General features: G+C 66.5%; 55 protein-coding genes (2 of these 55 only partly in view). 33 read left to right on the forward strand and 22 right to left on the reverse strand.

Translation table 11 applies throughout. The features are described 5' to 3' along the window. The 4 genes from panC to KTR40_RS01355 all read left to right on the forward strand — a co-directional run. On the forward strand, positions 1–218 hold the final stretch of the coding sequence (panC, locus tag KTR40_RS01340) for a pantoate--beta-alanine ligase (protein WP_228405044.1). 700 nt of this gene lie to the left of the window's left edge; 218 of the gene's 918 nt are visible here — the last part of the coding sequence; its start codon lies beyond the left edge, outside the window; its stop codon occupies positions 216–218. Between the two features lie 161 nt (positions 219–379). Next, a complete protein-coding gene (locus tag KTR40_RS01345; protein WP_139027488.1) occupies positions 380–652 on the forward strand; it encodes a hypothetical protein in 273 nt (90 codons plus the stop codon). Then, positions 649–1,380, forward strand: coding sequence for a GAF and ANTAR domain-containing protein (locus KTR40_RS01350; protein WP_228405045.1), 732 nt, complete (start codon positions 649–651; stop codon positions 1,378–1,380). Before KTR40_RS01345 ends, KTR40_RS01350 begins: the two co-directional genes overlap by 4 nt. Before the next feature lie 9 nt (positions 1,381–1,389). Beyond that, positions 1,390–2,100, forward strand: coding sequence for a GAF and ANTAR domain-containing protein (locus tag KTR40_RS01355; RefSeq protein WP_228405046.1), 711 nt, complete (start codon positions 1,390–1,392; stop codon positions 2,098–2,100). Between the two features lie 112 nt (positions 2,101–2,212). Here KTR40_RS01355 and KTR40_RS01360 read toward each other — a convergent pair whose 3' ends face one another. Continuing rightward, entirely contained in the window at positions 2,213–2,476 is a 264-nt protein-coding gene (locus KTR40_RS01360; protein ID WP_139027490.1) for a hypothetical protein, read from the reverse strand. A 126-nt stretch (positions 2,477–2,602) separates the two neighbouring features. On the opposite strand from KTR40_RS01360, the gene KTR40_RS01365 reads away from it, so the two are divergent. Then, on the forward strand, positions 2,603–3,223 hold the full coding sequence (locus KTR40_RS01365; RefSeq protein ID WP_228405047.1) for a TetR/AcrR family transcriptional regulator: 621 nt from the start codon (positions 2,603–2,605) through the stop codon (positions 3,221–3,223). Here the strand turns inward: KTR40_RS01365 and KTR40_RS01370 are convergent. Further along, positions 3,220–4,248 carry a LacI family DNA-binding transcriptional regulator gene (locus KTR40_RS01370; RefSeq protein WP_228405048.1) on the reverse strand — a complete coding sequence of 343 codons (1,029 nt, stop codon included), beginning with the start codon at positions 4,246–4,248 and terminating at the stop codon, positions 3,220–3,222. The two genes, KTR40_RS01365 and KTR40_RS01370, sit on opposite strands and share 4 nt — an antisense overlap. A gap of 23 nt (positions 4,249–4,271) precedes the next feature. Then, positions 4,272–5,987: an alpha-amylase family glycosyl hydrolase gene (locus KTR40_RS01375; RefSeq protein WP_228405049.1), complete on the reverse strand. Its 1,716-nt coding sequence runs from the start codon at positions 5,985–5,987 to the stop codon at positions 4,272–4,274. Positions 5,988–6,204: 217 nt separating this feature from the next. On the opposite strand from KTR40_RS01375, the gene KTR40_RS01380 reads away from it, so the two are divergent. The 5 genes from KTR40_RS01380 to KTR40_RS01400 all read left to right on the forward strand — a co-directional run bounded on the left by KTR40_RS01380 (position 6,205) and on the right by KTR40_RS01400 (position 12,404). Then, positions 6,205–7,539, forward strand: a complete 1,335-nt coding sequence (locus tag KTR40_RS01380) for a maltose ABC transporter substrate-binding protein (RefSeq protein ID WP_228405050.1) — start codon at positions 6,205–6,207, stop codon at positions 7,537–7,539. 7 nt (positions 7,540–7,546) lie between these two features. Then, positions 7,547–9,151 carry an ABC transporter permease subunit gene (locus KTR40_RS01385; RefSeq protein ID WP_228405051.1) on the forward strand — a complete coding sequence of 535 codons (1,605 nt, stop codon included), beginning with the start codon at positions 7,547–7,549 and terminating at the stop codon, positions 9,149–9,151. Continuing rightward, positions 9,148–10,089, forward strand: a complete 942-nt coding sequence (locus tag KTR40_RS01390) for a sugar ABC transporter permease (protein ID WP_228405052.1) — start codon at positions 9,148–9,150, stop codon at positions 10,087–10,089. The genes KTR40_RS01385 and KTR40_RS01390 overlap by 4 nt, the downstream gene beginning before the upstream one ends. A 135-nt stretch (positions 10,090–10,224) precedes the next feature. Beyond that, entirely contained in the window at positions 10,225–10,791 is a 567-nt protein-coding gene (locus KTR40_RS01395) for a type 1 glutamine amidotransferase domain-containing protein (protein ID WP_228405053.1), read from the forward strand. 137 nt (positions 10,792–10,928) lie between these two features. Continuing rightward, positions 10,929–12,404, forward strand: coding sequence for a DHA2 family efflux MFS transporter permease subunit (locus tag KTR40_RS01400; protein ID WP_228405054.1), 1,476 nt, complete (start codon positions 10,929–10,931; stop codon positions 12,402–12,404). Positions 12,405–12,470: 66 nt separating this feature from the next. Here KTR40_RS01400 and KTR40_RS01405 read toward each other — a convergent pair whose 3' ends face one another. Continuing rightward, entirely contained in the window at positions 12,471–13,307 is an 837-nt protein-coding gene (locus KTR40_RS01405) for an alpha/beta fold hydrolase (RefSeq protein WP_139027499.1), read from the reverse strand. Between the two features lie 69 nt (positions 13,308–13,376). Beyond that, positions 13,377–14,042 carry a TetR/AcrR family transcriptional regulator gene (locus KTR40_RS01410; protein ID WP_304940890.1) on the reverse strand — a complete coding sequence of 222 codons (666 nt, stop codon included), beginning with the start codon at positions 14,040–14,042 and terminating at the stop codon, positions 13,377–13,379. A gap of 219 nt (positions 14,043–14,261) precedes the next feature. On the opposite strand from KTR40_RS01410, the gene KTR40_RS01415 reads away from it, so the two are divergent. The 5 genes from KTR40_RS01415 to atzF all read left to right on the forward strand — a co-directional run bounded on the left by KTR40_RS01415 (position 14,262) and on the right by atzF (position 22,949). Further along, entirely contained in the window at positions 14,262–15,764 is a 1,503-nt protein-coding gene (locus KTR40_RS01415) for an amino acid permease (protein ID WP_228405055.1), read from the forward strand. An 87-nt stretch (positions 15,765–15,851) separates the two neighbouring features. Beyond that, on the forward strand, positions 15,852–16,730 hold the full coding sequence (locus tag KTR40_RS01420) for an urea amidolyase associated protein UAAP1 (protein WP_228405056.1): 879 nt from the start codon (positions 15,852–15,854) through the stop codon (positions 16,728–16,730). Then, positions 16,727–17,404, forward strand: coding sequence for an urea amidolyase associated protein UAAP2 (locus tag KTR40_RS01425; protein ID WP_228405057.1), 678 nt, complete (start codon positions 16,727–16,729; stop codon positions 17,402–17,404). Before KTR40_RS01420 ends, KTR40_RS01425 begins: the two co-directional genes overlap by 4 nt. After that, positions 17,401–21,144, forward strand: coding sequence for an urea carboxylase (gene uca / locus KTR40_RS01430; protein WP_228405058.1), 3,744 nt, complete (start codon positions 17,401–17,403; stop codon positions 21,142–21,144). The genes KTR40_RS01425 and uca overlap by 4 nt, the downstream gene beginning before the upstream one ends. Continuing rightward, complete coding sequence (atzF, locus tag KTR40_RS01435; protein ID WP_228405059.1) at positions 21,141–22,949, forward strand: allophanate hydrolase; 1,809 nt, start codon at positions 21,141–21,143, stop codon at positions 22,947–22,949. The genes uca and atzF overlap by 4 nt, the downstream gene beginning before the upstream one ends. On the opposite strand, the gene KTR40_RS01440 is transcribed toward atzF, so the two are convergent. Next, positions 22,934–23,788: an alpha/beta fold hydrolase gene (locus tag KTR40_RS01440; RefSeq protein ID WP_228405060.1), complete on the reverse strand. Its 855-nt coding sequence runs from the start codon at positions 23,786–23,788 to the stop codon at positions 22,934–22,936. The two genes, atzF and KTR40_RS01440, sit on opposite strands and share 16 nt — an antisense overlap. A gap of 73 nt (positions 23,789–23,861) precedes the next feature. Between KTR40_RS01440 and lysS the strand changes: the two genes are divergently transcribed. The 3 genes from lysS (at position 23,862) to KTR40_RS01455 (ending at position 26,039) form a co-directional block, all read left to right on the forward strand. Beyond that, complete coding sequence (gene lysS, locus KTR40_RS01445) at positions 23,862–25,394, forward strand: lysine--tRNA ligase (RefSeq protein WP_228405061.1); 1,533 nt, start codon at positions 23,862–23,864, stop codon at positions 25,392–25,394. Positions 25,395–25,396: 2 nt separating this feature from the next. Beyond that, the gene (locus KTR40_RS01450; protein WP_139027508.1) at positions 25,397–25,576 is read left to right on the forward strand and encodes a hypothetical protein; all 180 of its coding nucleotides are present in this window, start codon (positions 25,397–25,399) and stop codon (positions 25,574–25,576) included. Between the two features lie 133 nt (positions 25,577–25,709). Beyond that, positions 25,710–26,039: an Lsr2 family protein gene (locus tag KTR40_RS01455; RefSeq protein WP_139027509.1), complete on the forward strand. Its 330-nt coding sequence runs from the start codon at positions 25,710–25,712 to the stop codon at positions 26,037–26,039. A gap of 19 nt (positions 26,040–26,058) precedes the next feature. Here the strand turns inward: KTR40_RS01455 and KTR40_RS01460 are convergent, their stop codons facing one another. Continuing rightward, positions 26,059–26,673, reverse strand: a complete 615-nt coding sequence (locus KTR40_RS01460) for a hypothetical protein (protein ID WP_139027510.1) — start codon at positions 26,671–26,673, stop codon at positions 26,059–26,061. Between the two features lie 130 nt (positions 26,674–26,803). Here KTR40_RS01460 and KTR40_RS01465 point away from each other — a divergent pair, with 130 nt between their 5' ends. From KTR40_RS01465 to KTR40_RS01495, 7 genes are all read left to right on the forward strand, one after another. Beyond that, a complete protein-coding gene (locus KTR40_RS01465; RefSeq protein WP_139027511.1) occupies positions 26,804–29,296 on the forward strand; it encodes an ATP-dependent Clp protease ATP-binding subunit in 2,493 nt (830 codons plus the stop codon). 430 nt (positions 29,297–29,726) lie between these two features. Continuing rightward, positions 29,727–31,850 (forward strand): prolyl oligopeptidase family serine peptidase, encoded by a 2,124-nt coding sequence (locus KTR40_RS01470; RefSeq protein WP_228405062.1) that lies wholly within the window; start codon positions 29,727–29,729, stop codon positions 31,848–31,850. A gap of 537 nt (positions 31,851–32,387) precedes the next feature. After that, complete coding sequence (locus KTR40_RS01475) at positions 32,388–32,897, forward strand: amino-acid N-acetyltransferase (protein ID WP_139027513.1); 510 nt, start codon at positions 32,388–32,390, stop codon at positions 32,895–32,897. A 285-nt stretch (positions 32,898–33,182) separates the two neighbouring features. Then, the gene (dhaK, locus tag KTR40_RS01480; RefSeq protein WP_139027514.1) at positions 33,183–34,184 is read left to right on the forward strand and encodes a dihydroxyacetone kinase subunit DhaK; all 1,002 of its coding nucleotides are present in this window, start codon (positions 33,183–33,185) and stop codon (positions 34,182–34,184) included. A gap of 2 nt (positions 34,185–34,186) precedes the next feature. Continuing rightward, positions 34,187–34,819 (forward strand): dihydroxyacetone kinase subunit DhaL, encoded by a 633-nt coding sequence (gene dhaL / locus KTR40_RS01485; RefSeq protein WP_139027596.1) that lies wholly within the window; start codon positions 34,187–34,189, stop codon positions 34,817–34,819. Beyond that, a complete protein-coding gene (dhaM, locus tag KTR40_RS01490) occupies positions 34,816–35,505 on the forward strand; it encodes a dihydroxyacetone kinase phosphoryl donor subunit DhaM (protein WP_228405063.1) in 690 nt (229 codons plus the stop codon). The genes dhaL and dhaM overlap by 4 nt, the downstream gene beginning before the upstream one ends. A gap of 146 nt (positions 35,506–35,651) precedes the next feature. Then, a complete protein-coding gene (locus KTR40_RS01495) occupies positions 35,652–35,828 on the forward strand; it encodes a hypothetical protein (protein WP_228405064.1) in 177 nt (58 codons plus the stop codon). A gap of 47 nt (positions 35,829–35,875) precedes the next feature. Here KTR40_RS01495 and KTR40_RS01500 read toward each other — a convergent pair whose 3' ends face one another. The 3 genes from KTR40_RS01500 to KTR40_RS01510 all read right to left on the reverse strand — a co-directional run bounded on the left by KTR40_RS01500 (position 35,876) and on the right by KTR40_RS01510 (position 37,795). After that, entirely contained in the window at positions 35,876–36,358 is a 483-nt protein-coding gene (locus tag KTR40_RS01500) for a hypothetical protein (RefSeq protein WP_228405065.1), read from the reverse strand. Between the two features lie 115 nt (positions 36,359–36,473). Continuing rightward, positions 36,474–36,905, reverse strand: a complete 432-nt coding sequence (locus tag KTR40_RS01505) for a DUF3592 domain-containing protein (RefSeq protein ID WP_228405066.1) — start codon at positions 36,903–36,905, stop codon at positions 36,474–36,476. A 53-nt stretch (positions 36,906–36,958) separates the two neighbouring features. Continuing rightward, positions 36,959–37,795: an A/G-specific adenine glycosylase gene (locus KTR40_RS01510; RefSeq protein ID WP_304940899.1), complete on the reverse strand. Its 837-nt coding sequence runs from the start codon at positions 37,793–37,795 to the stop codon at positions 36,959–36,961. 273 nt (positions 37,796–38,068) lie between these two features. Between KTR40_RS01510 and KTR40_RS01515 the strand changes: the two genes are divergently transcribed. Further along, positions 38,069–38,758, forward strand: coding sequence for a hypothetical protein (locus tag KTR40_RS01515; protein ID WP_139027518.1), 690 nt, complete (start codon positions 38,069–38,071; stop codon positions 38,756–38,758). Positions 38,759–38,824: 66 nt separating this feature from the next. Here the strand turns inward: KTR40_RS01515 and disA are convergent, their stop codons facing one another. The 4 genes from disA to KTR40_RS01535 all read right to left on the reverse strand — a co-directional run bounded on the left by disA (position 38,825) and on the right by KTR40_RS01535 (position 40,996). Beyond that, positions 38,825–39,901, reverse strand: coding sequence for a DNA integrity scanning diadenylate cyclase DisA (disA, locus tag KTR40_RS01520; RefSeq protein WP_139027519.1), 1,077 nt, complete (start codon positions 39,899–39,901; stop codon positions 38,825–38,827). A 422-nt stretch (positions 39,902–40,323) separates the two neighbouring features. Continuing rightward, entirely contained in the window at positions 40,324–40,515 is a 192-nt protein-coding gene (locus KTR40_RS01525; protein WP_139027520.1) for a MarR family transcriptional regulator, read from the reverse strand. 40 nt (positions 40,516–40,555) lie between these two features. Continuing rightward, the gene (locus KTR40_RS01530; RefSeq protein ID WP_171058879.1) at positions 40,556–40,696 is read right to left on the reverse strand and encodes a hypothetical protein; all 141 of its coding nucleotides are present in this window, start codon (positions 40,694–40,696) and stop codon (positions 40,556–40,558) included. Between the two features lie 87 nt (positions 40,697–40,783). Continuing rightward, positions 40,784–40,996, reverse strand: coding sequence for a hypothetical protein (locus tag KTR40_RS01535; RefSeq protein ID WP_139027521.1), 213 nt, complete (start codon positions 40,994–40,996; stop codon positions 40,784–40,786). Positions 40,997–41,258: 262 nt separating this feature from the next. Here KTR40_RS01535 and KTR40_RS01540 point away from each other — a divergent pair, with 262 nt between their 5' ends. Together KTR40_RS01540 and KTR40_RS01545 are read left to right on the forward strand one after the other, a co-directional pair. After that, a complete protein-coding gene (locus KTR40_RS01540; protein WP_228405067.1) occupies positions 41,259–42,872 on the forward strand; it encodes a peptide chain release factor 3 in 1,614 nt (537 codons plus the stop codon). A gap of 6 nt (positions 42,873–42,878) precedes the next feature. Next, positions 42,879–44,123, forward strand: a complete 1,245-nt coding sequence (locus KTR40_RS01545) for a beta-ketoacyl synthase (protein ID WP_228405068.1) — start codon at positions 42,879–42,881, stop codon at positions 44,121–44,123. Positions 44,124–44,163: 40 nt separating this feature from the next. Here the strand turns inward: KTR40_RS01545 and KTR40_RS01550 are convergent, their stop codons facing one another. The 5 genes from KTR40_RS01550 to KTR40_RS01570 all read right to left on the reverse strand — a co-directional run bounded on the left by KTR40_RS01550 (position 44,164) and on the right by KTR40_RS01570 (position 50,554). Continuing rightward, a complete protein-coding gene (locus KTR40_RS01550; protein ID WP_228405069.1) occupies positions 44,164–45,516 on the reverse strand; it encodes an MFS transporter in 1,353 nt (450 codons plus the stop codon). Positions 45,517–45,645: 129 nt separating this feature from the next. After that, the gene (locus KTR40_RS01555; RefSeq protein WP_228405070.1) at positions 45,646–46,974 is read right to left on the reverse strand and encodes an enolase C-terminal domain-like protein; all 1,329 of its coding nucleotides are present in this window, start codon (positions 46,972–46,974) and stop codon (positions 45,646–45,648) included. Continuing rightward, positions 46,971–48,584 (reverse strand): aldehyde dehydrogenase (NADP(+)), encoded by a 1,614-nt coding sequence (locus tag KTR40_RS01560; protein ID WP_228405071.1) that lies wholly within the window; start codon positions 48,582–48,584, stop codon positions 46,971–46,973. The genes KTR40_RS01555 and KTR40_RS01560 overlap by 4 nt, the downstream gene beginning before the upstream one ends. A gap of 34 nt (positions 48,585–48,618) precedes the next feature. After that, positions 48,619–49,533: a 5-dehydro-4-deoxyglucarate dehydratase gene (gene kdgD, locus KTR40_RS01565; protein WP_228405072.1), complete on the reverse strand. Its 915-nt coding sequence runs from the start codon at positions 49,531–49,533 to the stop codon at positions 48,619–48,621. A 136-nt stretch (positions 49,534–49,669) separates the two neighbouring features. Beyond that, entirely contained in the window at positions 49,670–50,554 is an 885-nt protein-coding gene (locus KTR40_RS01570) for a LysR family transcriptional regulator (protein WP_228405073.1), read from the reverse strand. A 140-nt stretch (positions 50,555–50,694) separates the two neighbouring features. On the opposite strand from KTR40_RS01570, the gene KTR40_RS01575 reads away from it, so the two are divergent. From KTR40_RS01575 to KTR40_RS01590, 4 genes are read left to right on the forward strand one after another with little or no spacing between them, the layout of a single operon-like run. Next, on the forward strand, positions 50,695–51,702 hold the full coding sequence (locus KTR40_RS01575; protein ID WP_228405074.1) for a tripartite tricarboxylate transporter substrate binding protein: 1,008 nt from the start codon (positions 50,695–50,697) through the stop codon (positions 51,700–51,702). A 5-nt stretch (positions 51,703–51,707) separates the two neighbouring features. Further along, the gene (locus KTR40_RS01580; RefSeq protein ID WP_228405075.1) at positions 51,708–52,292 is read left to right on the forward strand and encodes a tripartite tricarboxylate transporter TctB family protein; all 585 of its coding nucleotides are present in this window, start codon (positions 51,708–51,710) and stop codon (positions 52,290–52,292) included. Positions 52,293–52,301: 9 nt separating this feature from the next. After that, the gene (locus KTR40_RS01585) at positions 52,302–53,849 is read left to right on the forward strand and encodes a tripartite tricarboxylate transporter permease (protein WP_228405076.1); all 1,548 of its coding nucleotides are present in this window, start codon (positions 52,302–52,304) and stop codon (positions 53,847–53,849) included. Beyond that, a complete protein-coding gene (locus KTR40_RS01590; RefSeq protein ID WP_228405077.1) occupies positions 53,846–54,250 on the forward strand; it encodes a universal stress protein in 405 nt (134 codons plus the stop codon). The genes KTR40_RS01585 and KTR40_RS01590 overlap by 4 nt, the downstream gene beginning before the upstream one ends. A gap of 111 nt (positions 54,251–54,361) precedes the next feature. Here KTR40_RS01590 and KTR40_RS01595 read toward each other — a convergent pair whose 3' ends face one another. Beyond that, a complete protein-coding gene (locus tag KTR40_RS01595) occupies positions 54,362–54,835 on the reverse strand; it encodes an NUDIX domain-containing protein (RefSeq protein ID WP_228405078.1) in 474 nt (157 codons plus the stop codon). 119 nt (positions 54,836–54,954) lie between these two features. Between KTR40_RS01595 and KTR40_RS01600 the strand changes: the two genes are divergently transcribed. Further along, positions 54,955–55,224: a hypothetical protein gene (locus tag KTR40_RS01600; protein ID WP_139027525.1), complete on the forward strand. Its 270-nt coding sequence runs from the start codon at positions 54,955–54,957 to the stop codon at positions 55,222–55,224. Here KTR40_RS01600 and radA read toward each other — a convergent pair whose 3' ends face one another. Then, the gene (gene radA, locus KTR40_RS01605) at positions 55,225–56,598 is read right to left on the reverse strand and encodes a DNA repair protein RadA (protein WP_228405079.1); all 1,374 of its coding nucleotides are present in this window, start codon (positions 56,596–56,598) and stop codon (positions 55,225–55,227) included. 77 nt (positions 56,599–56,675) lie between these two features. Then, positions 56,676–56,681, reverse strand: partial view of an aromatic acid exporter family protein gene (locus KTR40_RS01610; RefSeq protein WP_139027527.1) — the 3' portion only. It continues 1,122 nt past the right edge of the window; 6 of the gene's 1,128 nt are visible here — the last part of the coding sequence; its start codon lies off the right edge, out of view; it ends in the stop codon at positions 56,676–56,678.

A 56,681-nucleotide genomic window follows, 5' to 3' on the forward strand; every position in this document is an offset into this window, starting at 1 on the left:
CGCAGGCCCGGCAGCCCCTTGACCTGGAGTCCGCGCAGGCGATGGTGGAGTCCCAGCCGCTGGTGGCTTTGGACTACTTCGACGTGGTGGATCCAGGCACCCTGGAACCCCTGGCCGAAAACTGCCGGGAGACGCCGTTCCGGGGCGAAGCCCTGGCGCTCATTGCGGCCAAGGTGGGCCCGGTCCGGCTGATCGACAACGCGCCGCTGTCTTCCTGATCTGGACCCGGGGCCCCGCCCTGCCGGGGTCAGGTACCCCCTGCCGCCGATAGGGGGCAGGGACACCTGTTGGGCCGGCAGCTGATCGGCTATGCTCGAATTGTTGCCCCAGACCCCTGGCATCGTCCCATTACGGCGATCCAGGAGGATCAAGAAATAACGTGGGCAAAAATCTATACACCCCCATCCACGGGCTTGTGGATCCTGCCGCGTATGGCGCGGCACCTGACACCGATCCCATCGCTGCGCAGGCGCTGGAAATCATCTTCTCCATCCTCGAGGACCGTTCGCCTGGGCTGGCGGAGGTCCAGCTGCGGCTGCGCCAATGCATGGCATCCCATCCGGGCCGTCCTGAGCGGGCCCTCCTTGCCCATCTGTTGGAGACTTCACGGCGTGTGAACGCCAACGACGGAAATGGCTGCCCCGGGCTGTGACGGAAAAAATCAGGGACAGCGGGCTCACCATGGATGACGTGCCCGGCGTGGCCGCGGATGAAGAGGACCTTTGTGGTCCGTACCTGGAGAAATTGCCGGTTACCGGCGCCGCAGTTTCCCTTTTCGGCGGTGCGACGGCTGAAACCCTGGTTTCTGCCAGTGACGCGCTGGCTGCCCGGCTGGATGAACTGCAGTTCAGCCTGGGCGAGGGACCCCGGTGGCGCGCCGTCCGTACCCGGTTGCCGGTGCTGGTTCCCGATGCACAGGGTGTGGCCCATCCGGACTGGCCCATGTTCCATAAAGCGATGGCCGGCACGGACGCTGCAGCGCTGTTTGTCTTTCCACTGACCCTTGGTGCCGCGGACTTGGGCGTGGTGGAGCTGTACCATTCACTGCCGGGTACGCTGAGCCGGTCCCACCAGGCGACAGCGGCCATGCTCGCCGGCCAGACCATGTGGTACCTCCTGCGAAAAATCCTGACAATCAGTTCGCCGGACACCGATCCTGCCCTGGAGCCCGCGCTCATGTCGCGGCGTGAGATCCACCAGGCAACGGGCATGGTCCTCGCCCAGTCCGGCGCCACCGCCGCGGATTCATTGCTGTTGCTGCGTGCGCACGCTTTTGCCCATGAGCTCACGCTGCGCGAGACTGCCGACGCAGTCCTCGAAGGCCGGCTGAGCCTGAAAGCTGCCCACAACGGCGGCCCCCTTGGCTGGCCGCTGCAGTAAAATATCGCCATGGAGGCGACTACCCGCGCTGAGCGCGTCAGTGGGGCGTTCGTGAAACTCACGGACACACTGGTGGCGGACTATGACGTCCTTGACCTGCTCCACACCCTGGTTGAAGAAGCCGTGGGGCTCCTCGACATCGCCGCCGCGGGACTTGTCCTGGCCGATCCCAGCGGGGAACTCCAGGTCCTGGCCTCAACCAGCGAGGAAAGCCGGCTGGTGGAAGTCCTCCAGCTGCGGGCAGGGGAAGGGCCGTGCGTCGAATCCTTCGCAGCCGGCAAGGCTGTGACTGCGGACGATATTCGGGTCCTTGACCGGTGGCCGGCTTTCAAGGCCGCGGCACTGTCCCAAGGCTTCCACTCCGTGCACGCGGTCCCCATGCGTCTCCATGGCCGGACCATCGGCGCCATGGGCCTCTTCCGCTCCGCTCCCGGCTCACTGAGCCCTGAGGACGCCGCCATTGGGCAGGCGCTGGCGGACGTGGCCACCATCAGCCTCTTGCAGGAGCGCGCCATCAGGGAAGCGGCCGTGGTCAACGAACAGCTGCAACGGGCGCTGAACAGCCGTGTCCTGATTGAGCAGGCCAAAGGGGTCATCGCGCACACATCCGGGGTGGACATGGAAGGTGCCTTCAGGCTGCTCCGCAAGCACGCCCGTGCACACAACGAAGCCCTCCATGAGACCGCCGGAAGGATTGTGGACAGGAGCCTCACGCTTTAGCCGGGCGTCCTGGTCCGCGGAACGGGGCTGGTTTCTCCGCGGCTGGTTTCCAATGCGGCGCACATTGCCCGGGTCACGCCCGGCGGCCACCGGCAATCAGGAGCGGCAACAGTCAGAGGGGCAGGTGCCCGCGGTACATCAGCTGCTCCAGCAACGCCTGCTCCGGCTCGCCCGGATGCCGTGCGACGCAGCGGCGGAGCCGGGCCCGGGCCAGTTCTTCGCCGGGTGCCTTGCTGCAGAGCACCTCGTCGATTATTTCCTGGGCCTGCCATCGGAGCGACTCGATGGCAAACTGCCGGATCTCGGCCGGCGTATCACTGGCCATCCAGGGATCCGGGTCCGAGGGCACACTTTGGAACATCTGCTCTGCTGACATAGGGGCCTCCTTGCACCAACCCGAAGGGGCCGGTGGGGGCCTCCGCGGCGTCAAAAGCACGTAGGAAAAACATTACAGCGGGAAAGACCGGTCTGTCTGCCCCTCCGGCAGTAGACTTGAAGCCTCATGAATCCAGAGGCGAAGGTCCCTCCGTCCCCCGTGCCGGCACCGGTGGTGGCGACGGGCGGCCATGCCAATTCCGTGGACCGGATCATGGCGGTGGCCTACGAGCTCTTCTCCCGGCGGGGTGTCAGGGATGTCGGCGTCAATGAGCTGATTGAACGGTCCGGGGTAGCCAAGGCGACCTTCTACCGGCAGTTCCCCTCCAAGGACTCCTTGGTGCTGGCCTTCCTGGAACGGCGGGACAGGCAATGGACCGTGGATGCCATCGTCTCGGAGGCCCGGCGGCGGGGAAGCACGCCTGCCGATCAGCTGCTGGCCATCTTCGACGTCTTTGGCGACTGGTTCCTGCGGGAAGACTTTGAAGCCTGCTCCTTTATCAACGTCCTGCTCGAGATGGGCCCTGCTCATCCGCTGGGCCAGGCAAGCATCGACTACCTGGCCAAGATCCGCGGGCACGTGCAGGCCTTGGCGGAGGAAGCCGGGCTGCAGCGGCCGGAGGAGTTCGCCCGGTCCTGGCACATCCTGATGAAGGGTTCGATCATCTCGGCCACCGAAGGGGACATGCAGGCCGCCAAACGCGCGCAGCAAATGGCCGGCTGGCTGATCGAGCACCACCGCGGCTAGCGGCCGCGCTCCGGCGTGCGGGGAGCGGAAGTGCTGGACCGCACCACCAGCCGGGTCTTCATCAGCTCATCGGCCGGCCCGGCAACCTCCGCGTCATCCTGCACCAGCGCCAACAGCCGCTCCACCGCCCGCATTCCCTGGTCACGCGGGAACTGGTCGATGGTAGTGAGTCCCAGGATTTCGCCCATCTCGTGGCCGTCAACGCCAACGACGGACAGCTCGTCAGGGATCCGCAACCCCAGGTCGCGGGCCGCCAGCATTGCGCCGAAGGCCATTTCGTCGGAGGCGCAGAAGATTGCGGTAGGCCGTTCGGCGGCGTCCGCCAGCAGGTGCTTTGTCGCCTTGTAGGCGTCATTCGCAGAGTAGTCGGAGATCAGGGACCACGCCTCGCGAAGTGGCAGGCCGGCCGAGGCCATGGCTTCCTCGTAGCCGGCTCGCCGTCCGCTGGAGATCTCGAAGTTCCGCCCGTACTCATGCTCGCCGCCGACGTGCGCCACACGTGTGTGGCCGAGGCCGATCAGGTGGTTTGTTGCCTGGCGGCCCACCTCCACGTCGTCGATCCGGAGGGTGGGAATTTCCGGAAGCGGGCCGCCGACGCCCACCACCGGGATTCCGGCGGCGAGGATTTGTTCAGTCTCGTGGGCGTTGAGCTGCAGCGAGACCGCCAGGACGCCGTCGAGCCGCTTGCGCAAGAGGAAATCCCCCAGCACCGACTCCCGGTAGCGGTCGCCCTGGAAGTCGTAGAGGGTGAGATCGTAGCCGGCGTCCATCAGGGCGGAATTGGCGCCTTCCAGCAGCGTGGCGAAATACCACCTGTTGACGAAGGGCAGGACCACTCCGATGTTGTGGCTGCGCCCGCTCGCCAAGCTTGAGGCGTGGTAGGACATCACGAAGCCAAGCTCACTGGCTGCGGCGGTCACAGCTTCCCGTGCCTTGGTGGAAACACTGCCCTTGCCGCTCAAGGCACGCGACGCCGTCGCCTGTGAAACCCCCGCCAGCCGCGCTACGTCCCTGATTCCTGCCACTGGCCCTCTGCTGTTCCCCTTGATTACATTCGCAGCCAGATGCACTGCGCCGGACCCAGCTTACGCTGGTCGGCAGCGTCGCCGTCCGTGCTAAGGAGGATCTCCAAGCGGGGCAGATCCACCGGTTCCGCGCCCATGTTCATCATCACCAGGACCCCGTTGTTGACAAACGTGACGCAGTCGGGCGAGGTGAAACCGTCAAGCCATGCCAGGGAACCGGCACCGAGCTTCAGGGCACGGCGAAGCCCCAATGCGCGGGTGTACAGGGACAGGGCGGAGGATTCGTCCTGCCGCTGGACATCCCGGGACAATGCCGCCCAGCTTTCGGGCTGCGGCAGCCAGGACTCCCCGGTGCCGTTGAAACCGAAAGCCGGCGCGGCCGCCTCCCATGGCAGGGGCACCCGGCAGCCGTCGCGGCCAATGCGTTCTCCCGCCGTCCGCCGGAAGGACGGGTCCTGGCGGAAGGTGTGGTCCATGGTGGTGTGGTCCGGCAGGCCCAGTTCCTCACCCTGGTACAGGTAGACGCCGCCGGGCAGCGCGAGCATCAGCATCGATGCCGCAAGCGCACGCCGCAGGCCAAGCTCAGCGTCCGGCTGGACGTCTTCCGCGCCCAGGCCGTCACCGGGACGGGCCGCAGGCTCGATGATGCCGAAGCGCGTGGCGTGCCGGACGACGTCGTGGTTTGAAAGCACCCAGGTGGTGGGCGCGCCCACGGAATCGAACATCCGGAGTGAACTCTCAATGACTGCCCGCAGCTTGGCCGGATCCCAGGGCGTCCCGAGGTAGGCGAAGTTGAAGGCCTGGTGCATTTGGTCCGGCAGGACCCAGTTGGTCAGGCGGGAGAGGGGATCGATGCTTGCTTCGGCACAGAGGATGCGGTCGCCGTCGAACTCTGCCAGGACCCTGCGCCACTCGCGGTAGATGTCATGGATCTCCGGCTGGCCGAACATGGGCGCGAGGTGGCCCGGGAACTCATCGGTGCTGACGCCGTCGGGCCGTCCGTGCCAGTCAGGCAGGCCGTCCGCCTTGACCAGGGCGTGGGCCACGTCCACCCGGAAGCCGGCCACGCCGCGGCTGAGCCAGAACCGCAGGATCCGCTCAAACTCAGCATGCACGGCCGGGTTGTCCCAGTTGAAGTCAGGCTGGGAGGAGTCGAAGAGATGCACGTACCACTGGCCGGGTTCGCCCGAAGGTTCCGTAATGCGCGTCCACGCCGGGCCGCCGAAGTGCGACTGCCAGTTGTTCGGCGGCAGTTCACCGGCATCCCCGCGGCCGTCGCGGAAAACGAACATGTCCCGTTCGGGGCTCCCGGGTCCCGCCTGGAGTGCTGCCTGGAACAGGGCGTGGTCCGAGGAGCAGTGGTTCGGCACGAGGTCGATGATGACCCGGATGCCCAGGGAATCCGCCCGGGCAACCAGGGCGTCAAAGTCGCTGAGGGTGCCGAACACGGGATCGACGTCGCAGTAGTCGGCAACGTCGTAGCCGCCGTCCCGTTGCGGCGAGACGTAGAACGGGGACAGCCAGACGGCGTCGACGTCGAGGGCGGCCAGTTCATGGAGCTCCGCCGTGATGCCGGGAAGGTCGCCTTCGCCGTCGCCGTTAAGGTCCCGGAACGAGCGCGGGTAGATCTGGTAGATCACCGAAGACCGCCACCACTCCGAGCCTTCGTCCGCCGGGTGGACCGGCACCAGGCGGGCGGCGGAAACGTCGGGCTCTGCAGGGGAAAGTGTGTTCGTCATTGGCATATCGTAGCCCGCATCGTCCTGAAATTGGAACAGCTTCCATCCAGTAACTGCAAGGGATGAGCAACTTTCAACTGCGTGTAGACGGAACGTTTGGAATCGCTTACAGTTGTGACTTGTCTCACCGCGCCCGGATCGGCATATCACCGCCCCCATCCCCTGGCCGCGGTTTCCACACCGGGCATTTTGCCCAATTCATGAAGGAGGCGCACTGGTGCGCACAACTCTCATCACGCCCTTGGCCCGCAAGGCGCGGCTTTCCCTTACGACGGCGGCAGCCGTCTCCGTGATGCTCCTCGCGGCAGGCTGCGCCGGCGGCCAAGCGCCGTCGGGAAATGCCTCAGGCGCAGCATCCGAAAGTGCAGCGGCCGCCACCGGCGAAGCCCCCGCGACTGGTTCTCCCGTCCGGGGCGATGCGGACCTCGTCATCTGGGCCAACGGCCCGGTGGTCCAGGCGCTGCAGCCCATCGCGGACAAGTTCGGCGAAGAGAACGGCATCACGGTGGAGGTACAGACCGTCGCCACCGAACTGCAGACCAACTTCGTGACGGCCAACGCTTCCGGCAACGGCCCGGACATCGTTATGGGCGCCCACGACTGGATCGGCAACCTGGTCCAGAACGGTGCCATCGACCCCGTCCAGATCACGGCCGAGCAGAAGGCCGCCTTCCTCCCGGTCGCCACCGACGCCGTCACCTACAACGGCCAGACCTACGGCATGCCCGCCTCAGTGGAATCGCTGGTCCTTATCCGCAACAAGGCCCTTGCCCCCGACGCCCCGGCCTCCTTTGAGGAGCTCCTCGCTGCGGGTGACGCCGCCGTTGCCGCCGGGAAGGCAGAGCGCGCACTGAACCTCCAGGTCGGGGCAAAGGGCGACGCCTACTTCATGCAGCCGCTGTACTCCTCCGCCGGCGGATACCTGTTCGGCAAGAAGGCGGACGGCAGCTTCGACACCGCCGACCTCGGCGTTGGCAAGGAAGGTTCCATTGCCGCTGCCCGGAAGATCTCGGAGCTGGGCGACAAGGGCTCCAAGGTCCTCAGCACCTCTGTCAGCGCGGACAACGCCATTGCCCTGTTCAACCAGGGCAAGACCGCCTTCATGGTCAATGGACCGTGGGCGCTGGGCGACGTCAAGAAGGCCGGCATTGACTTCGGCCTGAGCCCCGTTCCCGGCTTCGCCGGCATGAAGCCCGCCCAGCCGTTCACCGGCGTGCAGTCGTTCTACGTCGCCTCCAAGGGCAAGAACAAGTCCTTCGCGGAAACCTTCGTCCAGACAGCAGCTTCGCAGAAGGAAACGCAGCGCGCGCTGTACGAGGCAGTGCGCATCCCGCCGGCCATCGCTTCCCTGGTGGACGAAGTAGCGCAGACCAGCCCGGAAACCAAGATCGCTGCCGACGCCGCGGCTGCAGGAATCCCCATGCCGTCCCTGCCGCAGATGGCCGCCGTCTGGGCCCCGCTGGGCCAGGCCGAAGCCGCCATCGCCGGCGGTGCCGACCCCGCGGCCACCATGACGCAGGCCGGCCAGACCATCGCCGGTGCGCTGAAATAACATCCCGATGACCACCCGATTCAAGAAACCTTCGGGGCAGGCGGTGGGGCCCGGTCTGTCGCTGGGCTCCACCGCGTCGGTCCCCGCCCTGCTGGCCAAGATCCTCGGGCTGGGCGCCGTGCTCGGCGCCGCCGTCTCGCTCACGCCGCTGCTCCTCGCCGGAGGCGAGTGGGGCATGCTGATCGGCCTCTGGGCCGGCGCGGCCGGGCTGCTGGCCGTCTACTCCACCAAGCGCATGGTTCCCCTGAAGTACCTGGTTCCCGGCACCCTGCTGCTGACCGTCTTCGTCCTGCTTCCCATCCTGTCCACCATCCAGCTCTCCTTCACCAACTCAGGAGACGGAACCCGGGGCTCCAAGGAAGACGCCATTTCCACCATCGTCCGCAACTCGGTCACGCAGCTGCCCGAATCCCGGACATACAACCTCACCGTGGGCACAAAAGGCTCCATCACTGACGGTCCCTTCACGTTCTTCCTCGTCGAAACACCGTCAAACGACGTCTTCGCCGGCGATGAAAAGGGACTCCGGCCGCTGGCCGGCAGCGATGTGACGGTAGCAAACGGCTACGTCCGCGGCGCTGAGGGATACCAGATCCTCACCGGCAAGGAAGTCAACGCCGCCGGTGCCAGGATCAGCGGCCTGACCGTTCCCACGGACAAGGGAGCCATCCGGGCACAGGGCATCAACCGCGCCTTTGAAGGCGTGCAGACACTGAAATACGACGCCGGAACGGACAGCATCACCGATTCGGTCACCGGAAAGGTCTTCACCGTCCAGGAGTTCGGCGACCGTGAATACTTTGCCGACGCCAACGGGTCCAAAGGCTTCGACCAGAGCTGGGAGCGGAACGTCGGTTTCGCCAACTACGAGCGGCTGTTTACGGACCCGCAGGTGCGTGATGCCCTGCTCGGCTCCTTCGTGTGGACGCTGGTCTTCGCGGTGGGCTCGGTGGGGACCACGTTCGTCGTCGGACTCCTCCTGGCCGCCGCCCTCAACGACCCCCGCGTCCGCGGACTCAAGCTCTACCGGGCCGTGATCATCATCCCGTATGCCATCCCGGTGTTCATTTCGTTCATCGTGTGGCAGTCCTTCTACAACAAGGACTTCGGCCTCATCAACTCCATGCTGGGCGGGGCGAAGATCGACTGGCTGGGGGACCCCGTCCTGGCCAAGGTGGCCGTCCTGCTGACCAATCTTTGGGTGGGCTTCCCATATATGTTCCTGATCGCCACCGGAGCCCTGCAGGCGCTTCCGCAGGACATTGCCGAGGCCGCGAAGATCGACGGCGCCAGCTCCTGGACAACCTTCACCAGGGTCCAGTTCCCGCTGCTGCTGGTTGCCGTGGCGCCGCTGCTGGTGTCCTCCTTCGCCTTCAACTTCAACAACTTCAACGTGATCCAGCTGGTCACCGGCGGCGGCCCCTTCCCGGCCAGCGGCGGCCAGATCGGAGCCACTGACATCCTGATCAGCGGCGCCTACCGCATCGCGTTCGGCGGTGCCGGTGCCGAATTCGGCTTTGCCTCGGCCATCTCCGTTGTCCTGTTCATCGTCACCGCGGTGCTTGCAGGCATCCAGTTCCGCTACACCAAAGCCCTGGAGGATGTCCGATGACAAACCTGCTCACTGATGCACCGGCAGAGACCCCGGCACCGGCCCGCCGGGCGGCGATGCGCGTCCGGAAGGACGGGCTCGAGATGCCCCGCGGCAGGCGCTGGTGGCGGGAAGTGGGCTGGCGCCACGTGGCAGGGCTGGCCGGCGTCGCCTTCGCCGGGTTCCCCGTGCTGTACATCATCTCGGCGGCGTTCAACCCCTTGGGAAGCGTGGCCACCACCGAGATCATCCCCAGCACCTTCAGCCTGGTGAACTTCGAAACCCTCCTGGGAGGTTCCAAGGGGCCGTTCGGAACCTGGTACCTCAACACCCTGGTCCTGTGCACGGTGGTGTCCGTCGCGCAGGTGCTGCTGAGCACCCTCGCTGCCTACGCCTTCTCCCGCTTCCGCTTCTATGGACGGCGCGGCGGCCTGCTGGCGCTGCTCCTGGTCCAGATGTTCCCGCAGTTCCTTGCCATCGTGGCGTTGTTCCTGATGATCGCCAACTTCGGAAAGGTTGTGCCGGCCATCGGCCTGAACACGCTCGCCGGCTACGGGCTGGTGCTGATGGGCGGGGCGCTTGGCCAGGTGTGGCTGATCAAGGGCTTCTTCGACTCCATTCCACATGAGCTCGATGAGGCCGCCAGGATCGACGGTGCGGGGCACTTCCGCACCTTCACCAGCGTGATCCTGCCCCTGATCCGTCCGGTACTGGCCGTGACGGGACTGCTGGTCTTTGTCTCCGTGATCGGCGAATACATCCTGGCGAGCATCTTCCTGACGGACAACGGCGTCAAGACCCTTGCCGTGGGAATGTTCGGCATCATTGCCGGGGACCGAAGCAACAACCTGGGCGTCTTCGCCGCCGGGTCCGTGATGATTGCGCTGCCGGTGCTCATCCTGTTCCTCTACCTGCAGAAGTTCATTGTTGGCGGACTGACGGCAGGCTCCGTGAAGTGAACGCACGGCTGCACGGAAATGCTCAGCTTGCTTATCACTTTCGGTGTTCCTAGGCTGGAAACTGTCAGGCAATAACTTCCGGTGCGCGGTCCGGTGCCCACAAGGCGCCGGGCCCGCCCCAGCCGAGGAGGAACAATGGCAGAGCAGAGCATCGCAGGCAAGAAGGTCGCCTTCCTGCTGACGGACGGCGTCGAGCAGGTTGAACTCACCAGCCCGTGGCAGGCAGTGAAGGACGCCGGCGGCCAGCCCACGCTGGTGGCGCCGAAGAGCGGCAAGCTGCAGGGTTTCAAGGGCACGGAGAAGGGCGACACGTTCGACGTCGACCTCACCGTTGCCGAGGCCAATGCCGGGGACTTCGACGCCCTGGTGCTTCCCGGCGGCGTCGTGAACGCCGACCACCTCCGCGTGGACAAGGACGCCCAAAGCTTCACCCGCAGCTTCTTTGAGCAGCACAAGCCGGTGGCCTCCATCTGCCACGGCCCGTGGCTCCTCATTGAAGCCGGCGTCCTGCGCGGACGGAACGTCACCTCGTACCACACGCTCCAGACGGACCTGAAGAACGCAGGCGCCAACTGGACCGACGAGGAAGTGGTGGTGGACCAGGGCCTGGTGACCAGCCGCACGCCGGACGATCTCCCCGCCTTCAACGCCAAGTTGGTGGAGGAAATCGCGGAAGGCCAGCACGCCGGCCAGACCGCCTAGCTCCAAAACAAACCCCGGCTGTTCCCTCAGGCTTTGGAAAAAGTTCCGGCGCGGAGGAATTACTCCACCCGGTAGAGTGTTGGCATCTGCAGCGGCCATGTTCGCGCATCATCCATACACTCCCTGAGGGAACACCCATGTCTACCGAAGTCTCTCCAAACGCCAACGGGCAATCCGTCCAAACCGAAGGAACCAAGCCCGCCGCGCAGGAGAAGATGTCCCGTGAATCGGTGACCATCATCAGCACGCTGCTGGTGGCCACCTTCGTGGTGATCCTCAATGAGACCATCATGAACGTGGCCCTGCAGCGGCTCATGGTGGACCTCCGGGTGGATGCGCCCACCGTCCAGTGGCTCTCCACCGGCTTTATGCTCACCATGGCCGTTGTCATCCCCACCACGGGATTCATCCTGCAGAGCCTCTCCACGCGCGCCGTCTTCATGCTGGCCATGGGGCTCTTTGCCGGCGGCACCGGGCTCGCGGCTGCAGCCCCCGGGTTTGAGGTCCTGCTGCTGGCGCGCATCGTCCAGGCCGGCGGCACGGCCATTATGCTGCCGCTGCTGATGACCACCATCCTCACCCTGGTTCCGCTCGCCAAGCGCGGGGCCGTGATGGGTAACGTCAGCATCGCCATTTCGGTGGCTCCGGCCATGGGTCCCACGGTTTCCGGGCTGATCCTTGAACACTTCACCTGGCGCTTCATGTTTGTGTTCGTCCTGCCTGTGGCGTTGGCTGCACTGGCCATCGGCGCCAAGTACCTGACCAACGTGGGGGAGACGGAGAAGACCAAGCTCGACTTCCTGTCCGTCCTCCTCACCGTTCCGGCCTTCGGCGGCCTGGTCTACGGGCTCAGCCAGATCGGCGGCGGGCACGGCGGCCAGGCCGGTCCGGGCGCGGGTGCCATCGCGGCACTGGTGATCGGCGTGGCCAGCCTTGCCGTCTTTGTCCTCCGCCAGCTGCGGCTGCAGAAGGCCGAAGCGCCGCTGCTGGACCTGCGCGCGTTCAACTTCCGCATGTTCACCGTCTCGGTCCTGCTGATGGTGGTGGCCATGATGGCATTGTTCGGCGGCGTGATCCTGCTGCCGCTCTACCTGCAGGAAATCCGCGGCCTCGGCTCCCTCGAAACCGGGCTCGCGCTGCTGCCCGGCGGCCTCGCGATGGGCCTGCTCGGCCCTGTCATCGGCCGCCTGTTCGACAAGGTGGGCCCGCTGCCGCTCACCGTCACCGGTTCGGTTCTGATGGTCCTGGCCTTGTGGCAGTTTTCAATGCTCGACGCCGGCACGTCCGTGGCGTGGATCGTCACCCTCCATGTGGGGCTGAGTTTCGGCCTGGCACTGCTGTTCACGCCGGCGTTCACCACTGGCCTGAACCCGCTGCCCCCGCACCTTTACTCGCACGGGTCCGCGATCATGAGCACCACCCAGCAGGTCGCCGGAGCCGCGGGCACAGCCTTGCTGGTGTCCATCTTCGCGGTGGTGTCGGCAGCGTCCGGCCTCGTGGCGGGGATGAGCGCGGCGTTCCTGACGGCAACCGTCATAGCCTTCGCCGCCGTCGTACTTTCCGCGATGATGCGCAAGACCGAAGGTGCCGGGCCGGGTCACGCCGCCCACTAGCCCAACTAGGTAGCGCCAAGTGTCGTTTTGACTGCCCAAAACGACACTTGGCGCTACTTACTTGGGTCAGCCGGCGAAGAAGTCCGCGAGCTCCTTGATGAGCCGGTCCGGGGCCTTGATGACGCCGTCGTGCCCATAGCCCGGGAGGATGGTGTAGCTGGAGCCTGAAAGGACGTCGTGGATCTGGCCGCAGGCCACCCCGAAGTACGCCGGGCTCTTTTCGCCCACCACAATCAGCGTCTCCAGCGGCAGTTCCAGGAACGGCTCGGCCGGCATGTCCGCGGCGATGATGGCCTTGATTTCGCGGACGCCGGTCCGCATCATTTCGCGCTGCTGCTTGCCCTCTGAGGTTCCCGCGGTCAGTTTGTTGGCGAGCGTCAGCATGGACAGCGGCATACGGGACGAAAAGGAGCCCCCGGCTTCAAGCCCGCGCTGCAGGACGGCGAGGGCGCGGTCATCGTCGCCGGCTGTAGCCGCGTGCTCGTACTCGGCAATCCAGTCCGCCTTCACGCTGTGGTTCACGGAGACTGCGGGGTCGTATACCGCGAGGCGTTCCACCGGCAGGGTCCGCGCCGCGTGCAGGGCAACCGCCCCGCCGAAGCTGTGGCCGAACACGTCCGTGCTCGAGGTGTGTTTCATGACCGTGTCCAGGTCGCGGATGTCCACATCAAGGGTGTAGTCCTCGGGCTGGGGTGAGGATGAACCGCGGCCGCGGCGGTTGAACGTGTGTACCGGACGGCCCAGCGCCGCACTGAGCTTCTGCGCAAACTTGGTGTAGTCCGCGGCGGTCACCATGGAGGGCGGGACAATAACAACGCCCGAACCGGCGGAAGCGAGCTCCGAGCCCGTGGAGAAGAGCTCCAGCGTGCCGCCGTCGGGGGTCCTGATGTTCTCACGCGTCATGTTCCGAGCCTAGCTGAGCAACCCCGCCGCAGGACACTACGCCGCAGCCGCCCGGCCCGCCGCTGGCCGTCACCCCAGGCGTGCGATGAGCGCCGTGCTCTGTTCCCGGATGGCGGGCAGTTCAGTGCCAAGCCCGCACAGGATGAGCCCGGCGTCGGCCGCCTGGAGCGGTGACTCCGGTGTTGCCATGCCGTCCGCCCGCAAATTGACCAGGGATTCGACGAGGCGGAACGCAAGGTCCCCCGGGTTCCCCGTAGCGGCAGGACCCGCGGCGGAGAGGGCGCCGCCCAGGTCCCCGTACAGGCTGCGCAGTTCCTGCCGCTCCGCCAGGAACCGGGCGAAGCGGCCGCCGCGGGCCTCGGGCAGGTGGTACAGGATTCCAAGGTTCCAGCGGGAGCTGCAGAGTTGCGTGCCGTCATAAAGCGCGACGGCGTGAAGCCGGCTTCCAGGAGTCCCCTCACCGCCGGGCAGGGCGGCTACCGCGCGGGCAAACACGAGCCCGCCCAGAACGGTGCCCTCGAGCAGGTCCTCGAGGATGTCGTCCTTGGTTTTGAAGTGGTGGTACAGCGAGGACTGCCTGATCCCCACGGCGTCGGCTATAGACCGGGTGGAGGTGTTGGCGAAGCCGTGCGTCGTGAAAAGCTCGGCCGCCGCGTCCAGGATCTCGTCCCGGGCAGTCGCCCCCGGCCTGGAGGGCTGTTGGCTGCGGGGGCGTCCCGGTCCGGCTGAAGTCACGGCATCATTCTTGCACCAGGACCGGGAAGCCATCGCGCCCGGGTCCGGGGTGAGGAGCCGGAAATACGGCGGAAACAAGATGTCTATGCGCCTTTTACAGAGGCGAAACTAGCCGGGGACATGGCGCTGGAAAACTATCAAGTGACCGGTATTCCGCAGCTTTCGGCCGAGTGCTGCAGTACCGGCGGCCCTCCGCCATTCCAGCCCCTGGAGAATCCGATGACCTCAACCATTGCTCCCGCCGTCCACGCGGACGACGCGGATCTGACGTCCCTTGGCTACGAACCCACGCTCCACCGGAAACTCGGCCGTTACGCCTCCTTTGCCGCCGGCTTTTCCTTCGTCTCCATTCTCACCACCATCTTCCAGCTGTTCGCTTTCGGCTACTCCTTCGCGGGCCCGGCCTTCTTCTGGACCTGGCCGGTGGTGCTGGTGGGCCAGCTCCTCGTTGCCCTGAACTTCGCGGAACTCGCCGCCCGCTACCCGCTGTCCGGCGCCGTGTACCAGTGGGCCCGGCGGGTCGGGGGAGAGGGCGTGGGCTGGTTCGCAGGCTGGTTCATGGCCATCGCCCAGGTGGTGACCGCCGCAGCTGCAGCGATCGCCCTGCAGGTGGTGCTGCCCCAGCTCTGGGACGGCTTCCAGGTGGTTGGCGGTGACCCGGCGCTCAACACCGTCAGCGGCGCGGCCAACGCCGTCATCCTCGGAGCCGTGCTCCTGGTGGCCACCACCATCATCAACTCGCTCGGCGTCAAGCTCATGGCCCATGTGAATTCGGTGGGCGTCACCTGCGAGATCGTCGGCGTGGTGGCCGTCATCCTCGCGCTCATCAGCGCGGCGCAGCGCGGACCGGAAGTTGTCGCTGACACCACTGTGCTCCAGGGCTCGGACCTCGGCGCCGTGGGGGCCTTCCTGGTCTCCGGCCTGATGGCCGCCTACGTCATGGTGGGCTTCAACTCGGCCGGCGAGCTTTCCGAAGAGACCAAGGATCCGCGCCGGACAGCCCCGCGCACCATTCTCTCCGCCCTGCTCATCTCCGGCATCGGCGGTGCGCTGATGATCATCACGGCCCTGATGGCAGCACCCAGCCTCGACGACGGCCGGCTCGCCACCGAGGGCTTGCCCTATGTCCTCACCGCCGTCCTGGGCACGTTCTGGGGCAAGGTCCTGCTGGTGGATGTTGCCATCGCCATCTTCGTCTGCACCCTGGCCATCCAGACTGCAGGGTCACGGCTGGTGTTCTCCATGGCCCGCGACGGCAAGCTGCCCGCCTCGGACCTGCTCTCCTCGGTCCACCCCACCCGCGGCACGCCGATGTGGCCGTCGATCGCCATCGGTGCCCTCGCTGTCGGCGTCCTTGCCATCAACGTTGGCAACGCAGCCCTGTTCACCACCCTCTGCAGCGTCTGCATCGTCATGGTCTACATCGCCTACCTCCTGGTCACCGTGCCGCAGCTCCTCAACAGGCTCCGCGGCGACTGGAACCGGGTGGGGGAGGCGCTGCCGGAGGGACTGTTTTCCCTGGGACGCTGGGGGCTCCCGGTGAATATCCTCGCCGTCCTCTACGGCGCCCTGATGGTGGTGAACCTCGCCTGGCCGCGGCCCGAGGTCTACGACCCCTCCGGCGAAAACGGACTCCTCCTCTACTCGGCGCCGCTGATGGTTGCCGTGGTCCTGCTCCTGGGGATGTGGGTCCGGCGGCGGAACCTGGCTTCGAAGGCCTGACGGCCGGCGTTTCACAGGGCTTCCGAACAGCAGCTTCCAGAACAACCACGCGCAGCAAACCACGCTCCAGAACAACACGGGATTGACATGACACAAGTAACCGAAAGCCCGGCAGCAGCCGGCACCGCCACCACGGCAGGCGCCCGCGCCCACGCCAGGGAGCAGCACGGCAGGACCGTGGACACCATGCGGCATGTGCCCGCCTCCACCGCCCCGGCCCGCCTTCTGGCCGGAATGCCCGACGGCGCGTCCCCCACATGGGCGGAGTCCCTCGCCTTCGGCCGCTACACCACCATGGCCCTGGCCCGCGGCACCCGGATCCGGCTCACCGACACCGCCGGCGACGCCTGCGTGCATGCCCTGCTGTACCGCACCGGCGCCCTGCACGAACGGCTCAACATTGCGGATACCGTCAAGGTGCCCTGGCAGGCCTACCCTGCCACCGGGCACCCGCTGCTGTCCGACGCCGGCCGCCTGATGGCCACGATCGTAGCGGATACGTCCTCGCGCCACGACGCCCTGACCGGCGCCACCACGCTGGCAGGAAACACAGCCAAGTACGGCGGGGGAACTGCGCACAGCGCCTCACCTGCCGCACGGGAACTGCTCACCCTGGGCGCACTGAAGAGCGGGCTGGGACCCCGCGATGTGGCGCCGTCGCTGACCCTCTTCAAGGGCATCACCGTGGACCCCGCCGGCAGCATCACTTTCACCGGAAGCGCCGGGCCGGGTGCCGCCGTCGAACTCCTCCTCCAGCTGGACGCCGTCCTGGTCCTTGCCAATACCGCCCACCCGCTGGACCCGCGCCCGCACTTCACCGGCACCGCCGTGGACATCGTGGCCTGGCACGCGCCGCAGGACCTGGCGGCACTGGAATCTGGTGCCCTGGCCGGGCCCCTGGCTCCGGAACACCTGCAGGCCCTTCACAACACCGAGCACGATCTGACCGCAAGGAACGCCCGATGAACACCGCCACCCAAGCCACTTCCGCAGCGGACGCCCGGACCATTGCCCTCGCCCCCGGTGAGGTGGTCCTGGACGAATTTGTCGAGGCACGCGGCCCCTGGTCCGCCGTCGTCTCCGCCGGTGACGTGCTGACCATCGTGGACCTCGAAGGCAACCAGGCCGTGGACTGCCTGCTGTACGCCGCAGGCGACACCACAGTGCGCTACTCCGCCGCCGTCACGATCGCAAGCCAGCAGTCGATAGTCCTCACCACGGGTTCCGTCCTGAGTGCGGAAACGGGAACGCCGCTGATGACCGTTGTTGCTGATGAGGTGGGCGTTCACGACACTATCGGCGGCGCCTGCTCGCAGGAATCGAACACGCTCCGCTATGGCCAGCACACGCGTGAACAGCACGCCTGCGTGGAGAACTTCCTGATCGAGGGCTCGCGCTGGGGCCTCGGCAAGCGGGACCTGGTGTCCAACATCAACTGGTTCATGAACGTGCCCGTGGACCCGGACGGAGCCCTGGGCATCGTGGACGGCCTGTCCGCACCGGGCAAGCGGGTGGCGCTCCGGGCGGAGGTGGACACCCTGGTGCTGGTCTCCAACTGCCCGCAGGTCAACAACCCCTGCAACGGCTTCAACCCCACCCCTGTCCGCATGATCGTCACCCGGCCGGAGGCTGCGCTGTGAACACCTTTGATACCCTCCTGATCGCAAACCGGGGGGAGATTGCCTGCCGCATCATCGAGTCCGCACGGAAACTGGGCCTTCGCACGGTGGCCGTGTTCTCCGAGGCCGACCGGGGCGCCAAGCACGTCCGGCTGGCAGACGAAGCAGTGCTCCTGGGGCCGGCGCCGGCCAAGGAGTCCTACCTCCGCGTGGACGCGCTGCTCGAGGCCGCCAGGTCCACGGGTGCCGGCGCCATCCATCCCGGCTACGGCTTCCTGTCCGAGGATGCAGACTTCGCCGAAGCCGTTGAAGCAGCCGGGCTGGTCTTTGTAGGACCCACCCCCGAACAACTCCGCACCTTCGGCACCAAGCACACAGCGCGCGACGCCGCCCGGGCGGCCGGAGTGCCGATGATCGCCGGATCCGGGCTGCTGGAGGACGTGGACGCTGCCGTCGCGGCCGGAACCGCCATTGGCTTCCCGCTGATGCTCAAGGCTACCGGCGGTGGCGGGGGCATCGGCATGACGGTCTGCCGTGACGAGGCCGAACTCGCCGAAAGCTTCCCCCGCGTGGCCCGGCTGGCCGGCGCCAGCTTCGGCACCGCCGGCGTCTTTGCCGAACGGTATGTGGAGAACGCGCGCCACATCGAGGTCCAGGTGTTCGGCGACGGTGAAGGCCGGGTTGTCAGCCTGGGCGACCGGGACTGCTCCCTCCAGCGCCGCCACCAGAAGGTCCTTGAAGAGGCACCCGCACCGGACCTGCCGGACGAACTGCGGGAAGAACTGCACCGCAGCTCCCGCGCCCTCTGCGCCTCCCTCAACTACCGCTCCGCCGGAACCGTGGAATTCGTCTACGACTCCGCCCGCCGCGAGGCGTCCTTCCTCGAAGTCAACGCCCGGCTGCAGGTGGAGCACCCCGTCACCGAGGCCGTCACTGGCGTGGACCTGGTGGAGTGGATGCTCCGCCTGGCCCAGGGCGGCGGCGCGGCGCGCAGCATCCTTGAAGGGGCGCCGGACAGCCTGCCCGTTGCAGGCCACGCCGTGGAAGCCCGCGTCTACGCCGAGGACCCGGCCCGGGGCTTCCAGCCCAGCGCCGGCACCATAACCAACGCCGCCTACCCGGGGGCGGCAGAAGCGAGGGTGGACGCCTGGGCCGAAACCGGCACCGAGGTGTCCACCAACTACGACCCGCTTCTGGGCAAGATCATCACCTCCGGCGCACACCGCGCCGAGGCTTTTGACCGGCTGGCCGCCGCGCTCGCCGGCACCCGGATCGACGGCATCGAGACCAACCTCGGCATGCTGCGGGCCGCCACTGCGCTGGATGTGGTCCGCCAGGTCCAGCACTCCACCGGCACCCTGGACACCGTGGGTGACCCTGAACCGCGCATCACCGTTGGCCGCCCCGGCCTGCAGACGAGCGTCCAGGACTGGCCCGGCCGGACCGGACTCTGGCAGATCGGTGTCCCGCCGAGCGGGCCCATGGACGATCTCTCGTTCCGGCTGGGCAACACCGCCCTCGGCAACGCGGAAGGCGTTCCCGGCCTGGAATTCACCATGACCGGGCCCAGCTTGACCTTCACCCACGCCACCACCGTCTGCGTGACCGGCGCGGAAGCCACTGTGACGGTTGACGGGGCGGAGGTGCCCGCGTGGACGCCGGTGACGGTGCCCGCAGGAGGAACGCTCGACGTCGGAACGGCCGCCGGCAGCGGCCTGCGTGGCTACATCCTGTTCCAGGGCGGCCTGGACATTCCCCAGTACCTGGGCAGCGCCTCCACCTTCACGCTGGGCCAGTTCGGCGGGCACGCCGGCAGGGTCCTCCGGGCGGGCGACGTGCTGCGTGCAGTCACCCGGGCCGACGGTGCCGAAGACAAGTCCGCGACGGCGCCGGCAGTTCCGCTGGACAGCCGCCCTGCCCTGACCTCGAGCTGGGAACTCGCCGTCACCGAAGGCCCTCACGGCGCCCCGGAGTTCTTCCAGCGCGAAGACATCGAGGAGCTGCATGCCTCCGAGTACGAGGTCCACTTCAACTCCGCCCGCACCGGCGTCCGCCTCATCGGCCCCAAGCCGCGCTGGGCACGGAACGACGGCGGCGAAGCCGGCCTGCACCCCTCCAACATCCATGACACCGCCTACTCGGTGGGGGCCTTGGACTTCACCGGCGACACCCCCATCCTGCTGGGCCCTGACGGGCCGAGCCTGGGCGGGTTCGTGTGCCCCGTCACCGTGGTGACGGCCGACCGCTGGAAGCTTGGCCAGCTCCGGCCGGGGGACAAGGTACGGTTCGTTCCGGTCAAGACCAGCCAGGTGCCGTCGGCCAAGGACCTGGGGCCCGGCCGGCAGTTGGTCCTCCCGGGCGACGCCGGCTGGTCTGCGGATGTGGCGAACGCAAGCGCCTCAGTCACCCCGCCCGCCATCAGTACGGCGCGGGGAGATGGCGACGACGGCGTGCTGGGCCGGGTGCCGGAAGGTTCCGGCCGGCCTGCGGTCACCTACCGCCGCTCCGGCGATGACAACCTGCTGGTGGAGTACGGCGAGATGGTGCTGGACCTGGGCCTCCGCGCACGGGTGCACGCCCTCCACCAGCACCTGGAACAGCTCCGCGTGCCCGGCATCGTGGACCTTACCCCGGGCATCCGCTCACTCCAGATCAAGGTGGACCCGTCCGTTCTGTCCATAAAGCGGCTGCTGGGCCTGGTCCGGGAGATCGAGGCGGCACTGCCAGCCAGTTCAGAACTGGTGGTGCCCAGCCGCACCGTCCGGCTGCCCCTGTCCTGGGATGATCCCGCCACCCGCGAGGCCATCGAACGGTACATGACAGGCGTCCGCGACGATGCCCCCTGGTGCCCGTGGAACATCGAATTCATCCGCCGGATCAACGGCCTGGACTCCGTCAACGACGTCTTTGACACCGTCTTCAACGCCGAATACCTGGTCCTGGGACTGGGCGACGTCTACCTCGGCGCCCCGGTGGCCACCCCGCTGGATCCGCGGCACCGCCTGGTCACCACCAAGTACAACCCGGCCCGCACCTGGACCCCGGAGAACGCGGTAGGCATCGGCGGGGCGTACATGTGCATCTACGGCATGGAAGGCCCAGGCGGCTACCAGTTCGTGGGCCGCACCACCCAGGTATGGTCCCGCTACGCGGACTCCGCCCCGTTCGAGCCGGGTTCTCCCTGGCTGCTGCGCTTCTTCGACCGCATCTCCTGGTACCCGGTCAGCCCCGAGGAACTCCTGGACCTGCGCGCGGACATGGCTGCAGGCAGGGGCCGCGGCGTGGAGATCGAGGACGGCACCTTCTCGCTCGCCGAGCACGAGGTGTTCCTTGGGGAGAACCGTGAATCCATTGCGGCGTTCCGCGAAAAGCAGGGCGCAGCCTTCGCCATTGAACGGCAGGCATGGGCCGACGCCGGTGAGTTCGACCGTGCCGACGCCCTGGCCGCTGTCATCTCTCCGGTGGCAGACGAGGTGACCGTTCCGGACGGCGGTTCCCTTGTTGCCGCGCCGTTCGCCGCCAGCGTCTGGAAGGTGGACGTGAAGCCCGGTGACCGGGTGGTGCAGGGCCAGGCGCTGGTCTCGCTGGAGGCGATGAAGATGGAGACCGTCCTGGAAGCGCCCTGCGACGGCGTGGTGCTGCAGGTCCTGCCGGCCGCCGGTTCGCAGGTGGTTGCGGGAGAGGCTGTGGTGGTCCTCGGAATGGAAGTGGAGCCCGGGGCCGTCACCGAAGCACACGAACTGGAAGAGGCAGCCGTATGAACACCGCAACCCCAGGCCCCGCCACCCAACGGGTCAAGGCCGCCCTCGCCGCCCTGGCCGCCGTGGACCGGCCGGAAATCTGGATCACCCTCCGCGGAACTGACGAGCTGCTGGCCGAGGCCGCCGGCATTGACACAGCCGTGGCGGACGGCGCCCACCTGCCGCTGGCCGGACTCCTGCTCGCCGTCAAGAACAATGTTGACGTGGCAGGCATCCCCACCACGGCGGGGTGCCCCGGCTTCGCCTACCTTCCGGAGAAGGACGCGGAGGCCGTGTCACGGCTCCGGGCCGCCGGCGCCGTTGTCCTGGGAGCCACCAACCTTGACCAGTTCGCCACCGGCCTGGTGGGGACGCGCAGCCCGTACGGAGCTGTCCGCGATTCCCGCCGTCCCAACTTCATTTCCGGCGGCTCCAGCTCCGGCTCCGCAGTGGCCGTGGCCCTGGGCCTGGTGGACATCGCCATCGGGACGGACACGGCAGGCTCGGGCCGCGTGCCGGCCGGGCTGCAGGGCATCGTGGGCATCAAACCCACCCTGAATGTTGTGTCCACCGCCGGCGTCGTCCCGGCCTGCAAGTCCTGGGACGCCGTCACCATCTTTGCCCGCCACCTCTCCACTGCCGAGCTCGCCATGGGCGTGATGGCCGGCGGAGCCCGGTCCTGGCCGCCGGACATCCGGCTGGCGGCGCCGGAGAAGCCGCGGGTGGCCTACCCGGCAACCCTGCCTGCGCTGCCGGAGACCTGGGCCGCGGAATTCCACCGCAACGTTGGCAGGCTTCAGTCCTTGGGCGTGGAGGCGGAGGCGATCGAATTCGATGCCTTCCTCGAAGCCGCCCGGCTGCTGTACGACGGCGGGCTGGTGGCGGAGCGCTATGCCGCCGTGGGCGGGTTCCTGGACAAGTACGACGGCGGCACGGACAGCCAGGCGGGCATCGATCCCACTGTGGAACGCATCATCCGGGCGGCCGGGACTGTGCCCGCCCACCGGTACGTCTCTGACACCGCCAGGCTCGAGGAACTGAAGCGCAAGGCGATGGCGCGGCTGGAAGGCTTTGACGCCCTGCTGGTCCCCACCGCCCCGTTCCACCCCACCCTTGCCGAGGTGGCTGCGAATCCGGTGGGGGTGAATTCGCTGATGGGGACCTATACGAACTTCTGCAACCTGTTTGACCTCAGCGCCGTTGCCGTCCCGGCCGGCGAGGTGGACGGCGCGCAGTTCGGGCTGACCGTGGTGGCGCGGACGTTCCAGGACGCCGTTGCCGCGGACATCGCCCGGCTCCTCGAGGCAACCCCCGAAGCGCCCGCCCTCTTCGCTCCTGCCCTGCCCGCTCCGGTCGCGGCAAAGGAGGCTGCGCGCACAGGCGCCCGCCCGGCGTCGTCCGTTCCCTGGCCCGTGGCTGCAGGCGCAACCGCCGTCCCGCTGGTGGTGGTCGGCGCGCACCGGAAGGGGCAGCCGCTGGCCCCGCAACTGGAGGAGCTCGGCGCCGCCTGGGACGGCCGCGTGCGCACCGCGGCGCGCTACCGGATGGTGTCCCTGGACACCGTACCGCCGAAGCCCGGCGTGTACCGTTCGGACCGCGGCGGCGCCGAGCTTGTGGGTGAACGGTGGCTCGTCTCCGAAGCGGGCCTGGGCAGGTTCCTGGCCGGACTTCCGGAACCCATGCTGCTCGGATCGATTGAACTGGCCGACGGTTCCAGGGCCGTGGGTTTCGCCTGCGATGCGGTGGCCGCCGCGCAGGGGGAGGACATCACCCGCTACGGCGACTGGCTGGCAGACCGGAATGCGCTGCTTCAGCTCTTGAAGTAGCGGGAGATGTCGGTGACCAGTTCGCCCACGGCGGCCGGGATGGAGCCGTGGAAGCACTTGGGGGAGAGCTCGTAGGTGCTGCCGGGGACCGCGGCATGCAGCCGCTCGGCTGTTGCCTTGTAATAGCTGGGGCTCTTGCCGCCCGCCATGAAGTGCGTGTTGGCCGGCAGCACGCTGAAGTCCCTGGCATGGTCCGCCTCCTTGTAGGCAGCCCGCAGCTCGCCCACCCCGCTGGGCATGACTTCCTGGAACATCCTGTTCACCTTGGTGCGGGACAGCACGGCCATCAGCCCGGCAAGGACAGGCTCGGGGATCCGCGCCATGGCCGAGCCCGGTTTGGTGGCCCTCTTCATGTGCGCCAGGGCGTGCCCCACCTTGCCGTTGTCCACGGCATCCTCGAATCCGTCCAGCCAGCCAGTATCGATGCTGCCGTCGATGTTCACTGCGGCGTCGTACACCGCAAGCTTGTCCGGCACGTACGCGGTCCCCGTGAACTCCTGGACCGCGTTGAGGGCCACGGATCCGCCCAGGCTGTGGCCCAGGATGTTCCGCGCACCGGTGGCGTCCAGGACCGTCCGGACATCCTCAATCTCGGTGGCCATGGAGTAGCCGGCCGGCTGTTCCGAGGAGCTGCCTCGCCCGCGGCGGTCATAGACGTCAACGGCCCACCCCTCGCCGAGGCCCTCGGCCAGGGCCACGGAGAACGGCCGGTAGATCAGGGCGGTGAGGAAGGCCCCGCCGATCAGCAGCACCCGGCGCTCTCCCGGCGCATCTTCGGTGCCGTAGCTGTACAAAGCCAGCCGGCCGCCGTCGTGCGTTGGAAGTACCTGTTCTTTCACCACCCCATCCTAGGCAGGCGCCCCCAAGGCGCCGCGAAGCCCGGCTGCCCAACTCCCGGTAAACTTGGAAATTGTGACTTCCCAAAACACCACCGCGCCCAAGAACGCCCCAGAGCCCCTCGACGCCAGCGAGCAGATGCGGATCCGCATGGAGAAGCGCGCCAAACTGATCGAGCGCGGCACCGAGGCGTACCCGGTGGGCGTGGAACGGACGCACTCCCTCGCCGAAATCCGCGAGAAGTACGCCCACCTTGAGGCGGACGACACCACGGGGGACACCGTGGGCGTCACCGGCCGCGTGGTGTTCGTCCGCAACACCGGCAAGCTGTGCTTCGCCACCCTCCAGGAAGGCGGCACCGACGGCAAGGGAACCCGGCTCCAGGCCATGCTCAGCCTCGCGAATGTAGGCGAGGAAGCGCTCGCGGACTGGAAAGCTCTGGTTGACCTGGGCGACCACGTTTTCATCAAGGGCGAGGTCATCTCCTCCCGCCGCGGCGAGCTGTCAGTCATGGCAGAGTCCTGGTCCATGGCCTCCAAGGCGCTACGTCCCCTGCCGGTGCTGCACGCGGAACTGAATGAGGAGACCCGGGTGCGCCAGCGCTACGTGGACCTCATGGTCCGCGATGAAGCCCGCGAAATGGTCTACACCCGCGCGGCCATTACCCGCTCCATCCGCGAAACCCTCTTCCGCCACAGCTACGTGGAGGTGGAGACCCCCATCCTGAACCTGGTCCACGGCGGCGCCCTGGCCCGCCCGTTCGAGACCCACATGAACGCCTTCGACCAGAAGATGACCCTGCGCATCGCCACCGAGCTGTACCTCAAGCGTGCCGTTGTGGGCGGCATCGACCGCGTGTACGACATGGGCCGCGTGTTCCGCAACGAGGGCGTGGACTCCACCCACAGCCCCGAGTTCACAACGCTTGAGTGCTACGAGGCGTGGGCTGACCAGTTTGTGATGGCCGAGCGCATCAAGGAGATCATCCTCGACGCCGCCGACGCCGTGGGTGCCGGACGCACCATCCAGACGGAAGCGGGGGAGATCAACCTCGACGGCGAGTGGGCATGGCTCGCTGTCTACCCCGGGCTTTCCGACGCCGTCGGCCAGGAAGTCACCCCGGACACCCCGCTGGAGGTGCTCCGCGAAATCGCCGAAAAGCACGAGGTCAAGGTGGACCCGAAGTGGGACGCCGAGAAGCTGGCTGTTGAGCTCTTCGGCGAGATTGTGGAGCCCACGCTGCTCAACCCCACCTTCGTCTACGACTACCCGCCGTCCGCGCAGCCCCTGGCCCGCCCGCACCGCGAGGACGGCCGCCTGATCGAAGCCTGGGACCTCATCATCGGCGGTATGGAGCGCGGCACCGCCTTCTCCGAACTGATCGACCCGGTGATCCAGCGCGAACGCCTGACCGAGCAGTCACGGCATGCCGCCGCCGGCGACGACGAGGCCATGCAGCTGGACGAGGACTTCCTGCGCGCCCTTGAATACGGTGCTCCTCCGATGGGCGGCATCGGCCTGGGGATCGACCGCCTGGTGATGCTCTTCACGGGCGCCGGCATCCGCGAAACCATCCTCTTCCCGCTGCTCAAGCCGGAAGGACACTGACCATGGAATACGTGGCTGTCCTTCTTCCCTCGGTGGTGGTGGGCCTGCTTTTCTGGTTCGCCATGAAATCGATTTTCAATGCGGACAAAGCCGAGCGGCAGGCGGAAGCCCAAGCCCAGGCCGAAGCCGAAGCTAAAGCGGCTTCCCCCGTTGACCGGCCGGACCCTGAATCGAATAGATAAACCCTTGGCTTTTCCCCCCAATATCCCCCGGAACCATTTGGCGCTTTGACGCGTTGCCATAAAGAGAGTCATACTTTTAGGGAAACATCCTGCTTTTCTGCACACCGAACCCTTTCCAAAAGGAAGTCTTTTAATGGCACAGAAAGTAAACATCATCCTCGTTGATGATCTGGATGGGGGATCCGCAGACGAGAATGTGAAGTTTGGCCTTGACGGAACGAACTACGAGATTGATCTTTCGGCGGCAAACGCCGCTGAGCTTCGGTCTTCGCTGGAACGTTTTGTTGCAGCCGCACGGAAAACTTCCGGTGGCCGCCCGGTCCGGGCCAAAGCGGCATCGGGGGGACGCAGCCACGACTCTGCAGCGATTAGGCAATGGGCCCGCGAAAACGGCTACACGGTCAACAGCCGCGGCCGAATTCAGGCCGAAATCCAGGAAGCCTACCAAAAGGCAAATTCCTAGTTCCGGCGCCTAACGGTCATTAGGTCCTGCTTCCCATGCCGGGAGGCAGGGCCTTTTTCCTGCGCAGGAAACTTGCCGCGGCAAGCTGCTCGGCGACATAGAACACAAACGGCGGGATGTCCCCGGTTTTTGCCAGGACCGTCCCGGCCCCCAGCGCCGCCAGGCCGACGGCGGCCGCTTCCTTTTCCCTGTCCGGCAGGCTCGCCAGGGCGCCGGACAGTGAGCCGACGGCCAGCACATGCAGCCACGCATAGCTGAGGAACGGCCACCCCGGGAGCCGGCGCGCCGCAAAGCGCTCCGGGTCGGAGGCACGCAAGGCCAGCTGGGAAACAAACAAGGGCGCCCCCGCGGCAAGGGCGACGGCGGCTGTGCCCACCAGCGTCCTGGCCCGGCCGGCCGGGAGTGCCAGGGCAAGGCGTGCGAACGCGGCAGGCATGGCCGCGGTGCCCGCCGCGGCGACGTGCTGCCCCGCGACCCAGGAGCGCCGTCCCTTGAGCAGCATCGCGAGGCGCCGGGCGGGATCCGGCTCAAGATAGACGCCGGACACCGGACTGATGCCTGCAAGCCACACAACCCCGGCCGCCACGGCAACTTCCGCCGGACGCCGCACGCGTTTCGGATCCACCTGGAACATGTCCTTGCCTCCCTAGACCCCTTTCAAGGTTATTCCCAAACTGCCCCGGTTTCCCCTGTGGCGAACACGCTCCACAACCAGGGGCCAGCCACGTAGCATCAAAGTACGTCGTAGCTAGGAGTGTGGCGAAATGTTTGAGCGATTTACGGACCGTGCCCGTCGCGTAGTTGTGCTTGCCCAAGAAGAGGCACGCATGCTGAACCACAATTACATCGGTACCGAACACATCCTCTTGGGTCTGATCCATGAGGGTGAGGGTGTTGCCGCCAAAGCTCTTGAGTCCTTGAGCATTTCGCTCGACGGCGTTCGCGAGCAGGTGCAGGAGATTATCGGACAGGGCCAGCAGGCGCCGTCCGGCCACATCCCCTTCACGCCCCGTGCCAAGAAGGTGCTGGAGCTCTCGCTGCGCGAAGCCCTCCAGCTGGGCCACAACTACATCGGCACGGAGCACATCCTGCTGGGCCTCATCCGCGAGGGTGAGGGTGTTGCCGCCCAGGTGCTGGTCAAGCTCGGCGCCGACCTGAACCGGGTCCGCCAGCAGGTCATCCAGCTCCTGTCGGGCTACCAGGGCAAGGAGACCACCGGCGCTGGCGTCGGCTCCGGGCAGCCCGAGGGCACCCCCGCCGGGTCCGTGGTCCTGGACCAGTTCGGCCGCAACCTGACCCAGGCTGCGCGCGAGAACAAACTGGACCCCGTCATCGGGCGCGAGCAGGAGATGGAACGCGTCATGCAGGTCCTCTCCCGCCGTACCAAGAACAACCCCGTCCTGATCGGTGAGCCGGGTGTCGGCAAGACCGCCGTCGTCGAGGGCCTTGCCCAGGCGATTGTCCGCGGCGACGTCCCGGAGACCATCAAGGACAAGCAGCTCTACACCCTGGACCTCGGGTCCCTGGTGGCCGGCTCGCGTTACCGCGGTGACTTCGAAGAGCGCCTGAAGAAGGTCCTCAAGGAGATCCGCACCCGCGGCGACATCATCCTCTTCATTGACGAAATCCACACCCTCGTGGGTGCGGGTGCCGCTGAAGGAGCCATCGACGCTGCCTCGATCCTGAAGCCCATGCTGGCCCGCGGCGAGCTGCAGACCATCGGTGCAACCACGCTGGATGAGTACCGCAAGCACATCGAAAAGGACGCCGCGCTGGAGCGCCGCTTCCAGCCGATCCAGGTCAAGGAACCCTCCGTGGCGCACGCCATCGAGATCCTCAAGGGCCTGCGTGACCGCTACGAGGCACACCACCGCGTCACCATTACCGACGGTGCCCTGGCCTCTGCCGCCAGCCTCGCCGAGCGCTACATCTCGGACCGCTTCCTGCCGGACAAGGCGATCGACCTGATCGACGAAGCCGGTGCCCGGCTGCGCATCCGCCGCATGACCGCTCCGCCGGAGCTCAAGGCCATGGACGAGCGCATCGCCAAGCTGAAGATGGAAAAGGAGTCCGCGATCGACGCGCAGGACTTCGAAGGTGCTGCTGCGCTCCGCGACAAGGAGCAGAAGATGATTTCCGAGCGCTCGGAGAAGGAGCGCCACTGGAAGTCCGGCGGCATGGACGACATCTCCGAGGTTGATGAGGATCTCATCGCCGAGGTGCTGGCGAACTCCACCGGCATCCCCGTTTTCAAGCTGACCGAGGAAGAGTCCTCGCGCCTGCTGAAGATGGAAGACGAACTGCACAAGCGCGTGGTGGGCCAGAACGAGGCCATCAAGGCACTCTCCCAGGCCATCCGCCGTACCCGTGCAGGGCTCAAGGACCCCAAGCGTCCCGGCGGCTCGTTCATCTTCGCCGGCCCCACCGGCGTCGGCAAGACTGAACTGGCCAAGGCACTCGCGGAGTTCCTGTTCGGTGAAGAGGACGCCCTCATCACGCTGGACATGTCCGAGTACTCCGAGAAGCACACCGTTTCCCGGCTCTTCGGTGCCCCTCCGGGCTACGTCGGCTACGAGGAAGGCGGCCAGTTGACCGAGAAGGTCCGGCGCCGTCCGTTCTCCGTGGTGCTGTTCGACGAAGTGGAAAAGGCCCACGCGGACCTCTTCAATTCGCTGCTGCAGATCCTGGAAGACGGCCGCCTGACCGACTCCCAGGGCCGCGTGGTGGACTTCAAGAACACCGTGATCATCATGACCACCAACCTGGGTACCCGGGACATCTCCAAGAGCGTCGCCACCGGCTTCCAGTCCGGCACAGACACGCAGACCGGCTACAACCGCATGCGTGCCCGTGTCACGGAGGAGCTCAAGCAGCACTTCCGCCCGGAGTTCCTGAACCGTGTGGATGACGTTGTGGTGTTCCCGCAGCTCACCCAGGACGAGATCATCGAGATCGTGGACCTGTTCGTCACCCGGCTGGAGAAGCGCCTCAAGGACAAGGACATGGGCATCGAGCTCACCAAGGCCGCCAAGGTGCTCCTCGCAACCCGCGGCTACGATCCCGCCATGGGTGCCCGGCCGCTGCGCCGCACCATCCAGCGCGAGATCGAGGACCAGCTCTCCGAGAAGATCCTGTTCGGCGAGATCCACCCCGGCGACATCGTCGTTGTGGACGTGGAAGGCGACGGCGACGACGCGAAGTTCACCTTCGCCGGCAATGCCAAGCCCCGCATCCCGGAAATCGCCCCGAGCGTCTAAGCACCAAAAGCGAAGGCCCCGCCAGCTCCACGAGCAGGCGGGGCTTTCGCTTTGCCCTCAGTCCCGTCAAGTGTTGGCATCCGGCGGTCACCCGTGGCTGAGGTCTCTGCCGCGGTTCTGCCCGGTGCCGGCCATCAGAGATTTCCCGGCGCCTGCTCCTTCGTCGCTTTGACGGCGCCTACATAAATCCCTGATGCCCGGCACCTCGTGCGCGGCGGCACTTAGCGCAGGCGCCGGGGTCATTTGTGTAGATTGCGTCAAAGCGACGAAGGAGCAGCAAGCGGCAAATGGCGCCGGTGGCGGCGCAACCCAGCCAGACGCCGCTCAGGGGAGCATCGTTAAGGGTGGCCGGGTGCGGTCGAGGGGAGCTTGGTGGATGTCGCCGCCGCTTATTTTGTGATGTGGGACACGGTCCGGTTGAATCGGGGGCATGGCTAACTTGGAACCGGCGATCCCGGATGAGCAACCTTTGACCCCTTTTCATGACCTGGACCATTACCTGTCCATTCCGCGGGTAAGCGGACTGGCCCTGAGCCCGGACGGCACCCGCCTGGTCACTACCGTGGCCACCCTCAACGGCAAGGGCACTGAATTCGGCACGGCCCTGTGGGAGTTGGATCCCGCGGGGCAAAAGCACGCCCGGCGGATCACCCGCAGCGCCAAGGGTGAGGCCGGGGCTGCGTTCGCTGCCAACGGGGACGTCTACTTCACGTCCGCGCGGCCGGACCCGGACAGCCCCGAGGAGGAGCCCGTCAAGGCGCTCTGGCTGCTGCCGGCGGACGGCGGCGAAGCCCGCGTGGTGTTGAACCGCCCCGGCGGAGTGGGCGCCGTGCTGACGGCCAGGAATGCGGATGCCGCCTTCGTTACGGCGGAGGTGCTGGCCGGTTCCGCCGACGAGGAGGAGGACGCCGAGCGCCGCAAGTCGCGGAAGGACCGCAAGGTCTCGGCCATCCTGCACAGCGAATATCCGGTCCGGTACTGGGACGCGGACCTGGGGCCGGGCCAGCCGCGGATCTTCGCCGTCGAGCCCGGTAAGGAACAGGACGGCGGCAAGCCGGCGACGGTGGATGCCACGGCGCCGCTGGTCCTCCGAAACCTCACGCCGGACGCCGGACCCAGGCTGCGGGAGGCGGAAAGCGTGGTCAGCCCCGACGGCAAGACCATCTACACGAGCTACACCAAGCCGCTGGCCAAGGCTGACAGCCGTTCCATCCTGGTGGCTGTGGACGTGGCCTCCGGCAGCATGAAGGTGCTTCTGGACGAGGAAGGCACGAGCTACTTCCCGGGTCCCGTCAGCCCCGACGGCACCACGCTGGCAGTGGTCAGCGAAACCGACACCACGCCGCAGGAGGCCCCGCAGGTCAAGCTCCATCTGCTGGACGTAGCAGGGCAAGGCGGAGATGCCCCTGGCGGGCTGGTGCCGCTCGCCCACGGCTGGGACCGGTGGCCCAAGCCCGCTGCCTGGCTTCCGGACGGGTCCGCCCTCCTGGTCACCGCGGACGACGACGGCGCGTCGCCGGTTTTCCGGATCAGCGTCCCCGCCGCCGCGGCTGAAGTAAGTGTCACCCGGGTGACCCAGGACGCTGCGGCATACTCCGACGTCGTGGTTTCACCGGACGGACGCACCGCCTACGCCCTGCGGAGCTCCTATGAATTCCCGCCGGAAGTAGTCCGCCTGGACCTGCGGACGGGCGAAGCCACGCGGCTGCCCGCCCCCGCGGAGCGGCCGGTCCGTCCCGGCAGGCTGGAACGCATCGCTGCTACGGCGGCGGACGGCTCCCGCGTCCCGGCCTACCTGGCCCTGCCGGAGGGCGCGTCGGCAGAGTCTCCGGCACCCATGCTCCTGTGGATCCACGGCGGGCCGCTCGGGTCCTGGAACGCCTGGACCTGGCGGTGGAACCCGTGGTTGATGACTGCCAAGGGCTACGCGGTCCTCCTTCCAGACCCCGCACTCTCCACCGGGTACGGCCAGGCCCACATCCAGCGTGGGTGGGGAGCCTGGGGCAAAGCACCATTCGCGGACCTGATGGCGGTCACGGACGCAGCAGTGGAGCGGCCCGACATCGACGCCGGCAGAACCGCCGCCATGGGAGGTTCCTTCGGCGGCTACATGGCTAACTGGGTGGCAGGTCAAACTGACCGGTTCAGGGCGATCGTGACGCACGCCAGCCTGTGGGCCCTGGACCAGTTCGGCCCCACCACGGATGCCTCCCAGTACTGGCTGAAGGAAATGACCAAAGAAATGGCGCTGGACAACTCGCCCCACCTGCACGTCGAAAACATCGGCACGCCCATGCTGGTGGTCCACGGAGACAAGGACTATCGGGTACCCATTGGCGAGGGGCTGCGGCTTTGGTACGAGCTGCTGTCGAAGTCAAAGCTTGCCGCGGACCAGGACGGGCAGACGCCCCACCGGTTCCTGTATTTCCCGGACGAGAACCACTGGGTGCTCCAGCCGCAGCATGCAAAAGTCTGGTACCAGGTTGTGGAATCATTCCTGGCCAAGAATGTCCTTGGGCAGGACGTGCCACTTCCTGCCGAGCTCGGGCTGTAGCTCTTAGGGGCAGGTTTAGGGAAGCCCCTTTTTGGCATTGTCCCGCCCGCCAGGGAAAGCAGCGGGCGGGACAATGCAAAGGCCTTTCTGCGCCGTCCGGGCGTGGGCTGGAAAGAAAAGCGGTCCGGCCAAAGAAAGCCGGCTGCAATAGAGCCAAGAAGCCCCAAATTCATCGACGCCGGTGCAGGGAGGCGGAATACGGGACCAGCCAGGCGGGGGACGAATAAGTGCGTCGGCATTGTCGCGGAAAGAATTGGCGGCCGGGTTGGCGGGTTTCCTGCCGTACCGCCGTAAAAACGTCCCACCCGGAATGCCATAAAGAACGGCCAGCCATCAAGTGCGAAGTCCCGCCATTCGATGGGGAAGCAACCCCGGAGGCATTTCCGGCTACGTGGCTAACGCCCACAGCGCTTGACTGGGAGGCATTTCCTCCGGCCCGGACAAAGGCCGGGACTGCTGCCCGGCGGCCAGCGGAGGAAATGCCTGCGGAAGAAGGCACGGTGGGGCGCCGTGGGTTGTGCGAACTAGGATTGCCCTGTGACTGAGTCTTTCCATATTCGTCCGGCCCGCACGGGTGACGTCCCCGCCATCAAGAAACTGGTGGCGCCGCTGGCGGAGCAGCGGATCCTTATGGCCAAGGAGACGGTGGCCTACTACGAAAGCCTGCAGGAGTTCCGGATCGCTGAATCCAGCGACGGCGAAGTCATTGGCTGCGGGGCGCTGCACGTCATGTGGGAAGACCTTGCCGAAGTCCGCACGCTTGCTGCTTCCCAGGACTGGCGCGGTAAAGGAGTGGGGCACGTGCTGGTGGAGAGCCTCCTGGATGAAGCCCGGGCCCTTGGCGTCTCCCGTGTTTTCTGCCTGACGTTCGAGGTGGACTTCTTCAAGCGCCACGGGTTCGACGTCATGGCCGACCAGTCAGCGGTTGATCCGGTGGTGTATTCCGAACTCCTCCGCTCGCACGACGAGGGTGTTGCCGAGTTCCTTGACCTCGCCCGGGTCAAGCCCAACACCCTGGGCAACACCCGCATGATCAAAGTGCTGTAAACCGCGTTTCTCCGCACAACCTGTTCAGGGGTGCCATCCTGCCCGCCGTCGGCGCGAAACACCTGCTGCTTCGGCCTGACCTGCGAAGACTTGTTTTATTCGATTTGATGGATAAACTGGCTAAGGCCGGGATGGGGGGCCCACAGGAAAGGGACAGTCATTGGGGGCTGTCCCTTTGCTGCGTCCGCTCAAGGCCATTGCCGGCAGGGAGTCCCTACCGCGGTCCCGGCGCCGGTAGTAGGGTCAAAGTGACATTCTCCAGGAACCAGAACCAGGAGCGCCGCCATGAAAAAACTCATTAATGATCCCCGTGCCGTAGTCGATGAATCCGTTCAGGGCTTTGGCCTTGCCCACGCTGACTTGGTTAACGTCAGCCCGGATCCCACGTTCATCACGCGCAAGGACGCGCCCGTGAACGGCAAGGTAGGGCTGGTCTCCGGAGGCGGCAGCGGGCACGAACCGCTGCACGCCGGCTTCGTGGGGCGGGGAATGCTCGACGCCGCCGTGCCGGGGGCGGTATTCACCTCACCGACGCCGGACCAGATCCTTCCGGCGACGCTCGCGGTCAACTCAGGCGCCGGCGTCGTGCATATCGTGAAGAACTACACCGGCGACGTCCTGAACTTCGAAACCGCTGCCGAACTCGCCGAAGCCGAAGGCGTCAGCGTCCGCACGGTCCTGGTGAACGACGACGTCGCCGTCGAGGACTCGCTGTACACAGCCGGGCGCCGCGGCGTAGGCGGCACCGTGCTGGTGGAGAAGATCGCCGGTGCCGCCGCCGAGAGGGGCGATGACCTGGAAGCTGTGGCCGCCGTTGGCGAACGGGTCAACGCGAACGTCCGCACCATGGGTGTGGCACTATCCGCCTGCACCGTCCCGCACGCGGGCTCGCCCAGCTTCGACCTGGCCGAGGACGAGATTGAAATCGGCATCGGCATCCATGGCGAGCCCGGGCGCCACCGCATGCCCATGGAGAACGCCGACGGCATTACCGACAGGCTGCTGGAACCAGTACTGGCGGATCTCGGAATTACGTCGGGGGACAAGGTCCTGCTGTTTGTCAACGGCATGGGCGGCACGCCGCTCAGCGAGCTGTACATCGTCTACCGGCGCGCCGCGCAGGTCCTGTCCGAGCGCGGCGCCACCGTGGAGCGTTCGCTGGTGGGCAACTACATCACCTCCCTGGAAATGCAGGGTTGCTCCATCTCGGTACTGCGGCTGGACGACGACCTCACGGAACTGTGGGACGCGCCGGTGCACACGGCGGCACTGCGTTGGGGCGTGTAGCAGTGGTGCTGGATGTCACCTGGGCGGTGAAGTGGCTGACCCTGTCCGCCCAGGCAATGGCTGAACACCGGGTGGAGCTGATCGAGCTGGACCGTGCCATTGGGGATTCGGACCACGGGGAGAACATGGACCGGGGCTTCCAGGCCGTCCTGGCTAAGTTGGCGGAAGCGCCGCCGGAGACGCCCGGGGCTGCCTTCAAACTGACAGCCATGACACTGATGTCCAAGGTCGGCGGAGCCGCCGGCCCGCTCTACGGCACGGCCTTCCTCCGGGCGGCCGCCTCCGTGGGGGACTCCGCTGAGATCGATCCGGCGGCCTGGGCAGGCGCCCTGGCCGCGGCGCGGGACGGCATTGTGGCCCGTGGGAAGGCTGAGTCCGGGGACAAGACAATGGTTGATGCGTGGACTCCGGCGGTGGAAGCAGCGCAGAAGGCTGCGTTGAACGGCGGTTCGGATGTCCTGACGGTTCTGGTCGCGGCGGCCGAGGCCGCCGAAGCCGGAGCTGTCGCCACCGATCCCATGGTGGCGCGCAAAGGCCGCGCGAGTTACCTGGGGGAGCGCAGCGCGGGGCACCGGGACCCCGGAGCCGCCTCCTCGGCGCTGATTCTCCGCGCCGCCGTGGGGGCAGCTGCGTGACGGTCAGCCTCGTGGTGGTGTCCCACAGCGGGAAGATTGCCGACGGCGCTGCCGAACTTGCCGCCCAGATGGCGCCTGACGTGGTGGTCCTGGCTGCCGGCGGCACCACTGACGGCAGGATCGGCACCAGCCTGGAAAAAGTCCTGGCCGCACTGGACAAAGCGGGCAGCGGAGGCACTGTGATCCTTACCGACTTGGGATCGGCGGTGATGACGGCCGAGTCCGCGCTGGAGTTCGCCGAGAACGCCGAAGACATGGTGCTGGCCGATGCACCGCTGGTGGAGGGACTCGTGGCAGCAGCCGTGGCGGCCCAGGGCGGCGCGGACGTGCAGGCGGTCAAGCGGGCCGCTGAAGCTGCGGGCGGCGGGATCCATCAGGAGGACTCGCCCCGCAAGACTATTGAGGAAGGACGCGTCACCGGAGCGGGCCCGGACTTCACCGGGGACTTTGAACTGGTCAACCTGGCGGGGATGCACGCGCGCCCGGCGGCGAAGATCGCCGGGGGCCTCTCCGCGCTGGACGCCGAGGTAACGGTGAACGGGGTGGACGGCGCGTCAATGACGGGGCTGATGACGCTTGCCGCGGGGAAGGGTTCCGTGCTGCATGTGGAAGCCTGGGGCGCCGACGCGGAACGCGCCGTGAACTACGTTGGCGGGCTGGTGCAGGCTGGGTTCGGGGAACCTTGAGGCTGCCTGGGAGCTGTTTGTTCGGCCGGTCTAAATCAGCGCCAGTTCGCATCAAGCGGCCCGTCCACATCCAGTGCTGGTCCAAATAAACGTCCGGCGGTGTGTTCCAGGCAGCCATGGCCGCTCCTGCGAATATGCTCGATGCCATGGAATTGCCCCAGCCCGAAGACAGCCCCGCGGAGATCGAAGTACTGGACGGGCAGACGTCCGTCGAGGAGCTGCTGGCGGACCTGGGGTTTGAGTGGCGGCACGGCACGCCAGCGCAGGAGCCCGCCCCCGCAACCGCTGACGGCAACCCCTTCGGCCAGCCTGCACTGTTCTGAGCATCCCCATCCCAAGGGCCTGGTTCCCAAGGCAGGCAGCCCGGGAGTCAGCCGCGCTGGTGCAGCCCTTCGGCGTCCAGCACCAGTGACGCGGTAATGAACCGGCCGCACTGCTCCCCGAACGGATAGTCACCCCGCGGGCGGAAATCCAGCATCCGCACCGGCAGGGCAGTCCCGTCCGGGGCCGTCCCGGCAGCGGTCACAGCCATCGGTGATTCGGTCAGGGTTTGCAGGAACAATGTGGCAAGTTTCGTTCCGTCGGGGGAAGCCGTGGCGGAGCAGACGCCGTTGGTGCAGCCCTGGTCGATCGACGCACTTCCCGGCCGGAGCTCCACGTCTTCTTCCGTGCAGGCGCCGTCCTGGCAGGCTTTCAGGTGAAGGGCCGCAACCTGCTGGGCGTAGCTTGCCGGCACCGTTACCGAGACGGCAGTTGCCTGGGCGATGGCAGGGCACGGGGCGGCGCCCGGGCCGCAGGCCGTGGTGAGTCCCGCCGTCGTCATCAATGCCAAAAGCAGCCCCTGCCTGCGCATACCTTCAGCGTATGGCGCTCGGGGCTGCGGTGCCGCGCCTCCCGGGCAACTGGTGCCCGCATTGTTATTGGCCCCGGGGCAGTGACTGCCAAAAGGAGACCAGGGCGCATCGGTTTCAGTCCACGGGAAAAATGCTGATGAACCATAAGGAGGCCGCCGCGAAAACGGCGAAGAACGGTACGAGGCATCCCAGCGCTGTCCGGGGTGAGGAGGAAACCTGGCGCGACTCGTTGGGGTTGGCCGGGTTGTAGGTCACCTCAATGCGCGAGCCGGGCACCGGCTGGCCGGCAAAGGAAATTTCCGATTCGCCGGCGAACAACGTGCCGTGCGGATCCGTGAACTGGTACGTGGGATAGAAGCGCCGGCTGCGGCTGGAACCGCCTCCGCCCTTCGTCCAGCCCGCTACGCTGCCGGTGATGGTTGCCTGTACCTTGGGCCAGGCGGCAACCAGCTGCTCCTCGCGCCTGGTCTTGCGCACGGCATGGACAACGGCAAAGACGGCTGCCGTGACGAACAGCGCCCACACAAAGTACAGAATCAGTTTCACGTTTCCCCCGGTTCCCCTGCTTTGCCTGGCCCAGCCACCGGAACGTGGTGTGCCTAGGCAGGAAGCCGAAAGCCGCCGTCGTGGATCTCCGCCAAGCCGTCGGCGAGCAGCCCTGCCAGCGCCCGCTCCAGCTGCTCCGGGGCGGAATTAAGCCTGTGCAGTGCCGCGAGAGGGACGCCCATCCCCGCCGGCGCGAAACCCAGGTCCGCGGGCTCCCGATAGAACATCTCCGGCGGCACCGGAGCCTCGGCCAGCCGCAGCACAGCCACCACGGCGCCCCGGACCTGGCGGTCCGTCCCGTGCCACGCCTGGCCCTTGGGGACATACGACGGCGGCGGCTCGCCTGCTGCCCGCCAGGCACAAAGGTCGTTGACGGGGCAGGCGGCGCACTTGGGCGCACGTGCCGTGCACACGAGTGCGCCCAGTTCCATGACCGCCGCGTTCCACCGGACTGAAGAATGGTCCGCGGCGGGCAGGAGTGAAGCTGCCAGCCGCATCTCTGCCGCAGTGAGTGCAGGGGCCGGGAGGGCTGTGCCGCTGACCAGCCGGGCGTGAACGCGCCGGATGTTGGTGTCCACCACGGTTTCCCGCCGGCCGTACGCAAAGGCCGCCACAGCGGCAGCGGTGTAGCTGCCGACCCCGGGAAGGGCCAGCAGTTCCGGGTTCGTGTCCGGGACCTTGCCGTTATGGTCCTGGGCTATTGCCACTGCCGCCGCATGCAGCCGGAGCGCGCGGCGCGGATACCCCAGCCGGCCCCAGGAGCGGACGGCCTCCCCGGCAGGTTCGCCGGCAAGTCCTGCCGGGGAGGGCCAGCGCTTCAGCCACTCGTGCCATACCGGCAGCACCCTCACCACAGGAGTCTGCTGCAGCATGATCTCGCTCACCAGGATCCCCCACGGGGAGCAGCCGGGCTCACGCCAGGGCAGGTCCCGGGCGGTTTCGGCGAACCAGGCGTTGATGCGTTCGTGCAGCGTGTTGAGTTCTACGGCACTTCCGGCGGGGCCGGCAGGAAGCGCGGAAAAGGCGGCAGTGGAGGATGCAGTGTCGATGCCAACACTGTAATGGATGCGTCGTGGCTGGCTGAAAACCGGATGTGACCAGATCGTTGGCGGCGCGGCGGCGTGGTGGTTAGCAGATGTGGGGCAGTTCCCTAGCCTAGAAGTATGGGCAGGCAAGGCAATTCATCACCACGCGGCGGGGCACCGGCATCCGGTTCCAGCGCCGTCCGCAAGCCAAGCGCGGCAGTCTACCGCCGCCGTCGGCTGTTTGTAGGCGGGGCGCTCCTGTTGGTCATAGCGCTGGTGGCCGCCTTCGCCGTTGCCGGTGCGTTCAGCGGCAAGTCGGAGCAGGTTTCCTCCGCCGACCCCGCGGCCGGAGCCACGGCGCCCGCCGATCCTGCCCCCGGGGCACCGTCCGCCTCCGCCACCGAACCTGCGGCGACGCCCACGCCGTCGGCCACTCCAACCTGCAACCAGAACCTGGTAACGGTTTCAGCCTCCACGGACAAGGCAGCCTACGGGCCGGAGGAGAACCCGATGCTCACGCTCAAGGTGACCAACGGCGGCACCATGCCGTGCGAGGTCAACATCGGCACGTCCCAGATGGAGTTCCTGGTGACCAGCGGCGCGGACCGGATTTTCTCCTCCCGTGACTGCCAGGCAAAGAGCGAGGACCTGCTGAAGGTGATTGCGCCCGGTGCCAGCGAGACCGCCAATTTCCCCTGGTCCCGCAATCGGAGCGTGGAGGGCTGCCAGCCTGTCGAAGCCAAGCCGGGCGGGGGCGGGGCGTACTACATTTTCACCGCGAAGCTTGGTTCCAAGGCCAGCCCCAAGGCCGTTTTCCAGCTGAATTAGCATCGATTGCTCCATAGATGCCGTTGTCAGCCTCCAAAAGGACGTCTGCGGAGCACTCGATGGAGGCTAGAGGAAGCGGTCCAGCAGGCTTGCTTCCGCCATCCGGCTGAGGCCTTCACGGACAGTGCGGGCGCGCTGGTCACCGATGCCGTCCACGGTCATCAGGTCATCGATGGTGGCGGCCATCAGGAACTGGAGCCCGCCGAAGTGGTCAACTAGGCGGTCCGCGACAGCCCGGGGAACCGCCTTCAGCCCTGACAGCAGGCGGTAGCCGCGCGGCTGCACAACGGCGTCGAGGTTGGCTTCGCCGCCCGCAAACCCCACGATTCCGGAAATCTTTCCGAGGTCGATCAGCTCCGTGGGGCCAAGGTTGACCAAGGCGCTGACGGCCTTCTCGATGTCCTCCGGAGTGGCATCCGGAGAACCATAGTCGCGGATGATGACGTCGCTGCCGGGGCCCCTGCCCACCGTGAGTTCGTCGAGCTGCAGGGAGAGCAGCCGGCCGTCCTCGCCGAGCTCCAGGACGTACTGGGCAATTTCCTCGGAGATGCGCCGGACCATTTCCTGCCGCTGCAGCGTGACAGCCACGTCCCGCACGGTGACCATGGCTTCGATTTCCAGGGCCGAGAGGGAGCTGGTGACCTGGTCCAGGCGCGAGCGGTAGCGCTCCAGGGTGGCCAGGGCCTGGTTGGCGCGTGCCAGCACCTTCTCCGAGCCCTCCAGGACGTGGCGCAGGCCGTTGACGTAGAGGGCGATGATCTGCATGGACTGGCTGACGGAGATGACCGGCACGCCGGTCTGGATGGCAACGCGTTCGGCTGTGCGGTGCCGCGTGCCGGACTCCTGGGTCTCGATGCTGGAGTCCGGGACCAGCTGGACGGCTGCGCGGAGGATGTTGCCGGCGTCCTTGTCGCAGATAATGGCGCCGTCCATCTTGGCGAGTTCGCGGAGCCGCGTGGGGGAGAAGTCAATGCCGATGTCGAAGCCGCCGGAGCAGATGGAGTCGATGGTCCGGTCTGAGCCCAAGACGATCAGTGCACCTGTCCGTCCCCGCAGGATCCGCTCGAGGCCGTCGCGAAGGGGAGTGCCGGGTGCCACCCTGCCAAGAGTTGCCCTGAGTGATTCTTCGGGGCTCCGCGCCATAGGTGTTCCCTTCAAAGGTGCAGGCGGCCGCCCGCAAGAATGCCGGCTTCAGCAGGTTGCCGGCAGGACCAGAAAGTGCTCTGTTTCCCGCAAGCTCAATGATAGGGGTAAGGAACACCATCTTCCGCACGGGTAAGCCCCAAAGTGCCCCGTTAGGGGGTGCGCGCAGGGGCTCAGGAACGCGTCCGACGACGGGTGGCCGGGTGGGCATTTTTGCCGTCCCCATGCTGCGACGCTCTCTCACTTAATGTGGCCTTTTGCCGGACGCTCCCGCACTTCCGGCGCGGCACAGCGGGACGCGGCGGGTGGTGGCAGGGGAGGAAGGTCCCGGCAGGGGGAAGGGCTTCGGTAAGCGTTCGACGGCGGTGGCCGGGTGGGCATAGGGGTGCGCCTGCCCTTGGGCGGCATGGAGTATGGCCGGTTTACTGCCGGTGCTCCTGGATCCAGGGATTGATGGTTTCCGCCAGCCAGCCAGGGGACTGTCCGAGCTGGAAATCGGGGTTGGGAAGCTTTCCGCGGTTCTTCCAAACCCGGATAAGGCTGACGTCCTGGCCGATTGCTTCAGCTATCTCCATGTAGCCAAGGAGCGGGACTGTTGGTTTTTCTTCCTGCATGAGTCAATTCCATCCCGCCCTTGGGTGCCAGGCATAGTCCCTAGGCGATGCCGGTGGACTGTGAATAGGACATGGTGGGGGCGGACTCATCGTCTGCCTCAACCCATGCCCGGAAGTCCGAGTACGACATGAACGAGTAGTAGTCGCAGAACTTCAGCACGAGCTTTTCGCGCTTGCTCACGTTCTTTGTGCTCCTCCTTTCTGCTTTTCCTGTTGTTAAAGTGTAATGCCGCATTACAGTACGGTGCAATAGGGTGTAACACCGGAGTCAGCGCATCCGGTCCCGCAGCATCCGCTCCAGGTCCTTGCTGACCTTCGAAAGAGACGCCGCCCTGAGGGCTTTCTGCTCGGCCGGAGTCTGCGTTCCCCGGCGCGGTTCCACTGCGTTCCCGCGTGAATCGGGGTCCTGCATCCGGGCGGGTGCCAGGCCGGTGGCCAGGGGATCGAAGAACAGGTTGCCGGAAAAGGAAACACCCTGCACTGCCGCTCAGATCCGATCCGTGCGGCGCAGGTGGCATTTGCGCGCCGGGTTGTGATTGGTGTCCATGCGGGTCACGGTAGCGGGGCGTCGTTTCGCGGCTTTGAACGTTCCGTTTCGGTGGCGTTAAGTGGCGCCGGGGCCGGTTTGCCGCCCTGCGATAAACTGGAACTTGGCTGTTTGCCAGCCCGTTCCCCCGGTCCAACGCCTCAACGCCCCACGAGGCACCGCCCGGGCAGTCCCAAACCGCAGCGAAAGTAGCACCGTGTCCCAAGATGTCCTGACCCCCGCCCGGATCTCCGGTATCCACAAAGAGGCGGGCCGGCGCCGGACCTTTGCTGTCATTTCGCACCCCGACGCCGGCAAGTCCACGCTCACCGAAGCGCTCGCCCTGCACGCGAAGGTGATCGGCACCGCCGGCGCCTCCAGCGGCAAGGCCAACCGCAAGGAAACCGTCTCCGACTGGATGCAGATGGAGAAGGACCGCGGCATCTCCATCAGCTCCGCGGCGCTGCAGTTCTCCTACCGGGACACCGTCATCAACCTCCTGGACACCCCCGGCCACGCCGACTTCTCCGAGGACACCTACCGGGTGCTGGCCGCCGTCGACTGCGCCGTGATGCTCGTGGACGCCGCCAAGGGCCTGGAAACCCAGACCATGAAGCTCTTCGAGGTCTGCAAGCAGCGCAACCTGCCCATCATCACCGTCATCAACAAGTGGGACCGCCCGGGCCTGGACGCCCTGGCCCTGATGGACGAAATCACCGAACGCACCGGCCTGCAGCCCATGCCCCTCACATGGGCTGTGGGCATCTCTGGCGACTTCCGCGGCGTCTGGGACCTCCGCAATGACCGCTTCGCCCGGTTCCAGCGCAACAACGCCGGCGCCCAGATTGCCATCACCGAGTACTTCACCCCCGAGGAGGCTGCGGAAAGCCAGGGCAGCAACTGGTCCGACGCCGTGGACGAGGCCGGCCTGGTCATCGAATCCAACCTGGAGTTCGACGTCGAGGCCTTCCACGCAGGCAAGGCCACCCCCATCCTGTTCAGCTCCGCCGCGCTGAACTTCGGCGTCAAGGAACTCCTGGACGCGCTGGTGGACTTCGCCCCGCCGGCAGCTCCGCGCCCGGACATCGAGGGCAACCCCAGGCCGGTCGAATCCCCGTTCTCCGGCTTCGTGTTCAAGGTCCAGGCGGGCATGAACAAGGCCCACCGGGACCACGTAGCCTTCATCCGCGTCTGTTCAGGTGTCTTCGAGCGCGGCATGGTGGTCACGCAGACCCGTACCGGCAAGTCCTTCGCAACCAAGTACGCCCAGCAGGTGTTCGGCCGTGAACGCGAAGTGATCGACGAGGCGTACCCCGGGGACGTTGTCGGCCTGGTCAACGCCTCCTCCCTTCGCGTGGGGGACAGCCTGTTCCTCGAAGGCCCCGTGGAGTATCCCGCCATCCCGCTGTTCGCCCCGGAACACTTCCAGGTGACTCGCTCCAAGGACCCCAGCAAGTTCAAGCAGTTCCGCCGCGGCATCGAGCAGCTCGAACACGAGGGCGTCATCCAGGTGCTCCGCTCGGACGTCCGCGGCGACCAGGCTCCGGTGCTTGCCGCCGTCGGCCCCATGCAGTTCGAAGTGGTGGAGGACCGCATGGCGCACGACTTCAGCGCGCCCATGCGCCTGGAACGCCTGCCTTACTCCCTGGCCAGGATTTCGACGGCGGACGCCATGCCTGCGCTCGCCAACGTACCGGGCGCAGAGGTGCTTTTGCGGTCCGACGGCGAATACCTCGCCTTGTTCAATGACGTCTGGGCGCTCCGGCGCATCGAAAAGAACCACCCGGACCTCACCCTGATGCCCATCGGCACCCACAACCCAGCAAAGTAGCGAACCATGAACGCAGTTCAAGCCGGTGCAACACAGCCCCGCGCGCTGGTCACCGGCGTCGGCACCATCAACCCGGTCGGCTCGTCCGTGCCCGAAACCTGGGCCGGCCTGGTGGCCGGAAAGTCCGGGATCGCGCCGCTTGCGGAGGCGTGGGCTGAGCAGTTGCCGGTGAAGATGGCGGGACAGGTCACGGCTGACCTTTCCGGGCACCTCAGCACCCGCGAAATGAAGCGCATGGACCGCTGCGGCCAGCTGGCGCTCATCGCGGCCCGCGAAGCCTGGAAACAGGCCGGCGCCCCGGACGTCGATCCCGAACGCTTCGCCGTGGTGATCGGCTCCGCATATGGCGGCCTCGGCTCCACCCTGGAACAGGACCGGACCCTGGCAGCATCAGGCCCGCGCAAGGTCTCGCCGCACACCCTTACCCGGCTTATGGTCAACGGCCCGGCGGCCTGGGTATCCATCGACCTAGGGGCCCGTGGCGGCGCCCGGACGCCGGTCAGCGCCTGCGCCTCCGGGGCTGAGGCGATTGTCCAGGCAGCCGAGATGATCCGCTCAGGCGCTGCCGACGTCGTGATTGCCGGCGGCGTTGACGCCTCGGTCAACGACCTTGTGATCACCGGCTTCTCCCAGATCCGCGCCCTGTCCACCCGCAACGACGACCCGCAGCGGGCATCACGGCCGTTCGACGGCGGCCGGGACGGCTTTGTGCTCGCCGAGGGCGCCGGCGTGGTGGTGCTGGAGAGCGAGGAGCACGCGCGGGCACGCGGCGCCGCCGTGCTGGGCGCGGTGGCCGGGGGAGCGGTGACGTCCGACGCGAACGACATCGTGGCAGCCGATCCTGCCATGCAGCGGCGCGTGATGCAGAAGGCGCTCGAATCCGCCGGCATGGCCGCCGGGGACATCGGCTTCGTGCACGCGCATGCCACGTCCACCCCTGTTGGCGACCGGCTCGAGGGCCAGGCCATCAACGCCATCTTCGGCGCCGGTATACCCGTGACTTCAACGAAGGGGCACACCGGCCACCTGCTGGGCGGCGCCGGGGCGCTGGCCGCCGTCGTGGTGGTGGAAGCCCTGCGCACCGGGATGCTTCCCGGGACGCTGAACGTCGAGGAACAGGATCCCGAGGTCGACCTCAACGTCGTCACCGAAGACGTTCACCGGCTCCAGCCGGGAACTCCTCCGGCCGGGCTGGTGAACGCCTTCGGTTTCGGCGGGCACAGCGTTGCCCTGGTGATTACGGGCGCATAGCAGCCCCTGCCCCGGGCAGGGGCGCTGCACCCGCAACGCGTCAGCCCCGGCTCGGGACCGGAGCCTCCACGGGCAGTTCGCGACCCTCTGCTGCCGCACCGTTGTCGGTGCGGCGTTCCTTCACGAAGTACACCAAAACTGCGGCAATCGTCGAGGCGGCGGCCAGCGCAAAGAGGCCGGGGATGACGCTGCCGGTCTGCTCCTTGATGATGCCGAAACCGAACGGTGCCACGAATCCGCCCAGGTTGCCCAGCGAGTTGATGATCGCGATTGCCGGTGCCAGCACCAGCGGGTGCAGGCCTGACTGCGGGATGGTCCAGAACAGCGGGGATGCGCTCTTGAAGCCCATCGCGGCGATGGCCAGGAACACCAGCGCCATGACCGGCGACGCGATGGCTGCCGCAAAGGTTCCGACGGCGGCGACCAGCAGGGCAACCACCAGCAGCGGCTTCTTTGACCTGGCCTTGTCCTGCAGCTTCGCCGCGAAGTACATGGCGAACACGGCACAGACCCACGGGATGGAGGAGAGGAAACCGACGGTGAGGTCCGTGGTGCCTGGGATCTGCTTGATGATGCTGGGGAGCCAGAACGTGTTGGCGTAGATGGACAGCTGCACGGAGAAGTAGATGCCGCACAGCAGCAGGATCTGCGGGTTGAGCAGCATCTTCCAGCGGTTCACCTTGCCGCCCCCTGCCGGGGTGTGCTGCGCGTCCTCAGCAGCGATGGCGCGGGTCAGGGCGTCCTTTTCCGCGGCGGAAAGCCATTTCGCGTCCTTGATCCTGGCATCCAGGACAAAGAACACTGCGAAACCGACCACCACAGACAGGGCGCCCTCAAAGCCGAAGAGCCACTGCCAGCCGCGCAGGCCGAGCGCGCCGTGGAGGCTGAGGAGCATGCCGGCGATGGGGCCGGAAATTGCGGCGGCAATGGAGGAACCGGCAATGAAGATCGCAGTGGCCTTGCCGCGCTGGCCCGCCGGGACCCAGCGGGCGAAGTAGAAAATGACGGCGGGGAAGAAGCCGGCCTCGGCGGCGCCCAGCAGGAAGCGCAGCACGTAGAACATGGTTTCGTTCTGCACGAAAGCCATCAGGAAGGAGACCGTGCCCCAGCTGACCATGATCCTGGTCAGCCATACTTTGGCGCCGTACTTTTCCATCATCACGTTGCTTGGGAGTTCGAAGATGGCGTAGGCGATGAAGAACAGTCCCGCCCCAAAACCGTAGGCAGCGGCACCGATGCCCACATCAGCCTGCAGGTGGTCCTGCGCGTAACCGATGTTGGAGCGGTTGAGCTGGTTGCAGACCAGCATCACCAGCATGATGGGCAGCACGCGCTTGAAGAACTTCTTCGTGGCCGAGGCCACGTCCGAGACAGCATTGTCCACAGACATCATTGAATGTTTCCTTAGGGGATTGGATAACGCAGGCCGGCTGCAGGGCCCGGCACAACACAGCGGGGCCGCTCACGGCGACCCCACCACTTTACTGGACTGCAGCCGGCATAACTTGCCAGGCGGCAGTTGCTAGCGGACCAGGCAGGGCCGCTTGGGGTCGAAGGACCAGCCGTCGATGTAATACTGCATGCCGATGCTGTCGTCACGGGCGTCGAGGCCGTGCTCCAGGTACAGCTGGTGCGCCTTGTCCAGGGCGTCCCGGTCCAGTTCGATGCCCAGGCCGGGCCTGTTGGGGACTTCGATGGCGCCGCCCCTGATCTGCAGCGGTTCCTTGGTCAGACCCTGGCCGTCCTGCCAGATCCAGTGCGTGTCCAGGGCGGTGATTTCGCCCGGGGCGGCTGCCCCGGTGTGGGTGAACATGGCCAGCGAGATGTCGAAATGGTTGTTCGAGTGCGATCCCCACGTAAGGCCGAACTCCCGGCACATCTGCGCGACGCGAACTGAGCCGTGCATGGTCCAGAAATGCGGATCCGCCAGCGGGATGTCCACGGCGTTGCTCCGGATGGCGTGGGACATCTCCCGCCAGTCCGTGGCAATCATGTTGGTGGCCGTCTTCAGGCCGGTGGCGCGGCGGAACTCGGCCATCACTTCGCGGCCCGAGAACCGTCCTTCGGCACCACACGGATCCTCGGCGTAGGCCACCACGCCCTGCATCCGCTTGCCCAGCCGTATTGCTTCGTTTAGGAGCCAGCCGCCGTTGGGATCGAGCGTCACCCTGGCCTCCGGGAAACGCTTGGCGAGGGCAGTGACAACGTCCACTTCGTCGTCACCGGCGAGCACGCCGCCCTTGAGTTTGAAGTCGCTGAAGCCGTAGCGTTCCTGGGCCGCCTCGGCGAGGGCGACGACGGCTTCCGGGGTCATTGCCTCCTGGCGGCGGAGCTTTTCCCACCGGTCGGCAGGTGCGTCTTCTACGAGGTAGGGCAGGTCGGTGCGGGCATGGTCGCCGATGAAGAAAAGGTAGCCGAGCATCGGCACCGAGGTGCGCTGCTGTCCGTCGCCGAGCAGTTCAGCGACAGGGACGCCGAGGAACTGGCCGTGCAGGTCCAGCAGGGCCGACTCGACGGCAGTGACAGCATGGACCGTAGTGCGCAGGTCGAAGGTCTGCAGGCCGCGGCCCCCAGCGTCGCGGTCGGCGAACCCAGCGGCAATCTCACGCAGCAGCGAACGGTACCGGGCCACCGGTTTGCCGTTAATCAGGGCGCCGGCTTCTTCGATGGTGGTGCGGATCTTCTCACCGCCGGGCACCTCGCCAAGGCCGGTGCGGCCGTGGGAATCGGTAATAATCACCACGTTGCGGGTGAAAAACGGGCCGTGGGCGCCGCTGAGGTTCATCAGCATGCTGTCGTAACCGGCAACCGGAACAACTTCGATGCCGGTGATGGTGGGCTGCGTGCTCATGCGCCGACCTCTGCTTTCTGTGCAGCGGGAACCACATCGCCGTTGATCCGGCGGTTGAGGTGCCAGGGGTTGGTGTCCTGGAGCGGCTGGGGGAGGAGCTCCTGGGGGATGTTCTGGTAGGCGACAGGCCGGAGGAACCGGTTGATCGCCAGGGTACCCACCGAGGTGCTGCGGGAATCGGAGGTGGCGGGGAAGGGGCCGCCGTGGACCATGGCGTGGCCTACTTCGACGCCGGTGGGCCAGCCGTTGACGATGATGCGGCCCACTTTCTGCTCCAGGACCGGGATCAGGGGCGCCGCCGTCGGATAATCCTCTTCGGCCAGGTGCAGCGAGGCGGTGAGCTGGCCTTCGATCCGTGCCGCGGCGTCGAGGAGCTCTTCGGTGGTGTTGTAGCGGATCACCAGGGAGGCGGCGCCGAAGATTTCCTCATGCAGGACGTGGTTGGTGACGAAGTCGCGGACCTGGGTGCCGAAGATGGTGGGGGCCGGAGCGTTCCGGGTGGCGCCTTGCAGGCCTTTTCCGATCAGGTCAACGCCTGCTGCGCTGCCCAGTGTTTCAGTTCCGGCGTTCCAGGATCCGGCGATTCCTTCGGTAAGCATGGTCTGCCCGGAGCAGGCGGAAACAGCGCGTGCGACGGCGGCTGCGAGTTTGTCCCCTGCCTCGCCGGCGGGGGCGAAGAGCAGGCCGGGGGAGGTGCAGAGCTGGCCGGAGCTGCCGGTGACAGCGGTGACGTACTGCTGCGCGAGTGCGTCGATGTGTTCGGCGGAGCCGTTCAGGGCGCCTTCGAAGACGAAGACAGGGTTCAGGGAGGACATTTCGGCATAGACCGGAATGGGTTCGCGCCGGGCGGCGGCGGTCTTCATGAGGGCGATGCCGGCAGCCTGGGAACCGGTGAAGCCAACGGCCTTGATGTGCGGGTCCGCCACGAGGGCCTGGCCGATGCTCGCACCGGGGCCGTAGACCAGGGAGAACACGCCTGGGTGCAGGCCGGAGTCCTTCACGGCCTTGACGACCGCGTGCCCCACCAGTTCCCCGGTGCCGGGGTGGGCGTTGTGCGCCTTGAAAATGACCGGGCAGCCTGCGGCGAGGGCCGAGGCGGTGTCCCCGCCCGCCGTCGAGAACGCGAACGGGAAGTTGCTGGCACCGAACACGGCCACGGGACCGAGCGGGATCTGGCGCTGGCGGATGTCCGCGCGGGGCAGGGGAGAACGGTCCGGGATGGCCGGGTCGATGCGGACGCCGCGGAAGTCGCCCTGGCGGACCACATCGGCGAAGAGCCGCAGCTGCCCGGTGGTGCGGGCCCGTTCGCCCTGCAGCCTTGCCGCGGGCAGCCCGGTCTCCTGGCCGGCGCGGATGATGAGTTCCTCGCCGATAGCCTCGATGTTGTCCGCGATGGCTTCCAGGAAAGCGGCGTGGGTTTCCGGATCCAGCGTGCTGAACGACGGGTAGGCTTCAGCCGCCGCGGCCGTGGCGGTCTTCAACTGGTCCTCTGTGATCAGGGAGTAGGCGGGGTCCAGCTGTTCATTGGTGGCCGGGTTGAAGCCGAAGGCCGTTTTGCCTTCGCCGACGACGGTCTGTCCGGCGATCAGGGAGTGTCCGGTGAGGGTCACGATGATTACTCCTAGGAGAGGGGATCAGGGACGGTCAGGAAACGCTGGCGATCAGGGCCTTGAGGTCGGCAAGGTCCTGCTCTGCGAGGTTCTGCAGCGGTGGGCGGACAGGTCCGGCCGAGCGGCCGATGGCGTCGAGGCCGCCCTTGACGATGGAGACAGAGTAGCCCTTCACCCGGTCCCGGATGTCCAGATAGGGGATCACGAAGTCGTTCAGCTTCTTGTTGACGGCCACGCGATCGTTGTTGCGGACGTCCCGGTAGAAATCCAGGGCGAACTGCGGAACGAAGTTGTACATGGCACTGGAGTAGGTGCTCATGCCGAGCTGGAGCAAGGGCAGGGCAAAGGTCTCGGCTGTGGGGAGGCCGCCCAGGTAGAAGAGCCGGTCTCCGAGCTTGGCGTAGACCCGGGCGTCGTGCTCGAGGTCGCCCACGCCGTCCTTGAAGCCGATGAGGTTTTCATGTCGCTCTGCCAATGCGGCAACGGTGGTGTCCTTGTAGATGGCGTTGGCGCGGTTGTAGATGATGACGCCCAGGGAAGTGGCGCTGCAGATGGCGCTGACGTGTTCGATCAGCCCCTCCTGGTCGGCTTCGGTCAGATACGGCGGCAGCAGGAGGATGCCCTCCGCCCCCGCAGCTTCGGCGGCCTTGGCGTTCTCGATTGCCTGTGCGGTGGACCCGCCGGCCGAGGCGAGGACGGGCACCCGGCTTCCCACTTCGTCGACGGCGGTCCGGACAACGTGCGCGGATTCGGCCGGGGTGAGGGAAAAGCCCTCGCCCGTGCCGCCTGCCGCGAACAGGCCGGCCACCGGGAAACTCGCCTGCCACGCCAGGTGCTTGCGGTAGTTCTCCTCGTCGAACTGCAGCTCTGCGTCGAACGAAGTGACAGGAAAGGACAGCAGGCCTTCCTTGAGGGTGTCCGCCAGTTCCTGGGGTGAGTACTTTGCCACGATGTGGTCCTCCGGTGTGTGTGCCGCGGGCGGCGGGGTGATGATTCCTTCCCAGCGTAGGAGCGGTGCCGATGCCTGTCTAAGTGCACTTTTGTATGTATTGATACCTTTGAGGCATAACTGTCTCCGGGGCGGGTTACTCCATGGAGAACTCGAGGTCGCGCAAGAGGCGTGCCAGCGCGGGGTTGGTGATCCGGCGGTTCCATAATGCGTGCAATTCCACCTGCTCCTCGTTGCCCACGCCAAGCGGCAGGAACTCAACGCCCTTTATCCCCAGCAGCGTGGCCGAATGGGGGACGAAGGCCAGACCCCTGTTGGCGGACACCAGGGACACCATGGTGAGGATCTGGCTGACCGTGTGCACAACGTTGGCATGGCGTATTGGCAGCATGCGGACCACGAGGTCGTAGAAATAGCGGGCCTGGGTGGGGGAGTGCATGATCAGCGGCTCGTCCTTGAAGTCTTCCGCCGTGATGTCCCGGGCGAGCAGGGTCAACGGGTGGCCGGTGGGAGCGGCCAGCACCAAGGACTCCCGGTACAGCAAGTGGGAATCGAAGGTCTCCCTGTCGAAGGGGGGCCGGGCTAGGCCGAGATCAAGCTCGCCGGTCAGCAGGCCATTCAACTGGTCGCCCGTCACGAGTTCCTGCAGGTCGATGTCCACATCCGGGATGATCCCGGAAAGCTCCTCCAGCAGCGGGCCCAGGATGCTGAAACCACTGGCCGCGGTGAAGCCGATACGGAGCACGCCGGAGCGTCCGGAGGCGATGCGCCTTGCAGTGGCGGGGGCCCGTTCGGCGAGCGCCATCAACCGCCGGGCCTCGTCCAGGAACGCCTGCCCTGCAGAGGTCAGTTCGACTTTGCGGTTGTCCCGCTCCAGCAGTTCAGCGCCGACGGTTTTTTCAAGTTTCTGGATTTGGCGGCTCAGCGGGGGCTGGGTCATGTTCAGCCGCTCAGCTGCCCGTCCAAAGTGCAGTTCCTCAGCGACGGCAATGAAGCCGGCCAGTTGGTCGAATGTGAACATGATGCCTTCCGGGTATCACTTGATGCAGTTTTGGGCTTAGACAGGCATCATAACTGCTCCCTACACTCGACAAAGCGAATCGGGGTGACCCGGTTCACAGATTGTCCGGACCCCGCCCGGAGACTTAACGAGGAGTTCCAATGAAGCACTTCCCCACCCGCCGCACCATCCTGGGAACAGCGTCGGTCTTCACCCTGCTGGCGCTGACCGCCTGCGGCGGCAATGTTGCCGGCGGCGCCGCCCCCGACGCGTCCAAGTACCCCGCCGGCCCGGTCACCCTCACTGTCGGCCAGGCTGCCGGCGGCAGCACCGACCTGATTGCGCGCGCACTCGCTGAAGGCGCCGCCAAGACCCTCGGTGCACCGATGCCGGTAGTAAACAAGCCAGGCGCAAACGGGGCGCTGGCAACCAAGGAAGTGGCAGGCAAGCCCGCCGATGGCCAGGAGCTCGTGCTGCTCAACGCTTCCCTGATCACCATCACGCCCTTGGCTGTCTCCGCTGACGAAGCCGTCAACATCGACGATCTCGACATCATCGCAGGGCTGTCCCAGGACGACTACGTCCTGGTTGCCAGCGGCCAGTCGGGTTTCAAGAGCTTCAAGGATGTCACCGATGCCGGCCGGAACGTCACCTTTGGCACCACCGGTGTAGGCACCGGCAGCCAGCTGGCCCAGACTGTCCTGTTCAAGCAGGCCGGCGTCCAGGGCACCGATGTTCCGTTCGACAGCGGTAAGCCGGCGCTGACCGCGGTACTCGGCAACCAGGTGGAACTTGCCACTATCCAGCTTGGCGAGGCCATGCCGCAGATTGAAGCCGGAAAGGTGGCACCGCTGCTGGTCTTCTCCGAAGAGCGCAACGCCTTCCTTCCTGACGTCCCGTCCGCGAAGGAAGCGGGCTACGACGTGCCCGTAGCCCAGTACCGTGCCGTGGCAGCCCCCAAGGGAACCCCGCAGGACGTGAAAGACAAGCTGCTCGCCGCGTTCCGGGAAAGTTTCAAGACCGAGGCGTACCAGGAGTTCAACAAGAAGAACCTGCTGACGCCCAAGGAGATCTCCGGCGAGGAAGTCACGACGCAGTGGAAGGACTACGCCGCGAAATACAAGGAACTGGTGGAGAAGCACGGCATCAACCTCGGCGGAAACAAGTAACAGCCATGGAGACAACTCCAGCAGTATCCGCCGGACGGGGCAGCTCTGCCGTCCCGTCCGGCGGGGACGCTCACGCTGACGTACCCGAAGGAGCTCCCGAAGCCCTCACGCCCGAGCAGCTCGCGGCCCAGTGGGAAGAAGAAAAACCGCCGTCGGCGGGAGCCCTGGCGAATACCGCATCCTCCCTGATGGTGCTTGCCGTCGGAATCGGTGCGCTTGTCCTGTCGGTCGCCATGGGCCTGGGCACCCCCGCCAGCCCGCAACCGGGCCTGTGGCCGTTCATGATCAGCTGCGTCATGGTGGCCCTGGGGCTTTTCCAGCTGGTCCTGGGCCGGCGCAACCGCGACGCTGAAAAGTTCACCCGGATGTCCTTCGCCCCGCTCACCGGACTGGTGACGCTGGCGGCCATGGTGGCGCTGATGCCGGTGATCGGATTCGAAGTCCCGGCCCTGGTTCTCTGCATCATCTGGATGCGGTTCCTCGGCGGCGAGACCTGGCGGTCCACGCTCGTGGTCAGCACACTCGTTGTTGTCGCGTTCTACGGAATCTTCGTCCTCGCGCTCAACACCTCCATTCCCCATCTCTTCTAGGAGACAACCGTGGATTTCCTGAATCCTGTGATTAACGGATTTTCAGTCGTCCTGGAGCCGACGAACCTCCTCTACTGCCTGATCGGCGTAGTCATCGGGATGCTGATCGGCGTGCTGCCCGGGTTGGGGCCGGCGGCAACAATCGCCATCCTGCTTCCGCTGACCTACAACGTGGAACCCGTCACCGCCATCATCATGCTGGCCGGCATCTTCTACGGCGCGCAGTACGGCGGCACCATCACCTCCGTCCTTCTGCGCCTCCCCGGTGAGGCGTCCTCGGTGGTCACGGTCTTTGACGGCTACCAAATGGCTCGGCAGGGCCGGGCCGGTACCGCCCTGGGCCTGGCCTCAATCGGATCGTTCATTGGAGGCACGGCCGCGATCATCGGCCTGACCTTCCTGGCACCGCTTGTGGCCAGCTTCGCATTGGACTTCGGCCCGCCCGAATACTCCGCCCTGGCCCTCCTGGGCATCCTCCTCGTGGCCACCATCAGCAGCGGCGCCAAAGCCAAGGCCTTGATCGCAGCGGCCATCGGGCTGCTGCTGGCCACTGTGGGCAGGGACATCTTCACGGGTGAAAGCCGGTTTACCTTCGGCAGCATGCAGCTCGCAGACGGCATCGACTTCGTTCCCATCGCGATGGGCATCTTTGGCCTGGGCGAGATCCTCTACAACCTCGAGGAACGGCACCGTGCCGCGAAAGCACCGTCGAAGGTAGCCAACGTCTGGCCCTCGCGCTCGGACCTGAAACAGGCCTCCGGTTCCATCGGCCGCGGCTCCGTCCTGGGGTTCTTCCTGGGCATCCTGCCCGGCGGCGGCGCCACCATCGCGTCCATGGCCTCGTACGCCATGGAAAAGAAGCGTGCCAAGCAGCCCGAGCGGTTCGGCAAGGGAGCTCCTGAAGGAGTGGCAGGCCCGGAAACAGCCAACAACGCGGCAGCGACGTCGTCGTTCATTCCGCTGCTGACCCTCGGAATCCCGGCCAACGCCACCATGGCACTCATGTTCGGTGCGCTGCTGATCCAGGGCGTCACGCCCGGCCCGCAGCTCGTTGAGCAGAACCCGGAGCTGTTCTGGGGTGTTGTGAATTCGATGTACATCGGGAACATCCTGCTCCTGATCATGAGCCTGCCGCTGGTGGGCATCTTCGTGAAGATCCTCCGCGTCCGCGCGGCAATCCTCGCCCCGATCACGGCACTGATCACGCTGTTGGGTGCCTACACCATCAACAACAGCATGTTTGATGTAACGCTCGTAGTGGTCTTCGGCGTCGTCGGTTACCTGATGAAGAAGTTCGGTTTCGAACCGGGCCCGCTGGTCCTGGCCTTCGTCCTGGGTGAACTGCTGGAGAGCTCGCTCCGGCGCTCGCTGTTGGTCTTCGGCGGCGATCCCGCCGGCTTCTTCACCCGCCCCATCTCTGCCACCCTGCTGGTGGTCTTCATCCTGGTGGCCGTGCTGCCGGGCATCCGCAGCGTGCTCGCCAAGCGCAAAGGCACGACGGCGTCCGCCGGCTCCGCCAACAGTGGCACCGCCAACAACATCAAGGAGAAGGTATGAGCATCATCGTCGGATTCGTTCCCACGCCGGCAGGTGAGGCCGCCCTCGCAGCAGGCATCGCCGAAGCGAAGCTCCGGCAGCAAGATTTATTCATCGTCAACTCTGCCCGCCAGGGCGCCCTGGTGGACAAAGCCGTGGCAACGGAGGACGTCCTGGCGAAGGCAGCCCAGCGGGCCGCGGACGACGGCGTGACAGCCACCGTCATCCAGCCGCCCTACCAGCACGATCTTGCCGACGAGTTCCTGGACGTCGCCCGGGAAGTGGATGCTTCGCTCATCGTCATCGGGCTGCGGCACCGCACCCAGGTGGGTAAGTTCATCCTGGGCAGCCACGCACAGCAGATCCTGATGCAGGCGGACCGCCCGGTCCTGGCCGTCAAAGCGGACAACGGCCACTTCTAGGCGCCAGGGCCTGCATCCCACCCGCATGTGGACAACGCACCCGCGCACCAAAGGGTGCGAAGCCCGGTAGCGGGTGCCCGGAGCGCGGGTAGTTGGCGAGGTGGGGCAGTCCTAGGATCCCGCGCGCACATGCTCGGCCAGCGCATCCAGGATTGGCAGCTGGCCCTTCACCAGCTTGAGCCGGGCTTCCGGTTCCGGGAACCAGCGGGCGTCGTCAATTTCCGGGTACTGCTGGATCCTGCCTGAACCCCTGGGCCACTCCAAGGCAAACGTGTTGCTGACGATGCGTTCCGGCCGGAAGTCCTGCTCCGCGGCGAACACCGTGATGACCTTGCCCGAGGGCTGCCGGAACTGGCCGAGGTGCTGGTAGTCCGCGTGGGGTGCGGGAGTTCCCATCTCCTCGGCGAACTCCCGCAAGGCGGCAGCCAGGGGGTCCTCGCCTGCGGAGTATTCACCCTTTGGGATGGACCAGGCGTGGGCGTCCTTGCGGGCCCAGAACGGGCCGCCCATGTGGGCAATCCACACCTCCAGCAGGCCCCCGGCACCCTGCCGGTACAACAGGAGCCCTGCACTCGTAACGGGCATTTGTCCTCCAGGGGATGGATGTTCCACAAAAAAACAGAAGATGCCGTCAAACGTTAACCTGCAGTTCACGGCGCTGCTTTAGGTTATTCCTTCAGGCACTCTGCTCGAAGGGACCCGTCATGGCCAATATTGCTGAGGTTTTGGGTCGGCTTACGCCGGAAGAACTTGAAGAGCTTCGCAGCCTTGGTCCTCAGGGCCACCTGCCGCGGTATCTGGTGGATGCCCTGGACCGGGCGGCCGGCGGGCCGGGCTCCGGCCGCGGCTACTACGTGCCCACCGGAAACGTCACCGCCACGGGCGGACCGCTGCTGGTGCTGCGCAGCGACGTGTCCGGCTGGCTATTCAACGCCCACCAGGACGATCCGGATTCCCTGCCGCAGCTTGGCTAGCTACCCGATCAGCAGGCTCAGGGCCTCGGTCAGGTGTTCCACTTCCCGCACGGAGAAACCTGCCGGTATTGGTCCGGGGCCCGCATGGCTCGCAGGAACCACCGCGTGCGTAAACCCGAGGCGGTGGGCCTCCTGGATGCGCTGGTTGATGCCCGGAACAGGACGGACCTCGCCCGCCAGGCCCACTTCTCCAAAGGCAATGAGCCGGATGGGCAGCGGCTTGCGGGCCTTGGCCGAGGCAACGGCAAGGGCAACGGCAAGGTCCGTGGCGGGTTCGCTGAGCTTTACTCCGCCCACCGTGGCCACGTAGGAGTCGTCCTTGTGCAGCAGTGTTCCCGCGCGCTGCTGCAGGACGGCGAGCAGCATGGACACCCGGGAACTGTCCAGGCCACTGGTTGCCCGCCGCGGCTGTGAGTTGGGGCTCTCGGCGAGCAGCGACTGCACCTCGGCCAGCAGGGGCCGCCGGCCTTCCATGGTCACGGTGATGCAGGTTCCGGAGACCGGTTCCTTGGTACGGCTGACAAAAAGCCCGCTGGGATCAGCGAGGCCTTCAATGCCGTTCTCGTTCAGGTCGAAGCAGCCGACGTCGTCGGTGGGCCCGTAGCGGTTCTTGACGGCACGAAGCAGCCGCAGCCGGGAATGGCGTTCGCCCTCAAACTGGCACACCACATCCACCAGGTGCTCCAACAGGCGCGGCCCGGCGATGGAGCCGTCCTTGGTCACGTGGCCCACCAGCAGGGTTGTCATGTTGCGGCGCTTGGCCGCGGCAATAATGGACGCGGCAACCTCCCGGACCTGGGACACGCCCCCCGCGCTGCCGTCGACATCGGCGCTGCTGAGGGTCTGGACCGAGTCCACGATCAGGAGCCGGGGCTCGATCTTCTCCACCTGCCCCAGCGCCTGGCCGAGGTCCGTTTCCGCGGAAAGATAGAGGGATTCGGCCACGGCGTCGATCCGCTCCGCGCGGAGCTTCACCTGCGCCGCGGACTCTTCCCCGGTCACGTACAGCACGTCCTGGGCCGTCCGCGCGAACTTGGCGGCCACGTCCAGCAGCAGCGTGGACTTGCCGACGCCGGGCTCGCCGGCCAGCAGTATCACCGCGCCGGGGACCAGGCCGCCGCCCAGCACCCGGTCCAGTTCGTCAACGCCCGTCGGCAGGAACGCCGCCGTAGTGGCATCCACCTCGGCAATGCGGCGGGCCGGCTCTACAACTGTTGTGGCCGCCGTCGTACGCGCAACGGCGGTGCCGGTCTCCTCAACAGTGCCCCACGCCTGGCACTCGCCGCAGCGGCCCACCCATTTGACGGTGGTCCAGCCGCATTCAGCGCACTTGTAGGCGGGCGCCTTGGATGCCCGGGAAGTCTTTGTAGCCATGCGTCCAACCCTAGTGGCGGGCTCCGACATTCCGGGCTGCCGCCCCCTGGAGGACCCTGCCGCGTGGGCCCAGCCCCCTACAA

Source organism: Pseudarthrobacter sp. L1SW (assembly GCF_020809045.1).
In the GTDB taxonomy this organism is placed as follows: Bacteria; Actinomycetota; Actinomycetes; order Actinomycetales; family Micrococcaceae; genus Arthrobacter.

Coding starts and splice junctions, on each gene's coding strand:
- KTR40_RS01355 (WP_228405046.1), top strand. CDS start 1,390: ATGGAGGCGACTACCCGCGCTGAGCGCGTCAGTGGGGCGTTCGTGAAA.
- KTR40_RS01390 (WP_228405052.1), top strand. CDS start 9,148: ATGACAAACCTGCTCACTGATGCACCGGCAGAGACCCCGGCACCGGCC.
- KTR40_RS01500 (WP_228405065.1), bottom strand. CDS start 36,358: ATGCGCAGGCAGGGGCTGCTTTTGGCATTGATGACGACGGCGGGACTC.
- KTR40_RS01570 (WP_228405073.1), bottom strand. CDS start 50,554: ATGTTCACATTCGACCAACTGGCCGGCTTCATTGCCGTCGCTGAGGAA.
- KTR40_RS01595 (WP_228405078.1), bottom strand. CDS start 54,835: ATGCCCGTTACGAGTGCAGGGCTCCTGTTGTACCGGCAGGGTGCCGGG.
- KTR40_RS01495 (WP_228405064.1), top strand. CDS start 35,652: ATGGAATTGCCCCAGCCCGAAGACAGCCCCGCGGAGATCGAAGTACTG.
- KTR40_RS01600 (WP_139027525.1), top strand. CDS start 54,955: ATGGCCAATATTGCTGAGGTTTTGGGTCGGCTTACGCCGGAAGAACTT.
- KTR40_RS01470 (WP_228405062.1), top strand. CDS start 29,727: ATGGCTAACTTGGAACCGGCGATCCCGGATGAGCAACCTTTGACCCCT.
- KTR40_RS01415 (WP_228405055.1), top strand. CDS start 14,262: ATGACCTCAACCATTGCTCCCGCCGTCCACGCGGACGACGCGGATCTG.
- atzF (WP_228405059.1), top strand. CDS start 21,141: ATGAACACCGCAACCCCAGGCCCCGCCACCCAACGGGTCAAGGCCGCC.
- KTR40_RS01395 (WP_228405053.1), top strand. CDS start 10,225: ATGGCAGAGCAGAGCATCGCAGGCAAGAAGGTCGCCTTCCTGCTGACG.
- KTR40_RS01360 (WP_139027490.1), bottom strand. CDS start 2,476: ATGTCAGCAGAGCAGATGTTCCAAAGTGTGCCCTCGGACCCGGATCCC.
- KTR40_RS01420 (WP_228405056.1), top strand. CDS start 15,852: ATGACACAAGTAACCGAAAGCCCGGCAGCAGCCGGCACCGCCACCACG.
- KTR40_RS01385 (WP_228405051.1), top strand. CDS start 7,547: ATGACCACCCGATTCAAGAAACCTTCGGGGCAGGCGGTGGGGCCCGGT.
- KTR40_RS01550 (WP_228405069.1), bottom strand. CDS start 45,516: ATGATGTCTGTGGACAATGCTGTCTCGGACGTGGCCTCGGCCACGAAG.
- KTR40_RS01425 (WP_228405057.1), top strand. CDS start 16,727: ATGAACACCGCCACCCAAGCCACTTCCGCAGCGGACGCCCGGACCATT.
- KTR40_RS01460 (WP_139027510.1), bottom strand. CDS start 26,673: ATGTTCCAGGTGGATCCGAAACGCGTGCGGCGTCCGGCGGAAGTTGCC.
- KTR40_RS01525 (WP_139027520.1), bottom strand. CDS start 40,515: ATGCAGGAAGAAAAACCAACAGTCCCGCTCCTTGGCTACATGGAGATA.
- KTR40_RS01450 (WP_139027508.1), top strand. CDS start 25,397: ATGGAATACGTGGCTGTCCTTCTTCCCTCGGTGGTGGTGGGCCTGCTT.
- dhaK (WP_139027514.1), top strand. CDS start 33,183: ATGAAAAAACTCATTAATGATCCCCGTGCCGTAGTCGATGAATCCGTT.
- KTR40_RS01575 (WP_228405074.1), top strand. CDS start 50,695: ATGAAGCACTTCCCCACCCGCCGCACCATCCTGGGAACAGCGTCGGTC.
- KTR40_RS01590 (WP_228405077.1), top strand. CDS start 53,846: ATGAGCATCATCGTCGGATTCGTTCCCACGCCGGCAGGTGAGGCCGCC.
- KTR40_RS01555 (WP_228405070.1), bottom strand. CDS start 46,974: ATGAGCACGCAGCCCACCATCACCGGCATCGAAGTTGTTCCGGTTGCC.
- KTR40_RS01400 (WP_228405054.1), top strand. CDS start 10,929: ATGTCTACCGAAGTCTCTCCAAACGCCAACGGGCAATCCGTCCAAACC.
- KTR40_RS01515 (WP_139027518.1), top strand. CDS start 38,069: ATGGGCAGGCAAGGCAATTCATCACCACGCGGCGGGGCACCGGCATCC.
- radA (WP_228405079.1), bottom strand. CDS start 56,598: ATGGCTACAAAGACTTCCCGGGCATCCAAGGCGCCCGCCTACAAGTGC.
- disA (WP_139027519.1), bottom strand. CDS start 39,901: ATGGCGCGGAGCCCCGAAGAATCACTCAGGGCAACTCTTGGCAGGGTG.
- KTR40_RS01375 (WP_228405049.1), bottom strand. CDS start 5,987: ATGACGAACACACTTTCCCCTGCAGAGCCCGACGTTTCCGCCGCCCGC.
- KTR40_RS01465 (WP_139027511.1), top strand. CDS start 26,804: ATGTTTGAGCGATTTACGGACCGTGCCCGTCGCGTAGTTGTGCTTGCC.
- KTR40_RS01405 (WP_139027499.1), bottom strand. CDS start 13,307: ATGACGCGTGAGAACATCAGGACCCCCGACGGCGGCACGCTGGAGCTC.
- KTR40_RS01545 (WP_228405068.1), top strand. CDS start 42,879: ATGAACGCAGTTCAAGCCGGTGCAACACAGCCCCGCGCGCTGGTCACC.
- KTR40_RS01455 (WP_139027509.1), top strand. CDS start 25,710: ATGGCACAGAAAGTAAACATCATCCTCGTTGATGATCTGGATGGGGGA.
- KTR40_RS01365 (WP_228405047.1), top strand. CDS start 2,603: ATGAATCCAGAGGCGAAGGTCCCTCCGTCCCCCGTGCCGGCACCGGTG.
- KTR40_RS01580 (WP_228405075.1), top strand. CDS start 51,708: ATGGAGACAACTCCAGCAGTATCCGCCGGACGGGGCAGCTCTGCCGTC.